The following is a 54,662-nucleotide window of genomic DNA, read 5'->3' as shown; positions in this document are numbered from 1 at the left end:
CGATCTCGAACGGCATGTCCCCGCCCCTCAGCGCTCGGCCGGCTGGATGTACACGGTGCCCTGGCCCTCGAAGCGCAGCGAGAACGGCTCCCCGCCGCCGTCGCCGACCATCGAGCGCCACGAGACGCCGGAGACGAGGCTCATCTGCGTCTGGCCGACGCCCGCGACGTACACGTCGGGGTCGACGACGAGCGGCTGCCCGGGGGTGACCGCGAGCGCGATGAGCGGGCCGTGCGACATGATCGCGCACTGCCCGGTCCCGGAGATCTTGGTCGTCGCGAGGCCCTGGCCGGTGGTCATGCCGCGCAGGCCGGAGAACTGGACGTCGAGCTGGAGGCCCTCGGTCACGGCGAGCACGTGCTCGGACTCGACGGTGAGCGTGTCGGCCTGGAGCTGCACGACGGTCACGTCCATCGCGTCCTGCGCGAGGTAGACGCGGCCGGAGCCGGTGCACGTCATGAGCGAGATCGACTCGCCCGCGACCTTCTGCTTGAGCGCGGCGCGGAACCCGCCGCCGCCGCCCATGCCGGCCGACTTGAACTCGACCCTGCCGGTGTACGCGACCATCGAGCCGGACGCGGCGCGAACCGAGTCCCCTTGGAGGTCGGCGTGGAGCACCCGCTTGTCGGCGGTGAGGACGGCCACCGGTTCTCCTGTCTGCTCGTGCCCGGGTGGGCGTGTGTGCGGTGCGTGCGCGCCCTGCTCGGGCGGGCGCCGCTCACCGGCTCGGGCCGGGGGCGGGCGTCGCTGCGCAGCCTAACGGCGCCCGCCCGCCTCCCGGGGGCGCTCCGGCGCACGTCACCCGGCGGCCTGCCCGCGGGCGCGGCGGTGGGGGAGGGTCCCGACGGTGCGCGGCTCGCGTCGCGCGTCCCCGCGAGCGCCGTGAGACGCTGGGCGGGTCGTGGCGGTGCGGTCCGGACGGGGCCGGTGCCGCCCCGTCCAGCGGTCGCCGGCCGCGGATCGGACTCCCATGCAGGACGTCGTCGCTCACCTCCACGAACGGGTCAGCCCCTACCTGCGCGAGCGGGTCGGCGCGGTGGCCCGGGACCTCGGCGGGTCCGCGGGCATCACGATCCAGCAGCAGGGCGCCCTGGTGCGCGCCGCGAGCAGCGACGAGCGCGCCGCCCGCTGCGGCCAGGTCGAGGCGCGGCTGGGCACCGGGCCGAGCATCGCGGCGATGGAGCAGCTCCACCCGGTCGTGGTGCCGCGCGTCCCCGAGGGGGACGGCTGGGCGGCGTGGCGCGCGTGCGCGACGGAGGTCGGGTTCGCCTCGTCGGCCGCCGTGCCCGCGCCGGTCGCCCGGGGGATCAGCGTCGCGCTTACCCTCTACTCCGCCGTGCCCGGCGCGTGGGACCCGCTGGCGCTCGCCGAGGCGCACCGGCACGCGCGGCTGCTCGCCGCCGAGATCGCCGCCCGGCTCGCGCGCCCCGGCGAGCCCCCGCGCGGTGCGCTCGAGGCGTGCCTGCGCCTCGACCGCGCGATCGGCGTGCTCATGCACTGCAACGGCTGCACGGCGCAGGACGCGCAGACGGCGCTGCTGCGGGCGAGCACCGCGGACCACGTCGACCTCGACCAGGCCGCGAGCACCGTGCTGCGCGCGCTGACGGAGGACGACAGCAGCTTCCGGCCGCGCGCGCTGGTCGCGCCCGGCCGGTGAGGGCGGTGGGAGCGCTCGTCGCACGGTGACCGCGGCGGGAGCGCGCGTGGCGCCCCGCCGGTGACGACGGTCGGAGGGTCAGGCGACCAGGTCCCACGCGAGGCGCACGACGAGCCCCGCGACGACGACGAGGAACACGACGCGCACGAACCCGCTGCCGCGCGCGACCGCCATGCGCGCACCCACGTAGCCGCCGACGACGTTCGCGGCGCCCATCATCAGGCCCAGGACCCAGAGCGGTGCGCCGGTGAGGGCGAAGACGACCAGCGCCCCGAGGTTGGTCACGGCGTTGATGATCTTCGCGTTCGCGGACGCCTCGAGGAACGCGAAGCCCAGCAGCCCGACGAGCCCGATGACGAGGAAGCTCCCCGTGCCGGGCCCGACGAGCCCGTCGTAGCCGCCGACCGCGAGCCCCAGCACGACAGCCGCGCCGGTGTGCCGCACGCCCGACCAGCGCAGCTGCGTCACGCGCCCGGCGGCGGGCCGCGCGAGCGTCCACACGGCGACGACGACGAGCGCGACGAGGACGATCGGCGTGATGACCTCGGGCGGCAGCGAGCTCGCGAGGGCTGCGCCGCCCGCACCGCCGAGCAGCGCGGCGACCGCCATCGGGGCCGCGGTGCTCAGCCCGGGCCGGACGCGCCGGTAGAACACCACGGCGCTCACCGTCGTGCCCATGATCCCGGCGAGCTTGTTCGTCGCGAGGGCCTGCACGGGCGAGACGCCGGGGACCAGCAGCAGCGCCGGGAGCTGGAGCAGGCCACCGCCGCCGACGACCGCGTCGACCCAGCCCGCGAGCAGCGCCGCGAGCAGGAGCAGCAGGACCGTCGAGGTGCCGAGGTCGGCGACGTGCGCGAGCGCGTCGGTCACGGGGCCGGGGTGGCGGTGCGGAGGCGGGCCGTCGGGTCGAGGGGTGCGGTGCGGCTCGGCGCACGCGTCGGTCGCGGCATGGGGTCAGTCTCGCGCACCCGGGCGCGCGGCACGGGACGACACCGGGCTGTCGCGGTCGGCCGCTCCACCCGGGGCGCCGAGGCGGGTGGGGTCGGTCGCGGGTCAGGGAGCGGCGACCACGTACGTCGCGAGGCCGCCGACGACGACACCGAGCGAGATCACGAGCGAGAGCAGCCAGACGACGGTCAGGTCGCCGAACGACCGCCGCCCCGGGCTCGCCCCGCAGTGCGCGCACGGCTCGTCGGGCTCGGCGGTGTCGACGGCGGAGGGCAGGCGCACGTCCCAGAGCCGGTCCTCGACCGGCGTCCAGCGGTGCCCGTCCCAGAAGAACCTCCCGTTCGGGGAGTACCGGGGCTGGTCTGCGTATCCCATGCCCGGTTGATCGGCCGTCCCCCCGCACCTCGTGAGCGGCCGCCAGGGTGGTTCCGCTCGAGTTCGCCCGGACGGCGGGGCACACCGGTCGTCCCCTTCGGCTGCCCGGGCGACCGGCGGCCGGCCGGTGCGCGCCGAGGACGATGGTCGGGACCGCACCCGGACGCCCGCCGGTGCCCGGCACCCGGCGGGTGGGCTCCGGGTCCGGCTCGGCTCCGGCCCACGCCGTGACCACGCCGGCGCCCGGCGCCGCAGGGTCCGGCTGTCCGCGGGAAGGGTCGGCCCGGGCGGGGGCGGCGGGTGCACTATGAGGGCGGCGAGGCGGATGGTCGGCTCCGAGGGGCGGCGGACGGTCGACGGCGAGCGGCGGCCCGACGCGGTGCAGCGGTCGACCCGCTGCGCGCCCGACCCCGACCTCGGCGCCTCCCGTCCGGGCCCGGTGCCCGGCAACGCCGTCCTGGCCGCCGCGACCGTCGCCGCGCTCGGCACCCGGGAGACCGCGACCGCCGCTGCGCTCGGCGCCCAGGGGACCGCGACGGCCGGCCGGGCCGTGCAGCGCGCGCCCGACCCCGCGAAGGTCGCCGCCGCCGCGACGCAGGCGACCCAGGCGACCGCCGACGCCCAGCTCCTCCGGACGATCCAGCTGCTCCCGCCGCTGCCGGGCCAGTTCGCCGTCGCCGGCGCGCTCCTGCGGGCTGCGGCGCAGGCCGGGGTCCCGATCGGCCTCGACGCCGCCGGCAACGCGGCGACCACCGCGCACCTGTTCGCGGGCAAGGTGCCGGACGTTGCGCTCGTCGTCGCAGGCGTGCACGGCTCCGAGCAGTCGGGGGTCGAGGTCGCGGAGCGGCTGCTCGTCCAGCTCCGGACGATGCAGCCGCACTTCACCGTCGTCGTCGTCCCACGCCTGTTCCCCGCGAACGTCGCGTCGCGCGGGGCGTGGGAGGAGAAGCTGGCGAAGACCCAGTCGGGCATCGCCGTCGCGAAGTACCAGCAGCTGCGCAACGCCGCGAACGACCCCGGCCGGGCGACGCCGGGCGAGATGGACCCCAACCGGCAGTTCCCGGACCTCGGCAAGGACCTCGACCTGGCGAAGCCGCTCGACGCGAAGGGCAGGGTCGTCGAGCCGTCGAACATCGCGCTGATGGCCCTGATCGAAGCCTTCAAGCCGTCGCGGATCGTCTCGGTGCACGCGATCAAGGACCTCGGGCAGGCGGGGATCTTCGCGGACCCGCACCCGTCCACGGCCGCGGCGGGTGACCCGCAGGCGCAGGCCGCCGACGCGCTCGCGCTGACGATGGCGAAGCGGGCCGACGCGCTGGGGGTCAACACGCGCGGTAACCGCCGCGGCACGGCGTGGACGAGCCTGTACCCGGGTCAGGACAAGGCGCTCTCGGCGAAGCAGATGGCGGTCGAGGCGGCGCGGGGCCGCTCGCTCGGGCAGTGGGCGCCGTCGCGTGGCATGACGGTCGTGACGGTCGAGGTCGCGGAGCAGCACCGCAGCGGCTCGGCGGTCGCGGACCCGGGCCGCGCGGCCGAGCTCGAGGCCGAGGCGACGGTGATCCGGGAGATCTTCCTCGGCCCGCCGCCGCCCGCACCGGCTCCCGTGCCGGCGGCCCCCGGTGCGGCGACGCCCGCGGTGCAGCCGAGCGCTGTCCAGCGCAGCGCCGTCCAGCCGGGTGCGGTGCAGCGGCTGCTCGTGCGGGGAGCCGGGGCTGCCGGGAACGACGCGGCCGCGTGGCTCGTGGAGCGACTGCGCCGCTGACCGCGGCCACCGTCGCAGGCGCCACGCCCCCCCGCAGCTGCGACGCCCCCGCAGTCGCCACCCCCCGCAGCCGCCACCCCTCCGGCAGCCGCCACCCCTCCCGCAGCCGCCGCGTCCTCGATCCGGGTGGCCGCCCGGCCCGGCGTCGCTCCGCCGAGGGCAGAACGACGAGCCTTGTCGCCCGTGCGGAGCTCGTGCCACGGTGGCGGGACGCCCCAGGGAGGCACCCGTGACCGAGCCCGCCGCACCGACCGTCGACCCCGCACCCGCGCCGCCCGACGGCGCCGAGAGCCTGTACGAGCACGTCGGCGGGACGGACGGGCTGCGCCGGCTCGTCGCCGCCTGGTACCCGACCGTGCTGACCGACCCGCTGCTGCAGCCGCTGTTCGGCGCGGGTCACCCGGCGCACGTCGAGCACCTCACGGCGTTCCTCGCGGAGGTGTTCGGCGGCCCGACGCGCTACACCGACGAGCTCGGCGGGTTCCCCGCGCTGCTCGCCCCGCACGCGGGCAAGGCGATCCGCGAGGACCAGCGGCGCCGGTTCGTCGACCTCTTCCTCGCCGCCGCCGACACCGCCGGGCTGCCCGACGACGCCCGGACGCGTGACGCCCTGCGCGCGTACCTCGAGTTCGGCACGGAGGTCGCGGTGCAGAACTCGCACGCGACCGACGCCGCCGGGCTGCACCCGTGCCAGGAGGTCCCGCGCTGGGAGGCGTGAGGGCCGCGGCCCCGGCCTCGGGCCTCACGCGGCCCGACGCGGTTTGGGTCAGCAGCTCTCCCAGGCGGTGCAGCCGGAGTTCTCGAGCGACGGCTCGACGGGCAGGGAGTGGACCAGGCGCTGCTCGACCACGACCGTGGTGGTCAGGCCCGAGCCCAGCTCGAGCAGCAGGCCGGTCGCCGGGTCGCGGACCAGGTGCGGGGCCCCGTTCTCCGCGCCCGGGCGGTCGAGGACCTCACCGGGGCGGCCCGTCGCGTCGGACCCGGACGTCACGGTGGTCCCGGGCAGCCCCGCGGCGACGGCCCAGGCGGCGTGGCGCAGTCCCTCGGGCAGACCGCTCTGGATCAGCAAGTCGTACGCCATGCCGTAGACCTTCTCGTCGTCCGTGCCGCTGCGGCGGTCCGGCTCGATGCTCGCGCGGAAGACCTGCTCGAGGGCGGCGGGGTCGGTGGGCAGCCGGCTCACGTCGCGCAGCATCTCGACCCGCTCGCCGTCGATCACGAAGGTCCCGATCACCTGCCTCGGCCCGAAGCTGTCGGCGTTCGCGTAGTCGCCGTTCGAGGCGCCCAGCCCCGGCTGGTGCGGGCTGATCCAGGTCTCGCTGGTGGAGACCTCGCCGTCCGGGCCCGTGCTGCGGTTCAGCGTGTACCACCAGGCCCCGGGCGGGATCGGCGAGCCGTCCGCCGGGTCGGCCGCGGCCGTCGGCGTGGGCTCAGCCGGGGCGGACGGTGCCTCGGCCGTCGGCTGCGCGGGCAGCAGCGTGACGGTGCGCGGCGACCACGGCTGCGCCTGCGCGACCCAGCCGGTGCCGGCGACCACGCCGGCGAGCACGAGCGTCCCGACCGTCCGGCGCAGGGCGCGGCGCCGACGGGCGCGGGGGATCACGCGCGAGGTCCGGACGCCGATCCGGGGCACGACCGCGTCGAGGCGGGCGAGCAGGTCCTGGGCGTCGTCGTCGGTGGTCATCGTCCGCTCCTCGTCGTCGAGCCGGTCGTGCGCGTCACGGGGTCCGCCCGGCCGCCCGGGGGGTGCGGTGCGCGGGGGGTCTCCTCGCTCAGCACCGCCCGGAGCCGCGCGAGGCTGCGCGACGCCGTCGACTTCACGGTGCCGACCGTGATGCCGAGGTCGTCGGCCACCTCGCGCTCGCTGAGACCCTCGAAGTGCCGCAGCACCACGACGCGGCGCTGCCGGCTGCTCAGCGTCGCGAGCGCGCGCACGAGCTGGTCGCGCTCGGCGTGCCGGTCCGCCGCGGAGGCGTCGCCGTGCTCCGGGACGTCGGCCGGGTCGACCAGCACCTCGCGGCGCCGCCGCCGCCACGTCTCGATCCGCAGGTTGGCGAGCGTCCGGCGCGCGTACGCGAGGGGGTCCCGCTGCCGGGCCCGCGGCCACGCGAGGTAGGTGCGCACGAGCGCCTGCTGCACGAGCTCGTCCGCCTGGTGCACGTCGCCGCACAGGAGCCAGGCGGTCCGTGCGAGGGCCGGCGCGGCCTCGGCCATGAACGCGGCGAACTCGGTGTCCCCGGCGCCCGCCGGCAGCACCAGCCCGACGGGCGCGCTCTCGTGCGCCGGCGGCGGCGTCGTCCCGGCGGCTCCCGCCACGGTCCCCATGCTCATGCTGTGTACATGCTCGGGGCGGGCGAAAGGTTGCGTGCCCGCGCGGACCGGCTCGGCGGACGCCCGCGGGAGGCCGGCCGCGGGGCGCTACCCGACGCGGTGCCCGACGGCGAAGACCCGCGAGAAGCCGAGCACGACCCCCCACTCCTCACGCGGGTAGGCGTGGTCGAGCGCCGCGGTGTAGTCGTCGAGGAACGCCGCGCGCTCGGCGTCGTCGGTCAGCACACCGAGCACCGGCCGCAGACCCGTGGCGCGCACCCACTCGAGCACCGGGGACGCCTGCGCGCCCGCGGGGTCGAGGACGTGCTCGTACGTCGTCGTCCACACGTCGGGCTCGAGCCCGAGGCGGGCCAGCGCCGCGAGGTACTCGCGCGGGGACGCGACGGCGGCCGCCCGCTCGAGGTGCGGGAGCAGGTCCGCCGCGCGCGGGTGCCGGGCGGCGACCTCGCGCATGAGCCGGTGCGAGGGCGCGTCGAAGTTCGCGGGCACCTGCAGCGCGAGCCAGCCGCCGGGAGCGAGCGCGTCGACCCAGCGGGGGAGCAGGTCGAGGTGGCCCGGGACCCACTGCAGCAGCGCGTTCGTCACGAGGACGTCGACGGGTCGCCCGAGGGTCGCCGGGTCCCAGTCCTCGGCGCGCGCCTCGACCCACGCGACGCGGCCCTCGACGTCGAGCGCCCGTGCCGCGTCGAGCATCGCGGGCGAGGAGTCGACGCCGACGACGCGCGCCCCGGGCCACCGCTCGGTCAGGCTCAGCGTGAGCGGGCCGTCACCGCACCCCAGGTCGACGACGAGCCGGGGGTCCGGCGCGTCGATGCGGGCGAGCAGGTCGGCGAACGGCCGGCCGCGGTGCGTGCCGAACAGCGCGTACTGGCGCGGGTCCCACATGGCGGCTCCTCGGCGCGGCGGCGAATATCTTGACGTCAAGATACCTGCCGGGTGGGCGCGCGTCGACGAGCGCGCACGACTCGCACCCGCCCGAGCGTGCAGCGCGGCCGGGCCGGGCGTCCTACCGTGGACGCGCCAGACCACTCGATCGCCCGCCCGGGCCTGCCGCCGACGGCCGGCCGCGCGGGCGCACGCGACGGGAGACCGCGATGGCCGAGGTCCTGCTGTTCCACCACGTGCTCGGGCAGACCGAGGGCTTCCACGCGTTCGCCGACGAGCTGCGCGCCGCCGGCCACGTCGTGCACACCCCCGACCTGTTCGACGGAGCGACGTTCCCCACCGTCGAGGCCGGCATCCGGTTCGCGGGGCAGACGGGCTTCGACGTGCTCGGCGAGCGTGGCGTCCGCGCGGCCGAGGGGCTGCCCGACGGCCTCGTGCACGCCGGCATCTCGTTCGGCGTGATGGCCGCGCAGCGGCTCGCGCAGACCCGACCCGGCGCTCGCGGTGCCGTCCTGCTCGAGTCGTGCCTGCCCGCGTCCGAGTTCGGCGCGTGGCCCAGCGGCGTCCCGGTGCAGGTGCACGGCATGAGCGAGGACCCGTTCTTCGCGGGCGAGGGCGACATCGACGCGGCACGGGCGCTCGTCGCCGAGGCCGAGGACGGCGAGCTGTTCGTGTACCCCGGCGACCAGCACCTCTTCACCGACCGCTCGCTGCCGTCCTGCGACGCGGCTGCGGCGGCGCTCGTCACCGAGCGTGTTCTGGCGTTCCTCGCCCGGCTCGAGTAGCGCGCCGGCGCTCCGGGCCCGCCCCCGCACGTCCAGGAGCGACGTTTACGGTCCGCCCGCGAGCGCCGCCCCGGACCCGTCTCAGTGCGGCGCGTCCGCCGCCGGGCGTCGCCGCACCACGGACGCGACCGCGCAGAGCAGCAGCCCGCACGCGACCCACGCCGCGAGGACAGTGGCCGGCGCCGCTGCTCCCGCGCCGTCGAAGTACGCGGTGCTCCGCAGCAGCGTCCCGGAGGCGCCCGGCGGCAGCAGCTGCCCGAGCGCGCCCCACGGCGGCGCGAGCAGCTCCGGCGCCGACGTCATGCCCGAGAGCGGGTTGCCGACGAGCATCACGAGCGCGGCGCCGACCGCGAAGCCGGGGGTGCCGGCGAGCGACTCGAGGCCGAGCAGGGTCAGTGCGATCGCGGCGATGCCGAGCGACAGCCCGAGCGCGACGGGCCAGAAGTCCCCCGACGTGCTGCCGTACCCGGCGTCGAGGACGGCGGCGAGCGTGGTCCCCGCGGTGAGGGCGTACGCGCCCGCGGCGGCGACCCGCAGCCAGGGTCGGCGCGGGAAGAGCCGGACGAGCGCGATCGCCGGGAGCATGCTGCCGAGCGTGATCGGGAGCGCGGCCGCCGCGAGCCCGGCCCCGCGGGGGTCGCCATCCGGCAGGGGGACGACGTCCTGCGTCGTGACGGGCGTGCCCGACTGCTCGGCGAGCGCGCCGCCGACCCCGGTGAGCAGCTGCGCCACGGCCGGGCCGGCGCCGCTCGCGACGACGACCGTCGCGCCGTCGGGGGCCAGCACGAACCCGCCGTACGCCTCGCGGTCCAGGACCGCCTCGCGGAGCGCGTCGGCGTCCGGGTAGGTCGTGGCGTCGAACGCTCCGGGCTGCGCGGCGGCGAGCGCCTGTCGCACGCCCTCGACGGCGGGCGCCGGTCCGGCGATGCCGATCGGGACGTCGTGCGGCTCGGACGTCACGGCGGGGAGGGAGAAGGCGACGAAGATCGTGGCGATCGCGGCGGTCAGCACCAGCACCAGGCCGGCCGCGGTGACCCACGGGTGGTGCGGGGAGGCCGGCACGGGGTCGGCGACGTCGCCGCGCCCGAGCGTGGCCGTGGCGGACGGCGCTGCGCCGGCGGTCCCGGCGGGAGCGGTGCCCGGCGCGGCGGTGCCGGACGGCTCGATGCCGGACGGGCCGGTGCCGGACGGGCCGGTGCCGGAGGGGGTCGTGCTCTGGGGTGCGTGCACGTCGGTCATGAGGGGCTCCTCGGTCGCCGCGTCCCCGGGTCGGGGAGCGATGCTCCGAGCGTAGAACTCATCGCGTGTTGAATTCAACACCTGATGAGTTTCGTTAGGCTGCGGACATGGGCGAGGCAGTACGACGCGGTGGACGGCGGGCCGGGCAGAGCGGGACGCGCGACGCGATCCTCGACGCGGCCCGCGCGCAGTTCGCCGAGCGCGGCTTCGACCGCGCGACGATCCGCAGCATCGCCACGGCGGCCGGCGTCGACCCCGCGCTCGTGCACCACTTCTTCGGCACCAAGGACGAGCTGTTCGCGAGCGCACTCGAGCTGCCGTTCGACGCGGCGGTCATGCCCGACCTGTTGGCCGGGGACGTCGGCACGGTGGGGGAGCGCGTGGTGCGCCACTACCTGCAGGTCTGGGCCGACCCCGTGACCGGCGCGCGTCTGCAGACGGTGTTCCGCTCGGTGGCCGCACGGCCCGAGGCGCTCCAGATGGTCCGCCGGTTCGTCACCGAACGGCTGCTCGAACCCGTCGCGGAGGCGCTCGGGCCGGACCGCGCCGCGCTGCGGGCGGAGCTCCTCGGCGCCCAGCTCGTGGGCATCGCCTTCGCGCGGTACGTCGTGCGGCTCCCGCACCTGCAGGAGCTCGAGGTCGAGGAGCTCGTCGCGCTCGTGGGCCCGTCCGCACAGCGGTACCTCACGGAGGACCTGCCCGGGGCGTGACCGCGGGCGCGTCGCCGGGGTCGCGCCCGGGACGAGGAGAGGGACGACGCGAGGCCGCCGGACCCGGACCCCGCAGGAGCGGAGCGCCGGGCCCGGTGGCGGGACGACGCGAGGCCGCCGGACCGGGACCCCGCGGGAGCGGAGCGCCGGGCCCGACGGCCTCGGTCGACCAGGTGGAGGTCGCCCTCCCGATCAGGTGAGGGTCAGCCTCCCGCGCAGGTGGCGGGCGGCGTGTTGCTGTTGCCGTTCTTCATCACCGTGACGCCGAACGAGTTCCCGTTCCCGTTGGGCGTGAACGCGGTCCCGTTGCGGGTGGCGTTCCAGCTGCTCTGGATCGACTGGCCCGAGCCGAGGCTCAGGTTGACGGTCCACGCCGAGCTGCCGCTCACGGTGTAGGTGACGTTGAACCGGTCCGACCAGTCCTCGGCGCGCGTCGCCGTGACCGTGCAGGTCCCTGTGCCCGGGTTCGGGTTCGTCGGGTTGGTCGGCGTCGTCGTGCCGCCCGACGGGGCGACGGCGCGACCGGTGCTCGTCGAGATGTGGCCGGTGCACAGGTTCCGGGCCGCGAGGTCGGACAGGATGCCCGGCAGCGCCTGGATCGTGGCCGTGGGCCAGTCGTGCATGAGGATGATCTGGCCGTTGGTCAGGCGGCTCGCCGCCTGGCGGATCTGGCTCGCGCTCACGTTGTTGTAGTCCTGCGAGTCGACGTCCCAGAGGACCTCACGCAGGCCGAGCGAGGACTCGACCGACCTCAGCGTCGCGTTGGTCTCGCCGTACGGCGGCCGGAAGATGTTCGGCGTGACGCCGGCGGTCTGCTGGATCGCCGTCTGCGAGCGCGAGAGCTGCGACTGGATCTCGCTCTGGCTCATGTTCACCAGGTGCGGGTGGTCCCAGCTGTGGTTGCCGATCTGGAAGCCCGCGTTCTTGTAGGCCTGCATGAGCGACGCGTTGTTCGTCGCGTTCGAGCCCGTCGGGAAGACGGTCGCGGTGGCGCCGGCGTTGCGGAGCGTGCTGATGAGCTGGTTCGTCGTCGCGGGGGTGGGCCCGTCGTCGAATGTCAGCCCCACGTAGCCGGCCGAGCAGCTCGACGTGGCCGGGGGAGTCGTCGTGGTCGGGCTCGGGTTGGGGTTCGGGTTGGTCGTCCCGCCGCCCGAGCAGGACGCCGACGGTGTCGTGTTGTTGCCGTTCTTCATCACGGTGACGCCGAACGAGTTGCCGTTGCCGTTGGGCGTGAACGTGGTGCCGTTGCGCGTGGCGTTCCAGGCGCTCTGGATCGACTGCCCGCTGCCGAGGCCGAGGTTGACGGTCCACGTCGAGCTGCCGCTCACGGTGTAGGTGACGTTGAACCGGTCGGACCAGTCCTCGGCGCGCGTCGCGGTGACCGAGCAGCCGCCCGTCCCGGGGTTGGGGCTCGTCGTCGTGGTCGGGTTCGGGTTGGGGTTCGGGTTGGACGTCCCGCCCTCGCTGACCGTGATGTTCGAGCTGCCGGAGCTCTGGTAGCCCTCGGTCGCCATGACCATGTAGTCGTGGGTGCCGAGGTTCATGCCCTTGCTGGCCCAGGCGTCGAAGTGGTTGCCCGTGGTGATCGTGCCGCCCGTGCGCTTCTGCTGGCGGACGCTCCAGTACTGGTAGAACGTCGAGCGGTCGCCCTCGATGGAGGGCTGGTTGACGCGCTGGGTGCGGTAGATGTCGTACGTGCCCCCGTCGCTCGTGACCGTGCCCATGTTGGTGCCGGTCGGGCGGTACGTGCCCCAGTTGTCGACGATGTAGTACTCGACGAGCGGGCCGCGGGTCCACCCGTAGAGCGTCAGGTAGGAGTTCCCGTTGGGGGTGAAGGTGCCGGAGTAGTTGACGACCTTCCGGCCGCCGGTCTGCCAGCCCTTGCCGCCGACCCAGTTGTTGATGCCGGACCACGAGGAGCGGTAGTTCCCGCCGTCGCCCATCGTGAACTGGACGTTCCCGCTGTCCTTCCAGAACGAGTAGAACCAGCCGTTGTGCGTCCCCGTGCCGTTGTTGGTGAGGGTCACGTCGGCGGCCTGGGCCGGTGCCGCGGCGACGAGGGCGCCGACGGCCAGCGTGCTGGCGGCGGCGAGGCCGGCCAGTGCGCGGACCAGCCGGCTGCGCCTCGGCGCACCGCGGGTGAGAGTCGTGCTTGCGGACATCCTGCACTCCTTCGTGCCGAATCGGCGTCGAAACTTTCGGATTCCGCGACGTGATCTTGTGGAAGCTCTGGCGGCGCGGAGACCCGGGCGAACCGCGTCGGCGTCGACGCGGTGGCCGTTCCCGGCGAGTGTGGAGCGGTTTTCCGGCGCAGGCAAGGAGCGGGGCTCCCTCGAGGGCCTCTATGAAACGTTTCTCACCACACGATAGTTTCGAGACATCCCGACACCTTTTGCGTGGTAGCCCTCCCGACACCGTTGTCCTGGGGTCGGTCGTGCACGTCACCCGGGCCCGGCATGACGACGGCGCGCACCGCGCGGGACGAGTGCCCCGTGCTGTGCGCGCCGTCGCGTGCGCCTCGGCCGTCCGCGGAGCGGGTCCGCGGGCGGCCGGCCGTCAGCCGACCGTGCCGGTGACCGCCGTCCCGTTCCGGACGACCGTGTACGTGACCGTCTCACCGCTCCAGAAGTGGAACGTCAGGACGACCGGGGCGCCGTCGGTCACCTCGGCGAAGAACGCCGGCCGCAGCACGATCGTGCCCGCCGCGGTGTCGGGGGCGAACGTCACGTCGTACTCCTTGAAGGACGTCCAGCTGTGCGGCCCCGCATTCGTGCCGTCGAGGTAGCGCGCCTCCATCGTCGCGAGGCGGTCGCCGCGGAACACGGTCGGCACCGCGAACGCGTCGGTGGTGCCGGTCGCGTCCTGCAGCACCGGGGTGTCGGCGCTGACGAGCTCGACCCGCCACGGGAGGCCCTTGGAGAAGCGGACCTCGAGCACCGCGCGCGTGCCGTGCTCGCCCGAGCCGACGAGCCGGGTCAGCAGCGCCGCCGGCAGCGTGAGCGCGTCGCCGGCGAGCGTGAAGTCCGTGCCCGCCTTGAGCTTCTTGCCGTCGAGGTACAGGCCCTTGAACGTCTGGCCGTTCGGGTTCAGCGTCACGGTCTGCGCCGCGACGGCGCCGGGGCGGACGAACACCTGGTCGGTCGACGCGGTGCCCGAGCGGCGCGTCCAGCTCGACCGGATGTGCGCGAACAGCGCCGGGTCGCTCCACGTGAACGCGGTGCGGCTCAGGTGCTGGCCGTTGTCCCAGAGCATCGTCGTGACGCCGGTCGTGCGCGCCTGGTGGCCGAGGGCCTCGAAGAACTTCAGCTTCTCGCCCTGCTCGATCGTCCCGGTGTGCCGGTCGAAGCCGAGCAGGCCGTACTCGCCGAGGATCACGGGGATCCCGCGCGCGACGAACGTGTCCCGCACCCGGGCGAACGTCCCGGTCAGGTCGGCCTGCGCCGCGGCGTCGAACCGGGTGCCGCCCGCGACGTTCACGCTGAACGGCCAGTACCCGTAGTAGTGGAACGTCGCCGCCAGGTTCGGGTCGTCGAGCTCCTCGAACGTCGCGACGAGCGCGTCGAGCCGGCCCTGGTCGGCGTTGGTGTGCAGCGTCGGCAGCACCAGCACGCGGTCGGCGTTGCCGCCGCCCGACGAGCGCACGACCTCGTGGAACGCCGCGTTGAGCTCGTGCAGCAGCGCGTAGCTCTGCTCGTCGCCCGACGTGCCCGCGAACTGCGGCTCGTTGATGCTCTCGAACAGCAGGGTGCGCGGGTGGTCACGGAACCGCTCGGCGAGCTGCTCCCACGTCGCGGTGAACTGCGCGAGGACCTCGTCGTGCCGGGTCGGCATCTGGTTGGTCCACATCCACGAGTCGTGGTGCAGGTCGAGCAGCACGCTCAGGTCGGCGTCGAGCGCCTGGTCGACGACCTCCTCGACCCGGTCGAGCACCGCCGGGTCGATCGTGTAGGTCGGCGCCGGACCGGAGTGCTGGCCGAGCGTCACGGGGATGCGGACGCTCTGGAACCCGGCGTCCTCGACCGCGCGGAGCAGGTCCTCGGTCACGCGCGGGTTGCCCCACGCGGTCTCGTCGGCCCCGACGGCGTCGAGCGTGTTGCCGAGGTTCCAGCCCGGCTGCATCTCGGCGACGACCTCGGACGCGGGGTCGACGGCGGCGGGACGCGGGCCCGCCTGCGGTGCGGTGCCGGCGCTCGCGGGAGCGACGACGGTGGTGGTCAGTGCGAGTGCGGCGGCCAGAGCGGTCAGGCTCGTCCAGGCGGGTCGTCTCACGGGTTGCCCTTCTACGCGGGGGGCCTCGTTGCCCCGGGGGCGCGGTGCGACACGGGCCGCGGCGGCTCGGTCGTGTCGAAGCGCTTCGATCGCAGCGTAGGGACTCCGTGCCGGAAATGCACCCCCTCTCTCGGGGCTGCGTGCGGCAGGCTCGAGCTGGACCCCTCCCCGGCCTACGCCTCGCCCCCGACGGCTGCCGGGTCCCCGTCGCGCGCCGGCTCCTGGCGCAGGAGGTCGCCCGGCTGGCAGTCGAGCGCCTCGCACAGGGCCTCGAGCGTCGTAAACCGGACCGCCTTGGCGCGGCCGTTCTTGAGCACCGCGAGGTTGGCCGGGGTGATGCCGACGCGCTCGGCGAGCTCGCCGACCGACATCTTGCGGCGCGCGAGCATGACGTCGATGTCCACGACGATCGGCATCAGATCACCTCGTCGAGCTCGGCGCGCAGCGTGCTCGCGGTCGTGTCGAGCGCGACGGCCTTGGCCAGCAGCGCCCGCATCACGAGCACGAGCAGCGCGATCCCGAGGCCGCCGACCGCGCCGACGCCGATGAGCAGGACGATGCCGGGCGCCACGGCCTCGCCGGGGGCGAGGAGCACGCCGAGCGCGAGGGCGAGCACCGAGCCGACCACCGCGGCGCCGATCACGACGTCGACGTACCGGAAGGCCGCGGTGCTGAACACCGTGTCGCGCCGCACCATCGTGAGCAGGCGCCAGAGGCAGACGAGCGCGACCTCGACCATCGCGACGGCCAGGAAGCAGATCACGACGATCGGCCAGCGCAGGTGGGTCAGCTCGCCGACCTCGCCGCCCGGGTCGACGGACAGCAGCGGCAGCATCGCCGCCTGGAGCACGAGCATCGCCGCGAACATCAGCACGATCACCACCCGCAGCGCGAGAACGGCCATGCGACCCATGTCGTGCACCTTCCGTCGACCTATCGAAGAACGATAGGAATCTATCGTTCTGGGCGTGGATCGGCAAGGGTGCCGGGCACGACTCACCCGCGCGGGTGCCCGACGACGCGGCGTCCGGCGGCACGGTGCCCGACGATGCGGTGGCCGCAGGCGCGGCGCCCGACGACGCGGTGGCGGCAGGCGCGGTGCCCGACGACGCGGTGGCCGCGGGCACGGCGCCCGCCGACGCGGCTCAGGCGAGCAGCAGGTCGGCGAGCGCGAACCCGGCGAGCCCGCACACCAGCGTGAGCAGGAGCGAGCGCCGCAGCGCGCCGAGCAGCGCACCGGCCGCCGCGGCGAGCACCGGAGGCTCGGGCAGATCCCCGCCACCCAGCAGCGCGACCGCCGCGAGCGCGGCGAAGAGCGGGGCCGGCAGCGCGTCGAGCACGTCCGCCGCGCGCCCGTGCGGCGTCGGCAGGAGCGTCATCGGCAGGACCCGCGACGCCACCGTCACGAGCGTCACGGCCAGCAGCAGGGCGGTGGTCACGGCCGCACCTCCGCTCCGGTGCCGGCGGGGGCGGCCGTCCTCGTCCCTGGGCGGTCGGCGGCGGCCGTCGTGCGGGTGCCGTCCGGGTCCTCCCGGCGGCGGCGCACCGTCGCGGAGCACGCGACCGCCACGACGACGGCCGCGAACGCCCCCGCCGCCGGCGCGGCGAGGGTCGCCGCCCCGGTCAGCACCGCGGCGCCCGCGGCGCGCCGCACGTCCGCGCGGGACCGGCACGTGAGCGCCGAGAGCCCGACGAAGAGGATCACGAACACGACGCCCGCGACCTCCGCCGCCCCGAGCAGGTCGGTGCCGAGCACCCCGGCCGCGGTCCCGGCGACCCACGCGGCGTACGCGCCGAGGCCGACGGCGACCATGGTCGGGGCGGCGGGGCGCGTGCGGGCGACGGCGAGCCCGACGGTCTCGTCGAGCAGGACGAGCGCGAGCAGGCCGCGCCGACCGCGCCCGGCCGGAAGCCGGGGGAGGACCACCGCGGCGAGCGGCACGTGGCGCAGCCCGAGCGCCGCGACGGCGACCAGGACGCCCTCCGGCGACGCGCCGGCCTGCGCGAGGCCGACCATCGTGAACTGCGCCGCCCCGGAGAACAGCAGGACCGACGACGCGACGGTCGCACCCTGCCCGAGGACAGGGGCGGCGCTCGCGCCGTAGATGACGCCGAAGACGCCGATCGCGGCGGCGACGGGGAGGGCGTCGAGCAGGAGTCCGGCACGCGGTGATCTGTCCATGGCTCGACGGTAGGGACACACTGGTCCCGTGCCCGGGTCCAATCCAGCGGTTCCGTCCGGTACCAATCCGTCCCCGCACCTCGAGCTCGCGCCGGTCGCCGGAGCCGCCGTCCCGTCCCTCGCGCTCGCCGAGGAGCTGCGTCGGGCGGTGCGCGACGGCCGGCTGCCCGGCGGGTCCCGGCTCCCGCCGTCGCGCGGCCTCGCGGAGCAGCTCGGCGTCTCGCGCGGCGTCGTCGTGCGGGCCTACGAGCAGCTCGTCGCCGAGGGGTACCTGCGCGGACGCACCGGCTCGGGCACCGTGGTGAGCGACGTGCGGGTGCCGCCGCCTGCACCGGTGCGCCCACCGCGCCCGTACGTGCCGGCGAACCCGGGCGTGCCCGCGCTCGGCTGGTTCCCGCGCACCGAGTGGCTGCGCGCGGCCGAGACGGCGATGCGCGGGCTCACCGACCGCGAGCTCGGGTACGGCGACCCCCGGGGCCACCCCCGGCTGCGCCGCGCGCTGGCCGCGTACCTCGGGCGCACGCGCGCCGTCGTCGCGCCCGAGGACCGCGTGGTCGTCACCGCGGGGTTCGCGCAGGGCGCGCGGCTCGTCGCGGAGGTCCTCGCCCGGCACGGGGTCGCGGAGGTCGGGGTCGAGGACCCGGGCTCGGCCGGCGTCGTCGCGACGCTCCGGGCGGGCGGCGTGCGGACCGTCGCGGTCCCGGTCGACGAGCAGGGGGTCAGCACGGACGCGCTCCTCGCGAGCGACCTGCGCGCCGTCCTGGTCACGCCCGCGCACCAGTTCCCGACCGGCGCGGTGCTCACCCCGGCGCGGCGCACCGCGCTGCTCGCGTGGGCGGCCGGGCGCGACGCGGTGGTCGTCGAGGACGACTACGACGCCGAGTACCGCTACGACCGCTCGCCCGTCGGCGCCGTCCAGGGCCTCGCGCCGGACCGGGTCGTCTACGGCGGGAGCGTCTCCAAGAGCCTCGCGCCCGGGCTGCGGCTCGGCTGGCTCGTCGCACCGGCCGGGCTCGTCGACACGCTCGTCGAGGTCAAGCACCACGCCGACATCGCGGCGCCGGTCCTCGAGCAGCTCACGCTCGCGGTGTTCCTCGAGAGCGGCGGGCTCGACCGGCACGTGCGGCGCACCGCCGCGCGGTACGCGGGCCGCCGGGCGCACCTGCTCGCGAGCACCGAGCGGCACCTGCCGGGGTGGCGCGCGACGGGCGTCGCGGCAGGCCTGCACGCCGTCGTCGTGCCCCCGCGCCCGGTCCCGGGGGACGTGCTCGACGCGATGGCCGCCGCTGCCGGGGGTGTGGGCGTCGTGCCGCTCGCCGCCTTCGCGCACGGCGGCGCCCCGGGGAGCGGGCTCGTCGTCGGCTACGGCGACGCCTCGCGCGACCAGCTCGACCGCGCGCTCGGCGCGATGGCGGTCGTGCTGCACGGGACGCGCCGCGGTTGAGCGGACCGCGCGCCCGCCCGGTCCGCACCCCCGCCCGGTCCGTGCCCCGGCCCGGTCCGCACCCACGCCCGGTCCGTGGCCCCGCCCGGCCCGCACCCCCGCGTGCCGTCACACGGCCGGGTGGAACCCGCGCGTCATCCGGGTGCACCGCGTCCGACGTGCTCAGATGCGCTCCGTCGAGGCCGATGGACGACGAGGAGGTGACCGTGCCCACGCTCGTCGAGATCATGTCCGTGGTCGCCGCCGTCGTGGCGACGGTCACGGGCGTGCGCGTGCTGCGCCGCCGCCGCACCTCCCCGCTCGCGCTCCCGCTCGCGGTCATGCTGTTCGCGGCGTCCGAGTGGGCCACGGCGCGCGCGCTGCTGCACGTCGCCGCCCCGTCGGTCCCGGCGACGGTCGCCCTGCACTACGCCGTCTTCCCGGGGGCGGCCGTCGTCGTCGGCGCCGCGTTCTGGTACTTCCTGGTCCTCTCGGGCCGCACGCTCTCGCGCCGCACCGCCGTGCTGCTGTGCGTGCACCCGGCGCTGCTCGTGCTCGTCCTGCTGACCAACCCGTGGCACGAGGCGTTCCTGCGCCTGGACGTCGTCGACGGGACGGTCGTCGACGGCGTCGGGCCGCTGTTCTGGGTGCACAGCGCGTACAGCTACGCGCTGCTGGTGCCCGGCATCGGCCTCGTGCTGCGCGCGATGACCCGCGCGGTCCCCGGGCACCGGCACGTCTACGCCGTCGCGGTGCTCGGCGCCACGGTCCCCTCGGTCGGCAACGTGCTCACGACCGTCATCGCGACCCGGTCCGAGAACCTGCACCTCACGCCGGTGTTCTTCCTCGTGAGCGCCGCGATCTGGGCGTGGGTCGAGCGGTACCGCCAGCACAGCCGCGTCGTCCCCGTCTCGACCCGCCAGGTGCTCGAGGCGCTCGCGGACGCCGTCGTCGTGCTCGACCCGGGCGGCCGGCTGCTCGACGTCAACGCCGCGGCCCGCGTGCTGCTGCGCCGCCCCGACGGCACGCCGCTCGACGACCGCGCGATCGGGGCGCCGTGGCGCGAGCACCTCGGTCCCGAGCTCGGCGAGGTGATCGCCGACGGCGGGAGCCGCGTGCTCACCACGCCCTCGGGCGACGTGCTCGACGTGCGCGTGACGCAGATGGCCGACCACGGCGACCGCGCGGTCGGCACGGTCGTGGTGCTGCGCGACGTGACCGAGCTCGAGCGGCTGCGCGCCGAGCTCGCCCATCAGGCGACGCGCGACGGGCTCACCGGGCTGCACAACCGGCGCGCGTTCGAGCAGCGCCTCGGCGAGGCCGTCGCGCACGCCCGCTCGACGGGTGCGCCGCTGAGCCTCGTGCTGCTCGACCTCGACCACTTCAAGGCCGTCAACGACACGCACGGCCACGCCGTCGGGGACCGCGTGCTCGTCGCGGTCGCGGACGCGCTCGCCGCCGCGGCGGCCGACGGCGAGACGGTCGCGCGGATCGGCGGCGAGGAGTTCGTCCTGCTGCTGCCCGGCCTGACCGCGTCCGAGGCCGCCCGGCGGGCCGACGAGGCGCGGGCCCGGTGCGCGGGTGCGGCGGTCGCGGTGCCGGGCGGGGACGTGCGCGTGACGATCAGCGCCGGCGCGGCCGAGCTGTCTCCCGACGGCACGTCGGACGGGGTCCTGCGGGCCGCCGACGTCGCGATGTACGAGGCGAAGGCCGCGGGACGCGACCGGGTCGTGACCGCACCCGAGCGCGGGGTGCGACGCCGCGCCGTCCGCCGCTAGGGAACGGTCAGGAGCCCGTCGAGCAGCGCTCGTCGGAGGCCCGGGTGCCGGTGGCGTGCCTCGGGGCCGCGGCGGGCGTGGCGGTGGTGCCGTGCGTGGTGCCGGTGTCCGACACCACCGCGTCGAGCACGTCGCCGTCCGACGTGAGCTCGCCCAGGACGACCGGGTCGCGCCGGCCCCGCGTCCGGGCGGCGACCTGCTCGGCGAGGGTCCGGTGCGCGCGCACGTACGCCGGGACGAGCAGCGCGAGCGCCGCGAGCCACGCCAGCGGGTTGCCCCACACGACGCCCTCGTAGCCCCACGACGCGCCGAGCACGACGGCCGCGCCGACCCGGCAGATCAGCTCCAGCACCCCGGTGATCGTCGGCACCCACGTGTGGCCGAGGCCCTGCAGCGCGCCGCGCAGCACGAACAGCGCGCCCAGCACCGCGTACAGGACGCCGTTGACGTGCAGGAAGTACGCGGCCATCGACACGACGGCCTCCTCGCCCGGGCCGACGAAGAGCCGCACGAGCGTCGCCCCGCTCAGCGCGATCCCCGCGCCGAGGACCGCGGAGCCGCCGACCGTGAGCCACAGCGCCTGCACGACGCCGGTGCGGATCCGGTCCGCCCGGCCGGCGCCGAGGTTCTGCGCGGCGAACATCGACACCGCGAGCCCCGCGGACCCGAGCAGCGCCATCGCGAAGTTGTCGACCCGCGACGCCGTCGTGTAGGCCGCGACGGCGTCGGCGCCCAGGTCGTTGAGCCGGACCTGCACCGCGAGGATGCCGATCGCGATGATCGACGCCTGGAACCCCATGGGCAGCCCGAGCCGGAGCTGGTGGCGCAGCTCGTCGCGCGTGACCCGCCAGTCCTCGCGGCGCACGTGCAGCGCGGGCACCCGCCGGCGCACGTGCGCGAGGCACAGCGCGACCGACACCGCCTGCGACACCACGGTCGCGAGCGCCGCGCCGCCGACGCCCAGCCCGAGCCCCGGCACGGCGCCGAGGACGAGCACGATGTTGAGCACGCAGCTCGCGACGAGGTAGAGCAGCGGGGTCCGCGAGTCGCCGATGGCCCGCAGGACCGCCGAGAGGTAGTTGAAGAACATGATCGCCGCGGCGCCGAGGAACGTGACGACGGCGAACGTCGTGGCCTGCGGCAGCAGCTCGGGCGGCGTGCGCAGCAGGCGCAGCGCGGGCTCGGCCAGGAACGGCGCGACGGCGGTGACGAGCAGGCTCGCGCCGGCGCTGAGGATCGTGCCGGCGGCGACCGACCGGCGGACGGCCCGCGCGTCGCCCGCGCCGAAGGCCTGCGCGGTGGGGATCGCGAAGCCCGTCGTCATGCCCCACGCGAAGCCGAGCAGCAGGAACAGGAAGCTGCCCGTCGCGCCGACCGCGGCGAGGGCGTCGACCCCGAGCACCCGCCCGACGACGATCGCGTCGGTCACCTGGTAGAGCTGCTGGACGACGTTGCCGAGGAACAGCGGCACGGTGAACAGCGAGATGACGCGCCAGGGGCTGCCGGACGTCAGGGATCGGGGCACGGCGGGTCCTCCGCGAGACTGGGACGGGTGTGTTCGCGGTGGTCGGTCGTGCCGGTCGCTCGCCTCTATCGGAACGTTTCGACCGGGGGTTCGTCAAGCCGGGTCGCGGGTGGTTCCTCGTGCGCGACGGCGGCGTGCGCGCCCGGTGCCGGGTGCGGGAGCGGGTCCGGGTGCGACAGCCTGCTCGGCCAGCGCCCGACGTGCGACCGCCTGCTCGGCCGGGGGCCGACGTACTGCCTCCTGCTCGGCCCGGGCCTGGCGAGCGGCGACGCGGGCGACCGCGGCCTCGACGGTTTCCGGAGGGCGGGGGTTGCGGGCGCTCCGCGCATCCGTCCGTCGCGCCAGGAAGTAGCTGCCCGGACCGAGGCCGAGGACGAGCGCCAGGCCGGGCCAGGGCGAGCTGCCCTGTGCCCGGTCGAGGGCGACGACGCCGACCGCGAGCAGCCCGAAGGTGATCGCCGCCCCGGTGTCCCAGCGGTCCCAGCCGCCCCTGCGCTCCGCCACGGTGTCCTCCGCGTCCCGTCCCCGCGGGCTCGTGCGACCCGGAGCGGCATCGTCCCACCGGCGCCGCCGGCCACGTCGCCGGCATCCTCGCCGGCGCCCGCCGGTCAGACGCGGGAGCCCTCCCGAGCCCGGACCAGCGCCCGGGCGCCGAGCGCGATCGCGACCACCCCGAGCACGACGCCGACCACCGCGCCGCCGAGGCCGTTGCCGGTGCCGAGCCCGCCGTCCGCGGTCGCGGCGTAGAACGCGCCGAGCCCCGCACCGACGAGCCCGAGGGCCACCGCCGCGACGGCCCACGCCCGGCCGGACCCGGGGCCGCCGGTCCGCCCGCCTGCGCCGCGGCGCAGCGCGAGCCCGCCGGCGACCACCCCGGCGAGCGCGACGACGGCGACGACCGTCGGTCCCAGGCGCCCCGGGGTCATGCCGGTGACGGGCGTCGAGGCGGTGACGGCCTGCGCGGCGGCCTGCGCGGCAGCCGGTGCGGCGGCCGCCCACCCCGCGAGGACCGCGGTCGACGCGGCGGCGGTCGTGGCGAGGACGCGTCGGGCCGGCGTCCCCGGTGTGCGTGTGCTCATGGCGTTCTCCTCGTGTGCGTCGGTCCGCGGCCGTGTGGTCCGCGGGCGGGCCGTGGTGCGTCGGGCCGTGGTGGCTCGGCCCCGGGGTCCGGGGTCGAGGCCAGCGTCCGCCCGCCGGGCACCGCCGGTCGTCGTGCAGGCGCAGGCACTCCGGGCTGCTGCCCGCGCCGCACCGGGCTGCTGCGCCCGCAGCAGGGCCCGCCCGCGCTGCCGCGCCCGCAGCAGCCGGCCATCCACCCCGGGAGGGTCCCGCCCGCACCGGGCGCGGGGCTACGGTGCCCGCATGAGCGCAGGACGGTTCGGCGTCCCGCCGCGTGTCCGGGACGGGGTCGTCGCGGTCGGCGTGGCCGCGGCGCTCGTCGTCACGGGCCTGTCCGGGGAGCACCCGCCGGGAGCCGCCGGGGTGCTCGGCGCCGTGCTGCTCGCCACGGCCGGGCTCGCGCTCGCGGGCGGCCGCCGCGCCCCGGTCGTCGTGCTCGTCGTCACCGGGGCGTGCGCCGTCGGCTACCAGGCCGCGGGCTACGACGTGCCCGCGGTCGCGTTCCTGTTCGCGGTCTACGCCGCCGTGCGCGCCGGGCATCGCGCCGTCACCGTCGCGGCGAGCGTCGCGATGCTGGCCGCGCTCCCGCTCGTCGGGCTCCTGTCCGGGCGCGACCTGGGCGCGGCGCTCGCGCAGGGACGCGACGCGCTCGAGCTCGCCTGGCTCGTCGCGGCCGCCGCCGCGGGGGAGGCGCTGCGGCAGGCCGAGCACCGCGCGGACGAGGCCGAGCGGACCCGCGAGGAGGTCGCGGCCCGCCGGGCCGACGAGGAGCGGGTGCGCATCGCCCGCGAGCTGCACGACTCCCTCACGCACCAGATCGCGATCGTCACGGTGCAGGCCGACGTCGCGGTGCACATCGCCCGCCGGCGCGGCGAGGAGGTCCCAGACGCGCTCCTCGCGATCCAGCAGGCCGGCCGCGAGGCGTCCCGCGAGCTGCGCGCGACGCTGTCCGCGCTGCGCGACGACGACACCGCCCCGCCGCGCGGGCTCGACCACGTCCGTGAGCTCGTCGACCGGGCCCGCGGCTTCGGGCTCGACGCGACCCTCACGATCGACGGCGACCGCCGCGACGTCCCCGCGGCGGTCGGCCGGACCGCCTACCGGGTCGTGCAGGAGTCGCTCACGAACGTCGCGCGGCACTCCGGCTCCGCGACGGCGACTGTCCGGATCGAGTGCCGCCCCGACCGGCTCGCGATCACGGTGGACGACGACGGCCGCGCCCGCCCCGGTGCGGCGCCGGTGCTCGGCGTCGGGCTGCTCGGGATGCAGGAGCGGGTCGGCGCGCTCGGCGGCCGGCTGCGCGCCCTGCCCCGCAGCGAGGGCGGCTTCCGGGTGCGGGCCGAGCTGCCCGTGGACACCCCGCCGTGATCCGGGTCCTGCTCGTCGACGACCAGCCGCTCCTGCGCAGCGCCTTCCGTGCGCTGCTCGACCTGGAGGACGACCTCGAGGTCGTCGCCGAGGCGGGCGACGGGGCGCAGGCGGTCGCGCTCGCCCGCGAGCACCTGCCGGACGTCGCGCTCGTCGACATCCAGATGCCCGGGGTCGACGGGATCGAGGCGACCCGCCGCATCGCGGCCGACCCCGCGCTCGCGGGCGTCCACGTCGTGATCCTCACGAGCTACGGCTTCGACGAGTACGTGCTGGACGCGCTCCGGGCGGGCGCCGCCGGGTTCCTGGTCAAGGACGTCGTGCCCGAGGACCTGCTGCACGCGGTGCGCGTCGCGGCGCGCGGTGACGCCCTGCTCGCGCCGGCGATCACCCGCCGGCTCATCGACCGGTACGTGCGCGGGCCCGCGCCGGACCGGGCCTCCGCCGGGGCGGCGGCGCTGACCTCGCTCACCGACCGGGAGCGCGAGGCGGTCGCGCTCGTCGCCCACGGGCTGTCCAACGACGAGGTCGCGGCGCACATGGTGATCAGCCCGCTGACCGCGAAGACCCACGTGAACCGCGCCATGACCAAGCTGCACGCCCGCGACCGGGGGCAGCTCGTGGTGCTGGCGTACGAGTCGGGGCTCGTGGTCCCGGGCGGCGCGTGAGGGTCGTCCGAGCCACCCGCGCCTCGGTGCGCTGACCCGGGTCGGCGCGGGCCCGGCGGTGCGGGGTCTCCCGCTCAGCCCCGTCGCGCCGGCAGCGTGAAGATCCACCCGGCGGCCAGGAGGCGCGGGACGAGTCGGCTCACGGCCTCGACGGTCGCGCTGCGGTCGCCACCGCCGTCGTGCAGCAGCACGACGCCACCGGGCGTCACGCCCTCCTCGAGCCGGCGCAGGAGCTCGTCCGCCGGAGGTGGCGGGTCCCAGTCGCCGACCTCGAGGCTCCAGCCGAGCGGCTGCATGCCGAGCCCCACGGCGACCTCCGGCGTGGCGCCCCACGCGCCGAACGGTGCCCGGAAGTACGGGACCTCGGCACCCGGGGCCGCAGCCTCGATCGCCTCGGCGGTCTCCCGCAGGTCGTCCCGCACCCGCTCCGGGTCCCGCCCGCTCAGGTCGTCGTGGTGCATCGAGTGGTTGCCGAGCACGTGGCCCTCGGCGACGACCCGCCGGACCAGCTCGGGGCGGGCGCGCACGTGGTCGCCCCAGAGGCAGAACACCGCGCGGACGTCGTGCCGGGCGAGGACGTCCAGCAGTGCTGGGGTGCTCACGGGATGCGGGCCGTCGTCGAAGGTGAGGGCGACGGTCCGGCCGGGGGTGCCGGTGCCCTCGACGAGGCGTGTCGTCGGGCCGTCCGGGGTGCTCGGGTCAGGGCGCATGGGTCGATCGCACCACGCGCCCGGCCGCGACGTGGCCGCTGCCGCGCCCCCCGGTGGGTCGGCCGACCAGCTGTGCGCGCAGCCGCTCACGGTGCGCGTCGTCCAGGCCGACGTCGTCGAGCACGCGCGCGACGTCCCCGACGACGTCCGCCACGACCGGGACGGACCCGGCGAGGAACGTCTCGACCTGCTCCGCGTCCCACGTGGACTGCCGGTCCTCGGGGCGGTGGCCCCCACCGGCCATCGCCCGCACCGACGCGGCCCAGTCGGCGGCGACGTCCTCGGGCAGGACGCCGGCGTGCGCGAGCACGAGCGCGACGACCATCCCGGTGCGGTCCCGGCCGGCGCTGCAGTGCACGAGGACGCCCGGCTCGGCGTCGGCGACGGCCGCCAGGGCGCGGTGCACGTGCCCCGGGAGGAGGCGCACGTTGTGGCGCCAGTACTCCGGGGAGTCGAGGATCGGGCCGCAGACGGCGTCGAACTCCTCGTGCTCGGGGTCCTCGGTCGGCGCGTGGACGACCGTCACGCCGTCCCACGCGAGCGCCGCCACCTCGGGGTCGCCGGGCCGCGGGCCGTGCTCGTCGGCGTTGCGCAGGTCGACGACCGTCCGCACGCCCCAGCGCAGGGCGTCGGCTCGCCCGGTCGCCGTGAGCCACTCGCGGCGAGGGCCGCGCGCGACCCGTCCGTGGAGCGTCGTCCCCGTCGGCGACAGGGGCGACGGCAGGCCGCCCAGGTCGCGGACGTTGCGGTACCCGTCCCAGCTCAGCGCGCGCACGAGGACGCAGGCTAGCGCGGCAGGTCCTTGTCGATGTCGGTGGTCGGCGGTAGACCGGAGGTCACCGAGCGAGGAGGCACCGTGGACGGCACGACGCAGTCCGGGGACCTGAGCGGCACGAGCTTCGTCGGAGCGAGCCTGCGCGGCGCCCGCTTCGTCGAGTCCGACCTGACCGACGTCGTCATGCGCGGCGTCGAGGTGCGCGGGCTCGACATCGACGCCCCGTGGCTCGCGAACGGGGACGCCGGGCTGCTCGTCAACGGGGTCGACGTGACGCCGTTCGTCGAGGCGGAGCTCGACCGTCGCTTCCCGGGACGCAGCCAGCGGTACGCGCGGGACCCCGACGAGCTCCGGGCGGCCTGGGCGGCGCTCGAGCGCACCTGGGCGGCGACGCTCGAGCGCGTGGCCGCGATGCCGGACGGCACCACGGACGTGCAGGTCGACGGCGAGTGGTCGTTCGCGCAGACGCTGCGGCACCTGGTCCTCGCGACGGACGTGTGGCTGCGCCGGGCCGTCCTGGGCGTCGAGCAGCCGTTCCACCCGCTGGGCCAGGCGGACGCGGGCGCCGGGTCCACGGACCTCGACCTGTCCGTCTTCACGACGCGGACCCCGTCGTACGCCGAGGTGCTCGAGGCGCGCGCCGACCGTGTCGCGATGGTGCGCGACCACCTCGCGGGCGTCACCGCCGACGACCTCGCGGTGCCGCGCGCCAACCCGTGGTCGCCCGAGCACCCCGAGACGACGCTCTCGTGCCTGCACACGATCCTCGAGGAGGAGTGGGAGCACCACCGCTTCGCCGTGCGGGACCTCGACCGGATCGAGGCCGCGTCCGGTGCGTGAGCGGTGTCCTTCTCGCCGTGGCCCGTTCGTTCCTGAGGTGAGGGCCACCGTGGTCCTCACCGAGCGGAGGAGAGACCGATGCCGCAGTACCTCGCACTGACCTACACCCCGGACGTCGACTGGTGGGCGCCCGAGCACGCCGCCGAGCTCGGCGAGTACCGGCAGTTCGCCGCCCGGCACGCGGACGCGATCCGGGCGAGCGCCGTCCTGCACCCGACGGGCACCGCGACCGTCGTGCGCGTCGAGGGCGCGCGAGGCGGGCACGTCGTCACGACCGACGGCCCGTACGCCGAGACCAAGGAGGCGCTGACCGGGTACTACCTGATCGAGGCGGCCGACCTCGACGAGGCCGTGGCCATCGCCGCGGAGATCCCCGCGGCACGCAACGGCGCCGTGGAGGTCCGCCCGGTGATCGTCGCCCGGTGACACCCGTGCCCACCGAGCACGACGCGCTCGCGCGGACGGTCCGGGTCGAGGGGGCGCGGATCCTCGCGACCCTCGTCCGGACCGTCGGCGACGTGCGCCTCGCCGAGGACGCGGTCCAGGAGGCCGTCGTCGCGGCGCTCGGGGCGTGGCCGGTGACCGGTGTCCCGCCCGAGCCGCGCGCGTGGCTCACCGTGACCGCCCGCCGCAAGGCCGTCGACATCCTGCGGCGCGAGCGCGTCCGGCCGCACAAGGAGCGCGACGCCGCGCTGCTCGCGGAGCTCGAGGCGCCCGACGTCCCGACGGACGACGTCGTGCGCGACGACCTCCTGCGCCTCGTGTTCACGTGCTGCCACCCGACGCTCGCCCCCGACGCACGCGTGGCCCTCGCGCTGCGCACGCTGTGCGGCCTGTCGCCCGCGCAGGTCGCCGCCGTGACGCTCAGCAGCGAGGCGGCGACGAGCAAGCGGCTCACGCGCGCCCGCCAGAAGATCGCCACCGCGGGCATCCCGTACCGCGTCCCGGAGCCTCACGAGCTCCCCGACCGGCTGCCCGCGGTCTGCGCGGTCGTGCACGCGCTGTACACCGCGGGCCACGCGCCGGTCGACGGCCCCGCGGCGTTCGACGTCGACGTGTGCGCGGAGGCCCTGCGGCTCGCCGAGCTGCTGCACGAGCTCCTGCCCGACGAGCCGATGCCCGCCGGCGTGCTCGCGCTGCTGCTGCTCACCGAGGCGCGCCGGCCGGCCCGCCTCGACGACCGCGGCGATGCCGTCCCGCTCCAGGCGCAGGACCGCGGCCGCTGGGACGCGGCGATGATCGCGCGCGGCACCGCGCTGCTCGACGCGTCGCTGTGCCGCACGCACGGGCAGGCCGACGTCTACCAGCTCCAGGCCGCCGTCGCCGCGGTGCACGCGCGCGCCCCGCGGTGGGCCGCGACCGACTGGCCGGAGGTCGTCCGCCTCTACGACCTGCTGCTGTCCGTCGACCCCAGCGACGCGGCGGCGCTCGCGCGTGCGGTCGCGACGGCCGAGGCCGACGGCGCCGCGGCGGGGCTCGCGCTGCTCGACGACGTGCCCGCCGGGCCGCGCCGGGACGCCGTGCGCGCCGAGCTGCTCGCGCGCCAGGGCCGGCCCGCCGACGCGGTCCGGGCGCTCGACGACGCGCTCGCGGGACCGGCGACGGACGTCGAGCGCCGGCACCGCGAGCGCCGCCGCGCCGAGCTCGCGCGGGACGCCGCCGGGGTCGTCGACGCGGGTCGGGTCGCGAGCGGCTGAGCCGCCGTCCGCCGTCCGCGGTTCGCCCCGTCCCACCGGCCGCCGGCCTGCCGTCTCGCCCGCCGCCGGCCCGCCGTCCGCGGTCCTGCCCGCCCGCCGGCCGTCAGCACCCGTCCCCGGACCGCCGTCGTCAGCCCGCAGCCGCGCCCGCCGTCGCGCCGACCGACGCCGCTGCCGTCCCACCGTCCGCCTCCCGGTCGAGCGTCGACCGCGGCGCGACCACGATCTCCACCGCCGCGTCCGGCCCGAGCAGCTCGCGCGAGCCCGCGGGCACCGGCACGCGCACGCGCCAGCTCCCCGGCCGCTCGTCGAGGTCGGTGAGCGGGTCCGACGCGGTGGGGTCCCAGTCGCGCAGCGCGCCGGGGATCTGCGAGCTCCACGTCGCCCACGTCCCGTACCGCCCGCCGGCGTCCGGGCCGATGTCGACGACGAGCGTGTCCGACCAGTCGGCCGTCTGCTCCAGGTGGTCGAGGAACGACAGCAGCCCGTCGCGCTCGCGCAGCGACACGAGCCGCAGCCGCAGGACGTGCCGCATCGCCGTCACCGCGGTGCCGGTGCGCTCGTCGGTGGGCCGGGTCGCGGTGCTCGACAGGAACGTCGTGACGAGCGGGACCGGGGTGTCGACGCCGTCGCGCGCGGTGCGCCGCTCGATCTGGACCGGGCACAGGTGCGCGGCGCTCTGCTGGTGCAGCACCACGGGCAGCCCGCGGATCGACAGGGCCGTCTCGAGCTGCCACGACGTGTCGTCGGTGTCGTTGCCGGGCAGCCGGAGCCCGACGAGGCGCGCGGTCACGGCGAGGTCGCCGAACAGGAACCGCCGGAGGTTCTGGTAGCCCTCCTCGGAGTTCACGATCCCGTACCGGCCGGAGTGGCTGCGGTGCACGAGCGAGCGCGGCGCGCCCTCGACGTACGCGTTCTCGACCTGCACGAGCCCGTCGCTGCGCGGCCCCACGGCACGCGTCGAGAGCCCGAGCGCCGTCGTGTAGTCGGCCGAGTTCGTCCCGACGAGGCAGAAGAACCGGTCGACGGGGAACCCGCCCTCGGGGACCGCGGCCGGCCGGAACGCCCCGCGCTCGGCGGCACCCGGGACCCGGTCCGGCGTGAGGTACTCGAACATCCGGTCGGGCCCGAAGATGTCGGCGCCCAGCACGCCCGTGAGGTCGCGCACCTTCTCGAGCAGCCCGAAGCCGACGAACTCGATGCCGCCGTGCGGGCTCGCGTACGTGAACACCCGGTCGACGAGCGCCGTCGCTGCGTCGAGCGAGCCGCCGAACCGCTCGTCGTCGGGCACGACGCGCTGCAGCAGCGAGCGCACGATCAGCCCGCCCATCGAGTGCGCGACGAGGAACACCCGCGGCGCACCCGTCGTGCGGCGCACGAGCAGCACGAGGTCGAGCAGGCTCTGCGCGGCCCGCTCGAGCGAGAACCCCGCGGGGTCCCGGGTCAGGACCGAGGCGAACTCGTCGTAGAAGCGGTGCACCCACACCGTCGCCGACGGCACCGACCCCGGCGCCTGCTGCCGCAGGTACGCCTCCTGGTTGCCGTGCACGAGCAGCCGGTACCCGTGGTCGGTCATGAGCCGCAGCAGCGGGCTCTCGAACTGGTGGAACGCGGGACGGTCGGCGCCGTCGACGCGGACCTGCACCGACCCCTCGTTGAAGCCGTAGAACGGGTCGTCGACCGCGGTGTCGATCCCCGCGCCACCTCCCGCGAAGCCTCGGACGTAGATGATCGGCAGGCGGCCGTCGCCCTCGTACGGCATGGGGTCTCCTCCTCGGTCCGGACACCGGCGGCGGGCGTCGTCGCCGGTCGTCGGTTCTCGTCCGCACGGAGGACGACACCGGGCGCGGCCAGATACGTCCGCCGCGCACCTCGCCGGGGTGGGAGGGTGGGCCCGTGCTGATCGCCATGGCAGGGCTCCCGGGCGCGGGCAAGAGCGCCGTCGCCGACGCCGTCGGGCGGGCGCTCGACGCCACCGTGCTGTCCGTCGACCCGGTCGAGGCCGCGATGTGGCGCGCCGGGGTCGGCCGGGACCAGCCGACCGGCATCGCCGCCTACGTCGTCGTCGAGGCGGTCGCTCGCCACCAGCTCGCCCTGGGCCGCACCGTCGTGGTGGACGCGGTCAACGCCGTCGACGAGGCGCGCGGGCAGTGGCGGGACCTGGCCCGGATCACGGGCGTCCCGCTGCACTTCGTCGAGGTCGTCTGCTCGGACGCGGCGCTGCACCGGGAGCGCCTCGAGGGACGCCGCCGCGACATCGAGGGGTTCGCCGAGCCGACGTGGGAGTCGGTGGAGCAGGTCCGCCGCGAGTACGCCCCGTGGGTCGACGCGCCGCTGCGGGTCGACTCGGTGCTGCTGCTCGACGAGGTCGTGGCGACGGTCCTTGGGCACGTGCGGCCAGGGGGGCGGACGCCGGTCGTGCGGTGAGACACGCGGCTGCCCGCGCCGAGCCACACCTTCCGGCCGATCGCGACGGGCGCGGGGACCATCTCGGCGCGGCGGTCCGGGTCGGCCGCGTGGTTCAGGGTCACGACGGTGCTGCCGTGCCCGACGAGCGTGCCGTCCCCGATCGTGAGGCCGCCGGCGTCCTGGAACCGGCAGCCCATGTTGAGGAAGACGCCCTTGCCCAGCACCAGGTTCTTGCCGAACTCGCAGAAGAACGGCGGGAAGACCGTGACCGACCCGTCGACCGGCCTCCCGGTGAGCCGCGCGAGCAGCCCGCGGACCTCCTCGGGCGTGCGGTACCCGGTGTTGAGCTCGGCGGTGGCCCGCAGCGCGTCCTGCGCCGCGCCGTGCATGAACTGGTGCGCCTCGGACCCGCCCTCGAGGGTCTCCCCGCGCCGGACGTGGTCCAGGAACTCCGACAGATCCATGCGTCGATCGTGCCACCGGCCGCCCGGCACGGCTCGGGGCGCCGGCTCACCCCGGCGTGCCCAGGGCCGCCGGCTCAGGCCCTCCCGGCGGCGGCCCGCGCGGCCGCCTCGACCTGCGCCCGGTACCGCGCCCGGGCCTCCCGGGTCCCGTCGTCGACCGGGGAGCCTGCTCCCGCACCCGTGCCGACGGCGCCGTCGAGACCCTCCCGCAGGATGTCGGCGTGGCCGGTGTGGCGGGCGGTCTCGACGAGTACGTGTACGAGCACGTGGACGAGCCGCACCTCCGGCGACGGCCACCACGGGACGTGGCCCGGGGCGTCGACCGGCAGCGCGTCGATCGTCGCGTCGGCGTGCGCGCAGGCCTGCGCGTAGCGGGCGAGGACCTCGTCGCGCGTCTCGTGCTCCGCGGCCCACAGGTGCGCGCGGTTCGCCGCGGAGTCGTCCCACCGGGGGAGCGGCTCGGCGAACGGCCGGCCGAGGACCTCGCCGAGGTACCGGGCCTCCGTGAGCGCGAGGTGCTTGACCAGCCCGAGCAGGTTGGTGCCCGTCTCCGTGAGGGGGCGGCGCGCGTCGTACTCCGTGAGCCCGTCGAGCGTGCCGAGCAGCGACGCGCGGGTCCAGCGCAGCTCGTCGTGCAGGGCCGCCTTGACGAGGTCGCCGGTCACGGGCGGCTCCCGTCGAGCGGTCGGGGTGCGGGCTGCGGTGCGCGGGGGTCGTCGTGGCGGGCGGGCACGTGCGGGGCGTCGGTCATCCGGACATCGTGGCGGAGCGCAACCGGCTGCGGGGCCGGTCGAGAGGATCACGACGGTCCCGTTCTGCGGACCGCGCGACGCGACGCTGCCGCGCCCGGCGCCCCGCGTGCGGTGCGTCCATCCGGGTGGTCGCCGTGGCGGGCGTCAGGTGCCCGACCCACACTGGTCCGGCGTGCGCGACGAGGCGCTCGCGGGCTCCCGGGGGGGATCATGCACGTTCGTGCACATCGATGGCGCTCGACGAGGTCCGGCGTGCTGCTGGCCGCGACGGTCCTGGCGCTCGTGGGGATGGGCGGCCCGCCGGCCACGGCCGCACCGCCCGACGGCGTGCTGTGCAGCAGCCTGCCGCGGCAGGGGGAGGGCGTCCAGGACCTCCGCATCGAGGGAGACCTGATCGCCGACAGCGCGAACGGGACGGGGTGCTTCCTCGAGCGGGTCATCGTCGACGGGGACGTCCACGCCGTCAGCTACCTCGGCCTGACCGGCAGCACCGTGCACGGGGACGTGATCGTGACGGCCGACGGCCACGTCGCCGCGGTCGACGGCTCCGCGGTGCTCGGCGACGTCGTCCTCGACACCGGCGCGTACTCCTGGCGCGGGCTCGGGATGCGCGACGCCACGATCTACGGGAGCGTCCGCGGCACCGCGGGGACCGTCCAGCTGTACGGGCTCTCGGGGCGCTCGGTGGTCCACGGCGACTACGACGTCACGACGACGAGCCGCCTGCAGATGGTCCGCAGCACCGTCTGGGGACACGTCGAGACGCGGGACGGCCGCCTGCTGCTGCACAACTCGTTCCTGCGCGACGGCCTGACGTCGACCGGGCAGGGCGTGCTCGTGTGCCGGAGCAGCGTGGACGGGGACCTGACCGTGACGCACGCGCACGCGTACGGGCGGCTCGGGCTCGAGGGCAGCGAGCCCTGCGGTGCGTACGTGACCGGGTCGGTCCACCTGCTCGACAACCCGCACAGCATCGACATCGGCGTGCTGACCGTCGGGGGCGACCTCGTCTGCTCGGGCAACACCGGCCCGCGCGTCGTCACCTGGACGGCGGCCACCGCGGTCACCGGGACGCGGACGGGGCAGTGCGCATGAGCGCCGCGCGGTGGTCCGCGGTGCTCGCGCTCGTGCTGGCCGGCGCCGCGCTCACGCCGTCGGCCGCGGGTGCGGCCGAGGTCGAGGCGCCCCCGGCCCTGTGCAGCACCCTGCCGAGGAACGGCGACGCCGTGGTCGACCTCACGGTCCCGGGCGACCTCGTGGCCGACACCTTCCACGGCGGACCGTGCGTGCTGGTGAACGTGGTCGTCGAGGGCGACGTCGTCGTGCCGCACGACAGCTCGTTCCAGGTGGTCCTCTCCACCGTCCGCGGCAGCGTGGACGCGCAGGGCGGCGTCGCGATCACCGAGCGCTCGACGGTGGGCGGCGACGTCGTGGTCGACGACGAGCACGTGTGGCGCGGTCTGGAGGTGCGCGACTCGACGGTGACCGGCGACGTGCGGGGGCGGACGGCCGGCGTGCGCATCGTGCGGTCGACCGTCTCGGGCGCGTACGACGTGGCCACGACGACGCGGGCACAGCTCGCGCGGACGTCGGTCGCGGGGCCCGTCGACACGCGCGGCGGGCGGCTGCTCGTGCACGACGCGACGCTGGGCGCCTCGCTGACGTCGACCGGCTCGGGCGAGGTCCTCGTGTGCCGGACGTCGGTCGTCGGGGACCTGACCGTCACCGACGTGCGCGGGTACGTGCGGCTCGGCGTCGAGGCCGACGAGCGGTGCCGGACGACGGTCGGCGGCTCGGTCGTGCTCGTCGACAACCCGCACAGCCTCGACCTCGGCGACCTGGCCGTCGCGGGCGACCTGGTGTGCACCGGCAACACCGGGACGCGCGGCATCACCACCTCGCCGCTGACCACCGTGACGGGCACCCGCAGCGGTCAGTGCGCGTGAGCGGGCGGGCGGCCCGGACCCACCGGGCCGCCTGCCGGCTGCCGCCTCCCGGTGCGCGGCGCACCGACGCCGCCGCGCCGGGCGCTCATCCGTCGAGGCCCGCGAGCGTGCTGCCGTGCGGGTCGGCGTAGGCGCGGGGCACCCCGTCGACCGCGACGACGAACCCGCGACCGTCCGTCCCGGAGGCGAGCCCCGCGGTCCACGGGAGGACCTGCGGGCCCTCGTTGCTGATCCAGTGCCCGGGCAGCGCCCCGACCGCGGCGACGAACGCCGACCGTGCCGGCGCGTCGAGGTAGGCCAGGACCGCGCTGTGCAGCACGACGAGCGTCGCGTCCGCCGGCGCCTCGGCGGCCAGGGCCGGGAGCGCGTCGAGCAGGTCCCCGGGGACCACGCGCGGCGGGTCGCGGCGGGCCACGTCGAGCGCGGCGCGCAGCCGGCTGCGGCGCTCGGTGTGCTCGGGCCAGACGAGCGTCTCGAGCCAGGCGCACGCGTCGTCGTCGTGCACGTCCACCGGAGCCAGGTCGATGCCGGCGCGCCACACGACCTCGGGCAGGCGGCCCGGCGCGCGGGCCCCGGGGCCGAGGGCGCAGGGCAGGACGACGTCCGACGGGCCGTCGTCGGGGTCGAGCCGCGTCCCGTCGTCGTAGCGGTAGGAGTAGCGGTCCGGCAGCAGGCACAAGCCCGCGGACGCCCCGACCTCGAGCAGCGCGAGCGGCTGGGGCAGCTCCGCGAGGAACGGCAGCAGCACCGCGCAGCGGCCGGCCTCGTTGGTCTGGGTCGCGCGCGCGAGGACCGTCGAGCGGACCTCCGGCCACCGGTCGAGGAGGGTCGCCCGGAGGTCGTCGTACGTGCCGTGCGCGCCGTGCCACCGGGCGGCGGCGAAGACGAGGTTGGGCTGCCGCTTGCCGGGCGGCAGGCCCGCGAGCAGGTCCGCGACGGCGGCGTCCTCGCTCACGCCGGCGGCCCACCCCGCGTAGACGGCGGAGACACCGCGGGCCTCCCGCTCGCCGAACGCCCGGTAGCTCTCGGTGACGCCGGCGGTGCCCAGGTGGATGCTCGGGTCCATCGGGACAGGATGCCCGGTCCGTGCGGGCCGGGGCCTGCCACGCGCGCCGCCGCACCCCCGCAGCGGCCGGCCGGCCGCACCGCCCGCCGGGTGGATGTGGCCCAGGATGCTTGCGGGGGACGGTCCCGGACCACCACCATCGTGGGCGCAGCCGGCTCGATGCCGGCAGCCCGACCTCCGGAGCGCCCCATGTCGCAGCACCCCCTGCCCGCACGACCCACCGCCGCGTTCGTCGGTGCGTCGTGGGTCGCGCTCACCATCGCCCTCACCGCGTTCGGCGTCGGTCTGTGGAACGCGACGATGGAGCTCTCCGAGAAGGGCTTCTACGGGACCCTGCTGCTGCTCGGCCTGTTCTCCGCGATCGCGCTGCAGAAGTCGGTGCGCGACCGTGCCGAGGGCGTGCCCGTGACGTCGATCTTCCTCGGGCTGTCGTGGAGCATGGTCGTCGTCTCGCTCGTGCTCATGGCGACGGGCCTGAGCAACGCGGCGCTGACCCTGTCGGAGAAGGGCTTCTACGGCCTGGCCTACACGATGGCGATGTTCTCCGTGGTGGCCGTGCAGAAGAACGTCCGTGACCTGGCTGCGGCCGGGCCCGCCGCGCCGCAGCTGCCCGCCGAGCCGGACGCGCAGTCGACCGTCTGGCAGTGACGGGGCGCCGACAGGCAACGCCCCCCGCCCGGCACTCCCGCCCAGCACGCCCCGCGGCCTAGGTTGGCCGGCATGGCCCTCTCCGACGTCGAGCCGCGCCTCGACTCCGCCGACCCCGCGCGGCAGCTCGTCGCGTACCTCGACTACTACCGGGCGACGGTCGCACGCAAGACCGCCGGCCTGACCGACGACGAGCTGCGGACGTCGCGGCTCCCGTCCGGGTGGACTCCGCTGGGGCTGCTGAGCCACCTCGTGCACATGGAGCAGCGCTGGTTCGTGTGGGGCTTCCTCGCGGAGCGGGTCGACGAGCCGTGGGGCGACCACGCCGGGGGCACGGACGACGGCCGCTGGGTGGAGCCCGACGGCGTCACCGCGGCGGACCTCGTGGCGCGGCTGCACGCGGGCGGCGAGCGGACGACCGCGATCCTGACGTCGGTGCCGCTCGAGACCCGGGGTGCGGTCGGGGGCCGGTTCGACGCCGACGCCGGCCCGCCCCCGACCCTCGCGTGGATCGGCTTCCACGTCCTGCAGGAGTACGCGCGGCACGCCGGCCACCTCGACATCGCCCGGGAGCTCGCCGACGGGTCGACGGGTGAGTAGCCCCGGCGGGTCGCGCGACCGTCCGCGGCGGCCTGCCGAGGTGACCCGCACCCGGCGTGCCGCCCTCGTCGTCGTGCCCGCGGTGCTCGTGCTCGGTGCGTGCGCGGGACGTGCCGGGGCGGGGGAGCCGGCCGTGCCCGCCGTGCCGGCCGCTCCCGCCGAGATCGCCGCCTGGTCGGAGCCCGCGGGGATCGCCCCCGAGCTGGTGCACGTCACGGACGTCGAGGGGTTCACGCTCGCGACCCAGTCGGTGGGGGTCGTGGGCGACGACGGCATGTCAGCGGCCTGGGTGCGGGGCGACGGCACCGGCACCGTGCTGCTCACGACGTCCCGGGACGCTCCCGCGTCGGTGGTCCCGTGCGCCGGGCTGACCGACGCCGCCGACGCGGTGCTGCGGTGCGGGGTCGAGCGCGGCGACGTGCACGTCGTGCTCGACGGCGACGGTGTCGACGCAGCGACCCTGCGCGCGGCCGGCGAGGCGGTCCGGGTGCCGGGCGCCGACGAGCTCGGTGCGCTGTTCGCGGACGTCCAGGTGCCCGGGCCGCCCGTCGAGCGCGGCGACCTGCCGCCGCACGGCGACGGTGCCCCGGTGGACCCGCCGGCCGTCGGCGGCTGAGCGGCGGTCCCGCGCGGCGCACCGGTCCCGCGCGGCGCTGCTCCACGGCCTCCTGCGGCCCGGCGGTGCCCCTCTCCACGAAGTCCTCGGTCGAGACGACCCGCCGGACCTCGAGGTGGGATCGACACCTCCACCGGAGCGGCTTCAGGCGTGCGCCGTGACAAGGCGCAGCGCGCCGTGGAGCTCGGGCTGCGTCCGCAGGTGCCCGTACGCGCGGTCCCAGGCGCCGCTGGCCAGGTCGGCCTCGAGTCGGTCGAGGCCGGACCGCATCGCGCTCGGGTCGGCCAGCAGCAGGGCGGACGTCGCGGCGCGCACCTCGGGCCGCAGGAACGCCTCCGGGCGGCCGTAGAACGCCTCACCGAACCCGTCGACGCAGTCGAGCGGCACCGGCACGACGTCGACGCGGACGTCCGTGCTGCCCTCGGCGAGGACGCGGGTCAGCCGGTCGATCGTCGGGAACCGCTCCTCCTCCGCGGCGACGGCCTCGGGGAGGTAGTCGGCGAGCCAGAGCCGCTGCAGCACCGGGGCGTCGAAGGTGAGGACGACGACCGGGCCGCGGCTGACCCGCCGCAGCTCGCGCAGCCCCCGGTCGACGTCGCCCCACTGGTGCACCGTGACCGTCGCCATGGCCGCGTCGAACGTGTCGTCGTCGAACGGCAGGTGCTCGGCCGTCGCGTCGAGGGCCGGTGCGGCTCCGCGGGGGCGCTGGGCGCGCATCGTCGCCGACGGCTCGACCGCGAGCACCCAGCGGTCGTCGGGCTCGTACGAGCCGGCCCCGGCCCCGACGTTGAGCACCGTGCGGCTCGCGCCGAGCGCTGCGTGCACCCGGGCCGCGATGCGCGGGTCGGGCCGCCGGACCGCCGCGTAGCCCACACCGTGCCGCTCGTAGTCGACGTCGCCGGCCGGGCGCTCGCGGGCCGTCACGGAGCGCTCCGGTCGGCGTCGACGGCCGGTCCTGCGGTGCTCCGGGTCTCGCGTCGGACGGTGCGGCACGCCATGTCGGGACCTTCTCTCGTTGCGGGGCCGCCGGGCGGGTCGCGCGCGAGCGCCACCGGGTCGGCCCGTGAGTCCTACCGGAGCGACAGGTGCGCGGTCGAGGGCTTTCGCCGGGACCGGCGCGGGCGGGGCGCGGGACCGGGGCGCCTCAGGCTGCGCGACGGCGCAGCAGCGACCACACGAGCGCGCCTGCGCCGAGCGTGAGGGCGCCGGTCCGGACCGCGTTCGCCTGGGCGAGGGCGGCGAGCGCCTCCGCGGACTGGCCGACGGAATCGAGCCGGTCGTGCATCGGGATCGCCCACAGCACCGTCGTGGCGAGCGAGACGAGGCCGCTCGCGCTGACCACGGCGGTGAGCGCGCGCGGCACGTCGGCGGGGCGCGTCCACGGCAGCGCCGCGCAGGCGAGGAAGCACACGAAGCCCGGCGCGATCACGACCCCGGGGATCGCGGCGTTGTACGCGAGGTGGTACGCCGGGAACTCCTCCGCGCTGACCTGGCTGAACAGCGGGTAGGACACCGCGTAGGCCTGCCAGGCGATGCCGGCGCTGTAGACGGTCACCGCCGTGGTGGCGCCGAGGACCCAGTCCCGCCAGCCGAGAGCGCGCGCGGACCGACCGGTCGGGGCGAGGGTGCTGTGCGTCATGGCGTCGTCTCCCTGGTCCATAATGGGTGGAATCAGACTACATTCACTATACCTACTGTCAAGTGAAAGGCGACCATGGCGGAGAAGCGCCGGTACACCAGCCCGCGACGCGAGGAGCAGGCGCGCGCCACGCGTGCCGCCGTGCTGACCGCGGCCGCCGAGCTCTTCACCGAGCACGGGTACGCGGCGACGAGCATGGCCGCCGTCGCCGCACGGGCCGGGGTGTCCGCGCAGACCGTCTACAACACCGTCAGCGGCAAGCCGCAGCTGCTCAAGGCGGCCTACGACAGGGCGCTCGCCGGCGACGACGAGCCGATCCCCCTGGCGGACCGGCCCGAGGTCCGGCGCATGTACGCGCTCACCGACCCGGGGGACCTCCTGCATGCCTACGCGGAGTTCGGCCGGCAGCTGCTCGGGCGCGTGGGCCCCCTCATGCTGCAGCTCGCCAACGGCGCCGCCGCGGGTCAGCCGGACCTCCTCGAGCACGTGCGGGTCACCGACGCCGAGCGCGCGACCGGCACCCTCATGGTCGCGCGGCGCGTCGAGGAGCTCGGCGGCCTCGCGGAAGGCCTGACCGCCGAGCGCGCGCGGGACCGGATCTGGGTGCTGAACAGCGTCCAGGTGTGGCACCTGCTCGTCGCCGGCCGCGGCTGGTCCGACGACGAGTACGCCGCGTGGGTCGGCGACGCGATGTGCGCGGCCGTGCTGCGCTGAGCCGGGGGTCAAGTCCGGGCGCTCACCCGCCGAAGGAAGGACGTGGATGCGCAGCGCTCGTGGTCGCCCGGTGGGCTGCTCCTGCGGGCTCGCGCCCACCTGGACGCGGTCCGCGACGAGGCCCGGCGGGAGCTCGACGAGAAGGTCCGCACGGACACGCACCCGCGGCTGACCACGGTGACGGCCGTCGCCCGCCGGGTGCTCGCCGCGCCGGCGGCGGACGTCTGGGCCCTGCTGCCGGACGTCCCGCTGGACGCCGCCGTGCCGTCGTTCGTCGTCCCCGGGACCCCGGTCGGTGAGGTGGGCGAGGTCCGCTGCGTGCTCCGGTGGCGTCGCGACGGCGCGCTCGTGGGCACCCTGCACGAGCTGCTCGCGGTCGTGCCCGGTCACACCCGCGTGCAGCTCGAGCGGCGGGAGCCCCAGGTCCTCGTGACCACGACGACGGTCGACCCGCTCCCGGATGGCTCGTGCCGCGTCGCCGTCTGGTTCGCCTTCCAGGCCGCGCGCCGGGGGGCCGACGCGGCTCGGACCCGGGCGGAGGTCGTCCCGCGGCGCCAGCTCGCGCTGCTCGCCGACCGTCTCGCCGGCGCTCCCGCGGTCCCGCCCGTCCTGGAGCCGCACGACGAGTCCGACCTGGACGGCCACGAGCTGATGGTGTCGACGACCGTCCCCGCGACCCCGGAGGCGGTGTGGGCCGCCGTCCGGCCCGCCGAGCAGGCCCGGCTCGACGTCGCCGACCCGGACGCCGTGACGTTCACCGTGCCCGGGACGCCCGCGGGGGAGATCGGCGAGCAGATCTGCGTCGTCGCCACCTGGCGCCCCTCGGTGCGCGAGGTGGCGGTCCTCGAGGTGATCGCCCAGGACCCCGGGAGGTCGTTCGCGGTCCGCAGCCTGTCCGCGCCGCACCTGCTCGCCCAGGCCGTCGTCCTCGAGGCCGTGCCCGGCGGGACGGAGGTCACCGTGGTCGTGAGCCTGCAGGAGCACGCCCCCGTCCTCGCGCGGGAGGCGGCCCGGAGCTGGCACGCGGCGGAGGCGTACCTGGCCCGGATCCGGGACGCGGTGAGGTCGAGCGCCGCGGGCGGCGCGAGCGGCGCCTGAGCCCGGGCCGGTCGGCGGACCGGCGTGGTCAGAGCGGCAGGCTGGCGTGGTCCGCGGCTCGGTCGGCGGCTCGCCCGGTGAGGGTCGTCGCAGCCGCCCGGCTCACCGCTCTCTGCGGTCGGCGTCGACGGTGCCCGCCCGGGTGAGCGTCGCGTCGTCGGGTGCGGCGAGGCCCGCCGGGCCGTCGGCATCCTGCGGCCCCCCGGCGTCGGCGTCGGCATCGGCCCCCGACGGCGCCGCCGCGAGGTACGTGCGCGAGATCGCCCGGTACACCGGCGTGCGGAACGCGACGAGCGCCGCCGCGACGATGATCAGGCCGCTGACCAGGAAGATCAGCGCGATCCCGCGCGCGTCGCCCGTGCCGAGCAGCGGGCGCAGCGCCTCGGCGCCCTCGTCGGACCGTGCCCACGGGATGATCCAGAACTGCGCGAGGGGCGAGACGACGAACGCCGTCACGGGCGCGGCGGCGCTCTCGAACGCCATCGCGAAGCCGAACACGCGGCCCTGCCGCTCGAGCGGGACGACGCGCTGGATGACGGTCTGCTCGGCGGCCTCGACCGCGGGGATGAGGCACAGGTACAGGAAGATCCCGCCGATGTAGAGCCACGCCCACTCGCGGAGCGTGAACCCCGCCCCCAGGAGGCCCATGACGACGACGAGGATCAGCATCGTGCGCATCGGGTTGCGGCCGAGGCCGAACTTCGCCACCGCGAGCCCGCCGACGATGAATCCCGTCGACCCGATCCCGAACAAGAGCCCCCACATCTGCACCGAGAACAGCTCGAGGCCGTAGGGGTCCATGAGCGACATGTAGACGCCGCCGATGAGGTTGTTGAACGTCGAGAAGATGATGAGCGCGAACAGGCCCTGGGCCGCGCGGACCACGGCGATCGACCCGCGCAGGTCGATCGCGGCGCCGGCGCTCTCCGCCGGGGCGGCGGCGACCCGGTCCTCCGGGAAGCTGATCGTCATGAGGTGCGCGAGCGTCACGGCGGTCAGCCCGAGCGCGACGACGATCGTCCACCCCATGCCGAGGAAGCCGACCGACAGGCCGGAGACGACGCTGGTGATGATGAACGCGACGCCCTGGACCGTCCCGACGAGGCCGTTGGCGTTCGCCCGGCGCTCGTCGGGCACGAGGATCGTCACGACCGTGGACAGGGCGATGCTGCGCATGTGCTCGACGACGGCGCCGGCGAGGATGATCACCGCGAAGACCCAGAACCACGGCGCACCGAGGTCCGCGACGGTCTGCTCACCGAGCACGAAGAACAGCGCCCCCGCCACGGCGAAGGCGACCAGGGTGGCCGTCGTCGACATGCGCATCACCGTGAGCTTGCGGCGGTGGTCGACGACGGCGCCGAAGAAGATGCTGCTGAACGAGATGAACAGCATGTAAGCGCCGCCGATGAGGCCGGTCGCGAGCACCGAGCGGGTCGCGAGGTACGACCAGAACGTCAGCGCCCACCACAGGTAGCTCGTGGTGATGTTGGCGACCGCGGTGTTGACCAGCACGTGGCCGAACGTGCGCATCGCGGTCGACGGGTCGGAGGTGGTCGGTGCAGCGGGCTGGGCGGAGTCCACGGGCGTTCCTTCCGGCGCGTACGGGCGTCTCAGCAGTAGACCGCTCCGCCGCCGGGAAGTCATCGCCTTTCCGCACGGCACCGCCGCGAGCTCGTCCCCGCGGCCGGGCAGCTCCCCACGTGACGGCGCCCGGGCGGGATGAACGACGACCGGGCCGGGGTTGTGCCCGACGTGACCTGCCGCCGCACCGAGGAGCCGTCATGACCACCGACCCGTCGCTGACCCCCGCCGACCTCGCGCTCCTGCGCCGACCGCTGCACGGGTTCCTCACCGTGGCCGCGGGTCCCGTCCCGCCGCAGCCGCGGCCGGTCTGGTACGAGGTGGCCGACGACGGCACCGTGCAGCTGTTCACCGGCCCGGACACCCTCAAGGTGCGCCGGCTGCGCCGCGACCCGCGCGCGTCGATCGTCGTCGCCGCCCCGGTCGGGGAGCGCGAGCACTGGGTGTCGGTGTCCGGCCGGGTCACGGTCGAGGCCGACGGCGCGCACGACCTCGCGTCCCGCCTCGCCGCCCGGTACTGGGACCTGACGGACCCGGTCCGCGCGCAGGACCTCGCCGGGATCCTCGCCGAGGACCAGGTGCGTCTCGTGCTGCACCCGGACGACGTCAGCCGCTACGCGTACTGAGCGCCGCCCCGGGCCGAGGGGTGTCCCGGACCGCCGTCCGCCCGGGCCGACCCCCGGACCCGGCCGCCCCGGGCGTCACCAGGGCAGGTAGTAGGTGAGCAGGTCCGCCGTCAGCGGCGGGAACAGCGCCTCGAACAGCGCCCGCTCGGAGCCCGCGTAGACGTCGGGCCGCCGGCTGGACAGCCCCGCCATCCCGAGGGGGCCGAGGAGCAGCGCGCCGAGCTGGTCGGGTGCGACGCCCGCGCCGCCGAGCACGCCGGGGGACTGCAGCGTCCCGCCCACCTCGACCGGCCCGAGCGCACCGTCGACGACGGGCAGGCGGTAGTGCGCGCCGAACGTCGACAGCACGACGGCGTCGCGCCCGGTCCGCACGCCGGCGAGCCGCGCGGACAGGACCGGCCGCAGCGCGTCGAGCACGAGCTCGGGGCGGGCGATGCGGACGTAGTACTGCTCGGCGCCGTCCGACGGCTCGTCGAGCCGCGCCTCCCACCGGTCCCCGGTCACCGTCCCGGCGCGGTGCACGACCACGAGGGTCGCGTCGGGCAGCTCGGCGACGAGCGCGGCGAGCAGGCGGTCGGCGGCGTCCCCGTCGGCCGCGGCGGCCTCCGCGACGAGGACCTCGTCGTCGGGCTCGCCGGTGCGCGCGGTCGCGACGACCCGGCCGCCCCGCTCGAGCACCCACGTGGTGCTCGTGTCGTGCTGGAGGAGCCAGCGGCGACGCGCCGCGGTGTGCGGCACCGCCACGTCGAAGCCGCGCTGCACCTCGTCCTGGAGCTCGGCGAGCGCCGGCAGGTCGGCGGGCGTCGCGCGCCGCAGCCCCGCGCCGGCGAGCGGTCCCGGCGGCGACGTGAGCGCGCGGGCCCGCGGGATGTCGATCGCGTACTCGTAGCCGAAGAGCCGGTAGAAGTACGGGATCCCGATCATGACCTGCAGGACGTGCCCGCGCCCCGCCGAGAGGTCGTGCGCCCACCCCATGAGGGCCCGGACGAGCCCGCGACCCTCGTAGTCCTGGTCCGTCGCGACGAGCTCGACCTGACCGGCGGGCAGCACGACGTCGCCGACGCGCACCGACTCGTCGAGCAGCGTCGCCGTCGAGACGACGCGGTCGCCGTCCACGACGACCGCGCACGTCTCCCACCCCGCGTCGGGGTCCTCGACGACGAGCCGGTGGTCGAGCGCGTCACCGGGCTCGCCCCGCGCCTCGAGCAGCGCCCCGATCCGGTCGAGGTCCGCGGGGCGGGCGGTCCGGAGCACGAGCCCGCCGGGAAGCGTCGTCATGCCTCGCACCCTGCCGCTCCGGCGGGCTCGGGTCCATGCCTTTCCGGACGGCGTCGCCGGCCCGCACCGACGGGCACCCACCCGGACCCGCCGGCGGCCGATCGGTCCACCGAGAGGCGCCCGCCCGGGGACGGCCGGGGCCCTCGCCCCGTGCTCGACCGGGACCCACGCGACCCCCCGCGCGGCGCCCTCCCCGGCGCCGCGCGAGCGGCCCTCACCCGGTCAGGAGCTCGTGCAGGTGAGCGCCGGGCTCGGCGGCGTGCCGCTGCCCAGCAGGCCGAACGTCGTGCTGCCGCCGGCCGGCAGCCCGCCGTTCCAGCTCGTGCTCCGGACGACGACCTGGTCGCCCTGGGTCGTCAGCGCGCCGTTCCAGACCTGGTCCACCCGCTCGCCCGCGGTGCGCCAGCCGACGCTCCAGGACGTGGCCGCGGAGCCGGCCCGCACGGTCACCTCGCCCTGGAAGCCGCCGGGCCACGTGTTCGTCGTGCGGTACGTCGCCGCGCACGCTCCGGCGGGCGTCGTCGGCCCGGGGGTCGGGGACGTCGTCGGTGTTGGGGTGGGCGTGGGCGTCGGCGTGACCGTCGGGGTGGGGGTCGGCGTGGGCGTCGTCGTCGTCGACGGCAGGGACGTGAAGAACCGCCAGATCTCGCCGGGGACCCACGACTGCTGCTGCCCGCGATCGCGCGCGTCCCACTGGTGGCCGCTGTCCGAGGCGAGCCACACGACGGGGTAGCCGTCGCGGCACGTGTACGCGGTCCGCGTGTGGGTGCCGCTGCCGGCGGCGGGCTCGGGGGCCTGCTGCGCCTGGCAGCCGTTGGTCCGCAGGGCGCGGTCCCGCAGCGCGCGGCCCTGCGAGATGTTCAGGACGTCGTCGACGACGCCGTGGGAGCCGAGGTAGGCGATGGGCTGCGTGCCGCCGGCGCACCCGGACAGCTGCGCGCCGTTGAGCACCGCGACGGCGCGGAACACGTCGGCGCGCGCGCACGCCAGGGCGTTGCTCATGCCGCCGCCGTAGCTGAAGCCGGTCGCGAACCGCTGGGTCGTGTCGATGCACAGCGCACCCTCGACGCGGCGCAGGACCTCGTCGACGAACGCGACGTCCTGGCCGCCCGTGTTGGGCCAGGCGTTGTCGATGCCCTGCGGTGCGACGAACACCGTGCTGGTGCCCGCCAGCGGCTTGAGCCCGTAGAAGCCCTGGTTCACGACGTCGGCAGCGGTGCCGTGCCACCAGTGCAGCCCGACGACGAGGCGGTACGGGCGGTCCGGGTCGTAGCCGGCCGGCACGTCGAGCCGGAACGTGCGCGACTGGCCGCCGCTCGTCACGGTGTGGGTGCCGGTGCTCAGGGCGGCGGGCCGGCCGCAGCCGCCCGTGACGGCCGCCGGGAGGGCGCCCCCGCCCAGCCCCGACGCGGGTGCGGTGAGCCCGCCGACGGCGAGCGCGGCGGCGGCGGCCGCGAGGAGGACCCGCAGGCCCCGGGACGAGGTGGTGTGTCGCACAGGTCGCTCCCTCTGGCAGGGGTCCGGGCCACGTCGCCTCGGACGGCGTCCACGGGGCGAGGCCCGCGGGGTCCGGCGAATCTACACCGGTGGAGAAGCCGCTGAGCAGGGGGTTGAAACGGTTCGCACCGAAGCCGGCGGTGCTCCGGCACGCCGCGGTGCGGCCGCGCGGTCCGGTGCCCCCGGGAGCCGGGGTGCCCGCGGCGCGCACTACGGTGCGGACATGAGCAACCTGAGTGCGGTCGGCGACAAGGACGCGTGGCGCTGCTGGCTGTGCGACGAGCCGGTGGACCCCGACGCCTCGGTCAACTCCGACCTCGGCCCGAGCGTCGACCTCGGCCTCGCCCGGTCCAAGAAGGCCGCGGCCGGCACCGAGCGGCTCGCGCACCGCGCGTGCAACACCCGCAAGGGCGCGGTCACCCCGGTCGTGCCGTGGTCGCCGGACCTGTTCGTCGTCGACCCCGCACCGATCGTGGCGACCGTGGAGCGCCTCGGCCGCAAGGGAGGACGGGAGGTCGTCGCGCGCTGCCCGACCCGGGCGGACGCCGACCAGGCCGCCGACTGGCTCGTGGACCGGCTCTCGCGGTTCGCCCCCGACCTGGCCGTGCGGACGCAGGTCGAGCCCGGCGGCGGGCAGTTCCTGCTGGTGCTGCGCACCGCCTGACGGCGGCCCCTCAGCTCCCCTGTCCCATGCTCCACATCGCCCAGTGCTGCGTCCGCATCTCGCGCGGCTGCTGCAGCGTGGTGGCGACAGCGTGGGCGACCATCTCCGGGCGCAGGTAGTCCCCGAGCGCTGGGTCGCCCTCGGTGCGGCCCCGGCCGATCGCGAACTCGGTCTCGACCCCGGCCGGGTTGATCGTCGTGACCCGGATTCCCTTCTCGCGGAGCTCGCGGTCGATGGATCCCGCGAAGCCCTGCTGGGCGAACTTGGTGCCGGCGTACACGGCCTCGTCGGGTCCACCGCGGAAGGCCGCCACGGACGCGACGATGACGATGTCGCCCGCGCCCGCCTCGAGCATCGGCGGCAGGGCGGCGCGGACCGTGAAGACCGTGCCGGTGAAGTTGGTGTCCACCATCGTGCGGATGTCCTCGTCACTGCCGTCCAGGACCGACCCGTAGGAGCCGATCCCCGTGTTCGCGACCACCGAGTCCAGCCGCCCCCACGTGTCCAGGGCGGCCTGCACGAGGCGGGCGTTGTCGGCGGGCTCGCGCACGTCCATCTGCACCGGCACGACCCGGTCGCTGCCCAGCTGGTCGGCGAGCTCCGTGAGGCGCTCGAGCCGGCGCGCCCCCGCGACGACGTTGGCGCCTGCGGCGACCAGCGCCTCCGCGACGGCACGACCGATGCCGGCGGAGGCACCGGTGATGGCGACGACGGAGCCGGTCAGGTCACGGGGCTGCATCAGGGACATGCCCTCGACGCTAGTGACCCGGGCCGAGCCACGCGCGTCGGCGGTGCGGACCGGGTCGTGCCCGACGCGGTGGGCCGCCACCATTCCGGTGACCGGGCGCGCGCCGCGTCGCTAGGGTGCCCGGATGCCCGCCGGACGCACGCTCCTGCCACGGTCGACGCCCACCGCCGCCGGAGTCTCCGCGCGTTCGCTGACCGCCCTGCTGGACCGGCTCGAGGCGAGCGCCGCCGAGTGCCACTCCCTCATGGTCGTCCGCCACGGCCACGTGGTCGCCGAGGGCTGGTGGGCGCCCTACTCGGCCGGGCGCCCGCACCTGCTCTACTCGCTGACGAAGACGGTCACCGCGGTCGCGGTCGGGCTCGCGGTGGCCGACGGCGTGCTCTCGCTCGACGACCGCGTGGTGGACGTGCTGCCCGACCACGTGCCCGCCGACGTCTCCGACCAGGCCCGTCGCCTCACCGTGCACCACCTGCTGACCATGACGACCGGGCACCGGGAGGACAGCATCGACGAGGCGTGGGAGCGGGAGCCGGGCGACCTCGTGCGGGGCTTCCTGGGCGTCCCGTTCCCCGATCCCGAGGGGACGCGGCACACCTACGACAACCCGACCACGTTCGTCCTGGCCCGGATGGTCGAGCGGGTCACCGGCCGCGGCCTCCCGGAGCTGCTCGACGAGCGCGTCCTCGTGCCCATGGGCATCCAGCACGCGGAGTGGGACCGCGTGGGCAGCGGGGCCGCCTACGGGTTCCACGGGCTGCATCTCACGACCGAGGCCGTCGCCGCGTTCGGTGAGCTGCTGCTCCGTGGCGGCCGCTGGGGCGACCGGCAGCTCGTGCCGCGCGACTGGGTCGAGCTCATGACCCGCCATCACGCCGACACCGAGCCGTACAAGGACGACGAGTCGCACGACACCGACTTCAGCCGCGGCTACGGCTACCAGACCTGGATGTCGCAGCACGGGTACCACGCGCACGGCGCGTACGGGCAGCAGTGCGTGGTCGTCCCGTCGCACGACCTCGTCGTCGCGGTGACGGCCGAGGGCGAGGCCCAGGAGGTGTTCGACGCGCTCTGGCAGTGCCTGCTGCCGGGCCTGGACGACGCGGCGGAGGCGGGGGGCAAGGTGGGCGGCACTCGTGACGACGAGGCGGGTCGCGCCCGCGACGACGACGCGGCAGGCGCGCGCGACGACGACGACGAGGCGAGCGTGCGTGACGACGAGGTGCTTGCCGAGCGGCTGCGGGGGCTCTCGCTCGCGCCGGTCCCGGTCCCGGATTCGGGCGACGCGAGGCGCTCGGCCGAGGCGCGGCTCGACGGCTCCGTCGTGGACTCCGCGCTGCCCGACGGGACCGTGGTCGTCGTCGACCCCGTGGACGTGGGCTGGCGCCTGGAGCTGGGGCCGTCCCTGCCCGTGGACGTGGGCCGCGGCGGGTGGCGCGAGAGCTCGCCGCTCGGCCGCCCGGTCGTCGCGTCCGGCGCCTGGCAGGACGACACGTTCGTCGCCGAGCTGCGCATCGTCACCACCCCGCACCGGGTGCGCGTGGCGGTCGACGCCGCCGCGGGGAGCGCCACCGCGACGTGGAGCACCGTGCCCCTCGCCAGCCCGCACCTGGAGCGGCACCTGCGGTCGCCGCTCGTGACGCGGCCCGACCATGCGTAGGCCCGCGGTCCGTCCCCCGGGGCACGCGCCCGGTGCTCCGCGGGTGTCGTCGCGCGAGGTGCAGCGGGCCTACGGGCTCCTCGCCGAGCGGTACATCGAGGCGCTGGGCTCCCTCGAGCACGTGCACCCCGACGACCTCGCGTTCATCGAGCGGCACCTGCGCCCGGTGTCCGGGCCGGTGCTCGACCTCGGCTGCGGCCCCGGCCACCTCACCGGCTTCCTGCGCACCCTGCACCCGGACGTCACGGGGGTCGACCTCGTGCCCGAGTTCCTCGCGCACGCACGCCGCGCCCACCCCGCTGCGCGGTTCGAGCTCGGCTCGATGCTCGAGCTCGACCGTGCTGCGGGTTCGGTCGCCGGCGTCCTGGCCTGGTACTCGCTCATCCACTTCCGACCCGAGCAGGTGGACACGGCCCTCAGCGCCGTCCGGCGGGTCCTGGCGCCGGGCGCGACGCTCGTCGTCGGGTTCTTCGACGGCCCGGGGCCGGAGCCGTTCGCGCACAAGGTCGTCACCGCCTACCGGTGGCCGCCCGACGAGCTGGCGCGCCGGCTCGCGCTCGCGGGGTTCGTCGAGCGTGAGCGCATGCACCGGGATCCGGAGGGGCAGGCCCGGTCGCACGGGGCCATCGCCGCCCGGGCCGTCTGAGGGTGGACGTGCCCGCGGGGGCGGGAGCGGCGTGCGCTCCCGCCCCCGCGGGGACTCGGGTCCGGCGACCGGGCGTCACGACCTCGGGCGCGGCGGCTCCCTCAGCTCGAGCGCGGCGACGGCGTCGGCGAGCGCCGCGGTCACCGCGTTCACCTTGGCCTGGGAGCCACCCCGGGCGAGGACGGCCTCCGCACGATGCAGGGCCTTCTTCACCGCGGCGACGCTCCGGCCGGTGTAGGTGCGGCCGCGCAGGTCGAGCGCCTCGACCTCGGCGATCGTCTCCTCGAGCGTCGAGGTGTCGGTGATCGGCGTGCGGACGCCGAGCCAGCGCTCCGGGTCGGCGACCGCGGCGGCCCCGAGCTTCTCGGAGAAGTCGCTGTTGAAGATCAGCGGGTTGTGCGTCGACCGCCAGCTGAGCTCGTCGGTCAGGCCCCAGAACGTGACCCGGTTGATGTCCTGCGAGTACGTCTTGTAGACGGCGAAGTACTCGGCGAACCGCTGCGCCTGGATGGCCTCGAGCTCGGCGCGGTTGCTGATCTTCCCGACCCAGTACGTGAACTCGTCGCGGGAGATCCGGTCCGCGACGGTCGGGTCGGTCAGGTCGCGGTACGCGGCGCGGTCGTCGCCCTCGGGCTGGCCGTTCCACGCCTCCCAGACCTGCAGGTCCAGCTCGCTGATGTCGGCCGTCATGCCGGCCTCGATGATGAGCTGCAGGGACCGCTCGACCGAGGCGGTGTCCGAGCACGCGCCCGGCCGCCACTCCTCGGCCGCGTCGTCCGACAGCCCCGGCAGGCGCGTGTGGTCGGAGCAGGCGAACGCCGGCGTCTGGTTGATGTAGTTGTGCGACTGGAGGCCGATCGTCTCGACGAGCAGCCGGGGGTCCTCGGGGTGGTCGACGGCGTAGCGCGCGTTGAGGTCCTTCGCCATGGCGACGATGGCCTCGCCCTTGCCCTCGGACTGGAAGACGTTGAAGTCGTTGTAGACGAGCCGGACCTCGGGCGCGTACGTGCGGGCGAAGACGAACGCGTCGTACAGGAAGTCGGCCGGGTGCTCGCCGGCGGAGGCGTTGAGGCCGTTGGCGTAGGCGGTGTACCAGTTCGACGACCCGCCGTTCGGGCCGCCGCGCAGGAAGTCGCGCCAGTCCTGCGTCGCGGGGTCGAACTCCTCGAGCCCGTCGACGAACGCCTCGTTGACGACGTCCCAGGAGACGGTGCGGCCCTGGAAGTGGGTCAGCACCTGCTCGATGTAGCGCTCCATGTTGGCGCGGGCCAGCTCGCGGGTGCCGCCGGTCGTGCCGCTGTTGATGCGCGGCGGGGACTGGCCGTGCCAGACGAGCACGTGGCCGTGGACCGTCATGCCGCGCGCGAGCGTCTCGTCGACGAACGCGTCGGCCGCGGTGAAGTCGAACGTGAAGTCCCCGGTCTCCGGGTCGATGTTGTCGTTGGGCAGGAGCTGGTCCGGCTTCATGGCGTTCTCGGCCGTCATGACGTCGAAGTGCCGCTCGACGAGCGCCGAGTCGGGCGACCCGGGCGCGTAGGTCCGCTCGCCCGACCAGATGTTGCCCACGTCGAAGTGGTCGCGGTAGACGTCCTTGAGGGGAGCCATCTGCCGCCGGAACGTGGTGTCGAGGACGACGTCGCCCTCGGGCATCGTGAACGACTCGACCCGGGCGCCGATCCAGCCGAGCTCGGCCGACGTCCACCCGCCCCACACGTGCGACCGCGCCGGGGTCGCCGTCAGCTCGACGGTCTCCCCGGCCTCGTAGCTGCCCTCGCCGGTGACGGTCCCGCGACCCTGCACCCGGACGTCGACCTCGAACGTCTCGTCCGGGACCGCGCCCTGGGCCGGCCCGGCGAGCCCGACGGCCGCGAGGACGACCGCCGTGGCCGCTCCCGTCCACCGTGCGACCCACCGTCGGCCGTCCCGCAGGACCGGCTCGCGTGCACCCTCACCTCGTCGTGCGGAAAGCACTCTCATCCCTGGTTCCTCTCGGTGTCCTGCGCGGGGTCGGCGCTGCGGCGGCACGTTCCGTGCCGGGCCGACATCGGGCCACGTCCCTGCGTCCGAGGCCCGGGGTCGTCGCCGTCGCCGGCTGTGCCGACGGCTGTCCCGGGCCCGGACGCGACGCCTCTACACCGGTGTAGAAGGCTCCCGCGGCGATCGACGTTCTGTAGGCCGTGTGGGTGACACGGTAGGTACGGCTCCCGGACGCGTCAAGGCGACCGGGTCCCACGGGCGGCCCTGTCGGCCGCCCGCGCGTCAGGTCCAGCCGGTGCCCGCCGCCGAGCGCAGGACCCCGTCGAGCACGCCCGCGTCGTCCGGGCCCAGGTCCGGGGCGTACCGCCACTGCGTGCCCGTCCAGCCGTCGGCGAGGTGGTCGTCCGGCTCGAGCGGGAGCCGCATCGACTCGCGGAACAGCGTGGTGACGAGCGGGCTGCCGTCCAGGACCGGGCTGTGCTCGCCGGTCAGGAGCACCTGGACGCCGGCCGACGGTCCCTCGTCGACGAGGTGGCGCAGGCGGCCCACGGCCGCGTCGTCGAGCGCGGTGGGGAAGTCGTGCAGCACGAGGAGCCGGTCGGCGACGTCGTCCCCGAGCGCGTCCATCGCACCGGCCGAGCGGGCCATCTGCACGAGGTCGACGCGGCGCACCAGCGCGTCGAGCACCGCGCCGGCCGCCGCGACGGACGTGGCCGCGGGCGTCGTCATGACCCGGCTGCCCGGCTGGGCGAGGGCCGCGAGGGAGGGCGCGAGCCCGCCGGTGAGGTCGACGACGAGCACCTCGAGCCCGCCCGCCGGGTAGGCCGCGAGCAGCCGTGTCACGAGCGCGCGCACCTTGCGCACGGCCGCCCCGCCCGGGTCGGTCCGGGTGTCGACCCACAGGGGTCGCGCGAGCGGCAGCGCGAGCAGCATCGGGAACGCCAGCCACGGCGCCTCCTCGACGTGGAGCTCGCCGACGCGCACGGCCGGTGCCGGCAGCGCCGGTGGCTGCCAGCCGCGCCACGCGGCGGACGTCCACGGCGCCATCGCGGCCGGGAGCCGGGTCTCGTACTCGGCGAGCTCGGCGGCGAGCTGGCGGAGGTCGCCGTCGTGCCGCTCGCGCGCGCGGCCGACGAGGTCGGCGTGCTCGCGCTCCGCCGCGGCGGAGGCCTGCTGGTGCGCCGGCCCGCCGCGCAGCCGGGGGTCGGCGACGATCTCGGCGAGGGCGGCGTCGCGCCGGCCGTCCGCGTACCCGACGCTGGACCGCAGCGCCGACGTCGAGCGCGCGGCGTCCTCGAAGATCGCGGCGGCCTGCCGCAGGAGGCGCTCGCCGTCGCTGGTGCCGGGCGGCAGGGGCGCCGCCGGGCCGGGCGGAGGCGGCGGCGGGGGAGCGCCCCACGCCGGAGCCGCCGCGGACGCCGGCGCGGCCGGTGCCTCCGGGGCGTCGTCCACCTCGACCCCGTGCTCCGTGACGGCCTGCGCCAGCCCGCCGTCGTACCCCTGGCCGACGGCCCGCACCTTCCACGCCGGGCCGCGGCGGTAGACCTCGACGGTGACGACCGCGCGCTCGCTGGTCAGCCCCCCGAGCGGGAACCGCGCGCGCTCGGTGCCGTCCGCGCCGCGCAGCACCGCGGTCACCGGCGGCAGGGCGCCGAGCGCCGGTCGGTGCGCGTCGACGCTGACCAGGCAGAGGACGGCGTGGACGCGTGCGGGGACCGCGGCCAGGTCCAGCCGCACCCGGGCGGGCGACCCCGGCTCGAGCGTCGCTCCCGGCGCGGCTGGCTGGTTGTAGAAGACGAAGTCGTCGGAGGAGGCGACCCGCTGCCGCTCGTCGACGAGCAGCACCGAGACGTCGCAGTCGGCGACCGCGGCCCCCACGACCTCGACCAGCACGCCGGCGTCGGGCCAGGGCGCGTTCTGCCCCTTGGCGAGCTCGAGCGGTGAGCTCACCCGAGGTGCCGGAGGAGCGACGGGATGCTGTCCGTGGGCGTCCGGGCCTGCATGCCCTCGCCCGCCGCCTGGAGCTTCCACGTCGAGCCCTGCCGGTACACGCGCGCCATGAGCATGCCCGTGAACGCCATCCCGCCGGCCAGGGTGTAGCGCGCGAGCTCGATCCCCGTGGTGTGGTCCACGAGCCGGCAGAACGCGTTCTGCACCTGCTCGAACGTCTGGCCCTGGTACGACGTCACCACGAGCATCACGCTCGTCACGTGCACCGGCACGCGCGTGAGGTCGATGAGGATCGTCTCGTCGTCGCCCTCGCCCTCGCCGGTCCGGTTGTCGCCCATGTGCTGCACCGAGCCGTCGCGCGTGCGGAGCTGGTTGTAGAAGGCCACGTCCACCGGGTCCGAGCCCGCGAAGAGGATCGCCGACGCGTCGAGGTCGATCTCGACCTCGCGGCTGCCGAACATCCCGCGCTTCTTGACCGGGTCCCAGCCCAGGCCCATGCGGATCATCGTGAGCGCGACGCCGCCGTCCTTGGTCAGCGTGACCTTCTGGCCCTTGGTGAGGCTCACCGGGCGCGCCTTGGTCAGCTGGACCTCGCCGCCGCTGCCGGTCCCCGTGCCGGTCTCGGGCCGGGCGTACGTCGGCGCCGGCGGTGCGGGGGGCGCGTCGACCGGCGGGGTCGTCTGCGCGGGCGGCGGGCCCCACGAGCGCGCGGGGCGCTCGGACGGCGCGGGCGGCGCGGGCGGCGCCGGCGGCGGGACGGCGGCCGCGGGGGCCGGGGGTGCGACGGCCGGCGTCGGGGCGGGCGCGTCGTCGACGGACACGCCGTGGTCGGTGATGAGGTCCGCGAGCCCGCCCGCGTACCCCTGGCCGACGGCGCGCACCTTCCACGCGCCGGCCCGCCGGTACAGCTCGACCGCGACGACGATGCTCTCCGTCGACAGGTCGGTCATCGCGAACGCGACGAGCGGGGTCCCGGCGTCGTCGGCCACGCGCGCGACCGGCTGGCCCACGCGGCCGAACGTGGCGCCCGCGTCGTC

General features: G+C 76.1%; 55 protein-coding genes (2 of these 55 running past the window's edge). 24 read left to right on the top strand and 31 right to left on the bottom strand.

Features of this window, described 5'->3' with window-relative positions; all coding sequences use genetic code 11:
- Together CCE01nite_RS03830 and CCE01nite_RS03825 are read right to left on the bottom strand one after the other, a co-directional pair.
- Positions 1 to 16: the 5' end (the start) of an AIM24 family protein gene (locus CCE01nite_RS03830; RefSeq protein WP_034635148.1), read on the bottom strand. 626 nt of this gene lie to the left of the window's left edge; the window shows 16 of its 642 coding nt (coding positions 1-16); it begins with the start codon at positions 14 to 16; the stop codon falls past the left edge of the window.
- A gap of 11 nt (positions 17 to 27) precedes the next feature.
- On the bottom strand, positions 28 to 645 hold the full coding sequence (locus CCE01nite_RS03825) for an AIM24 family protein (protein ID WP_034635147.1): 618 nt from the start codon (positions 643 to 645) through the stop codon (positions 28 to 30).
- A 325-nt stretch (positions 646 to 970) separates the two neighbouring features.
- Between CCE01nite_RS03825 and CCE01nite_RS03820 the strand changes: the two genes are divergently transcribed.
- A complete protein-coding gene (locus tag CCE01nite_RS03820; protein ID WP_034635146.1) occupies positions 971 to 1,657 on the top strand; it encodes an ANTAR domain-containing protein in 687 nt (228 codons plus the stop codon).
- 78 nt (positions 1,658 to 1,735) lie between these two features.
- Here the strand turns inward: CCE01nite_RS03820 and CCE01nite_RS03815 are convergent, their stop codons facing one another.
- Positions 1,736 to 2,527, bottom strand: coding sequence for a TSUP family transporter (locus tag CCE01nite_RS03815; protein WP_034635143.1), 792 nt, complete (start codon positions 2,525 to 2,527; stop codon positions 1,736 to 1,738).
- A 183-nt stretch (positions 2,528 to 2,710) separates the two neighbouring features.
- On the bottom strand, positions 2,711 to 2,980 hold the full coding sequence (locus CCE01nite_RS03810) for a hypothetical protein (protein WP_034635140.1): 270 nt from the start codon (positions 2,978 to 2,980) through the stop codon (positions 2,711 to 2,713).
- A gap of 307 nt (positions 2,981 to 3,287) precedes the next feature.
- Between CCE01nite_RS03810 and CCE01nite_RS03805 the strand changes: the two genes are divergently transcribed.
- Complete coding sequence (locus CCE01nite_RS03805; protein WP_141371995.1) at positions 3,288 to 4,742, top strand: M14 family metallopeptidase; 1,455 nt, start codon at positions 3,288 to 3,290, stop codon at positions 4,740 to 4,742.
- Between the two features lie 229 nt (positions 4,743 to 4,971).
- Positions 4,972 to 5,460 (top strand): group II truncated hemoglobin, encoded by a 489-nt coding sequence (locus CCE01nite_RS03800; RefSeq protein WP_052104397.1) that lies wholly within the window; start codon positions 4,972 to 4,974, stop codon positions 5,458 to 5,460.
- Between the two features lie 48 nt (positions 5,461 to 5,508).
- Here the strand turns inward: CCE01nite_RS03800 and CCE01nite_RS03795 are convergent, their stop codons facing one another.
- The 3 genes from CCE01nite_RS03795 to CCE01nite_RS03785 form a co-directional block, all read right to left on the bottom strand.
- Positions 5,509 to 6,426: a hypothetical protein gene (locus tag CCE01nite_RS03795; RefSeq protein WP_034634011.1), complete on the bottom strand. Its 918-nt coding sequence runs from the start codon at positions 6,424 to 6,426 to the stop codon at positions 5,509 to 5,511.
- Positions 6,423 to 7,067 carry a SigE family RNA polymerase sigma factor gene (locus tag CCE01nite_RS03790; RefSeq protein ID WP_084142901.1) on the bottom strand — a complete coding sequence of 215 codons (645 nt, stop codon included), beginning with the start codon at positions 7,065 to 7,067 and terminating at the stop codon, positions 6,423 to 6,425. The genes CCE01nite_RS03795 and CCE01nite_RS03790 overlap by 4 nt, the downstream gene beginning before the upstream one ends.
- 93 nt (positions 7,068 to 7,160) lie before the next feature.
- Positions 7,161 to 7,958: a methyltransferase domain-containing protein gene (locus tag CCE01nite_RS03785; RefSeq protein ID WP_034634010.1), complete on the bottom strand. Its 798-nt coding sequence runs from the start codon at positions 7,956 to 7,958 to the stop codon at positions 7,161 to 7,163.
- 209 nt (positions 7,959 to 8,167) lie between these two features.
- Between CCE01nite_RS03785 and CCE01nite_RS03780 the strand changes: the two genes are divergently transcribed.
- Positions 8,168 to 8,743, top strand: a complete 576-nt coding sequence (locus CCE01nite_RS03780) for a dienelactone hydrolase family protein (RefSeq protein WP_034634009.1) — start codon at positions 8,168 to 8,170, stop codon at positions 8,741 to 8,743.
- An 81-nt stretch (positions 8,744 to 8,824) separates the two neighbouring features.
- On the opposite strand, the gene CCE01nite_RS03775 is transcribed toward CCE01nite_RS03780, so the two are convergent.
- Complete coding sequence (locus CCE01nite_RS03775; protein WP_084142900.1) at positions 8,825 to 9,982, bottom strand: hypothetical protein; 1,158 nt, start codon at positions 9,980 to 9,982, stop codon at positions 8,825 to 8,827.
- 107 nt (positions 9,983 to 10,089) lie between these two features.
- Between CCE01nite_RS03775 and CCE01nite_RS03770 the strand changes: the two genes are divergently transcribed.
- Complete coding sequence (locus tag CCE01nite_RS03770) at positions 10,090 to 10,692, top strand: TetR/AcrR family transcriptional regulator (protein ID WP_034634008.1); 603 nt, start codon at positions 10,090 to 10,092, stop codon at positions 10,690 to 10,692.
- A 203-nt stretch (positions 10,693 to 10,895) separates the two neighbouring features.
- Here CCE01nite_RS03770 and CCE01nite_RS22335 read toward each other — a convergent pair whose 3' ends face one another.
- From CCE01nite_RS22335 to CCE01nite_RS03740, 6 genes are all read right to left on the bottom strand, one after another.
- Positions 10,896 to 12,854 (bottom strand): glycoside hydrolase family 11 protein, encoded by a 1,959-nt coding sequence (locus CCE01nite_RS22335; protein ID WP_052104396.1) that lies wholly within the window; start codon positions 12,852 to 12,854, stop codon positions 10,896 to 10,898.
- Between the two features lie 394 nt (positions 12,855 to 13,248).
- The gene (locus CCE01nite_RS03760; protein ID WP_034634006.1) at positions 13,249 to 14,961 is read right to left on the bottom strand and encodes a cellulase family glycosylhydrolase; all 1,713 of its coding nucleotides are present in this window, start codon (positions 14,959 to 14,961) and stop codon (positions 13,249 to 13,251) included.
- 173 nt (positions 14,962 to 15,134) lie between these two features.
- Positions 15,135 to 15,377 carry a helix-turn-helix domain-containing protein gene (locus tag CCE01nite_RS03755; RefSeq protein ID WP_034634002.1) on the bottom strand — a complete coding sequence of 81 codons (243 nt, stop codon included), beginning with the start codon at positions 15,375 to 15,377 and terminating at the stop codon, positions 15,135 to 15,137.
- The gene (locus CCE01nite_RS03750) at positions 15,377 to 15,874 is read right to left on the bottom strand and encodes a DUF2975 domain-containing protein (protein WP_034634000.1); all 498 of its coding nucleotides are present in this window, start codon (positions 15,872 to 15,874) and stop codon (positions 15,377 to 15,379) included. The genes CCE01nite_RS03755 and CCE01nite_RS03750 overlap by 1 nt, the downstream gene beginning before the upstream one ends.
- A 232-nt stretch (positions 15,875 to 16,106) precedes the next feature.
- Positions 16,107 to 16,400, bottom strand: coding sequence for an AzlD domain-containing protein (locus tag CCE01nite_RS21170; protein ID WP_034633997.1), 294 nt, complete (start codon positions 16,398 to 16,400; stop codon positions 16,107 to 16,109).
- On the bottom strand, positions 16,397 to 17,143 hold the full coding sequence (locus CCE01nite_RS03740) for an AzlC family ABC transporter permease (protein ID WP_141371994.1): 747 nt from the start codon (positions 17,141 to 17,143) through the stop codon (positions 16,397 to 16,399). The genes CCE01nite_RS21170 and CCE01nite_RS03740 overlap by 4 nt, the downstream gene beginning before the upstream one ends.
- 28 nt (positions 17,144 to 17,171) lie before the next feature.
- Here CCE01nite_RS03740 and pdxR point away from each other — a divergent pair, with 28 nt between their 5' ends.
- Together pdxR and CCE01nite_RS03730 are read left to right on the top strand one after the other, a co-directional pair.
- Entirely contained in the window at positions 17,172 to 18,587 is a 1,416-nt protein-coding gene (gene pdxR / locus CCE01nite_RS03735; RefSeq protein WP_141371993.1) for a MocR-like pyridoxine biosynthesis transcription factor PdxR, read from the top strand.
- 185 nt (positions 18,588 to 18,772) lie between these two features.
- A complete protein-coding gene (locus CCE01nite_RS03730) occupies positions 18,773 to 20,344 on the top strand; it encodes a histidine kinase N-terminal 7TM domain-containing diguanylate cyclase (RefSeq protein WP_141371992.1) in 1,572 nt (523 codons plus the stop codon).
- A 7-nt stretch (positions 20,345 to 20,351) separates the two neighbouring features.
- Here CCE01nite_RS03730 and CCE01nite_RS03725 read toward each other — a convergent pair whose 3' ends face one another.
- The 3 genes from CCE01nite_RS03725 to CCE01nite_RS03715 form a co-directional block, all read right to left on the bottom strand.
- The gene (locus CCE01nite_RS03725; protein ID WP_141371991.1) at positions 20,352 to 21,869 is read right to left on the bottom strand and encodes an MATE family efflux transporter; all 1,518 of its coding nucleotides are present in this window, start codon (positions 21,867 to 21,869) and stop codon (positions 20,352 to 20,354) included.
- A 93-nt stretch (positions 21,870 to 21,962) separates the two neighbouring features.
- Complete coding sequence (locus CCE01nite_RS03720; RefSeq protein WP_141371990.1) at positions 21,963 to 22,373, bottom strand: hypothetical protein; 411 nt, start codon at positions 22,371 to 22,373, stop codon at positions 21,963 to 21,965.
- A gap of 104 nt (positions 22,374 to 22,477) precedes the next feature.
- A complete protein-coding gene (locus CCE01nite_RS03715; RefSeq protein WP_141371989.1) occupies positions 22,478 to 22,948 on the bottom strand; it encodes a DUF6223 family protein in 471 nt (156 codons plus the stop codon).
- A 283-nt stretch (positions 22,949 to 23,231) separates the two neighbouring features.
- Between CCE01nite_RS03715 and CCE01nite_RS03710 the strand changes: the two genes are divergently transcribed.
- Positions 23,232 to 24,356, top strand: coding sequence for a sensor histidine kinase (locus tag CCE01nite_RS03710; protein WP_141371988.1), 1,125 nt, complete (start codon positions 23,232 to 23,234; stop codon positions 24,354 to 24,356).
- Positions 24,353 to 25,024, top strand: a complete 672-nt coding sequence (locus CCE01nite_RS03705) for a response regulator (RefSeq protein ID WP_141371987.1) — start codon at positions 24,353 to 24,355, stop codon at positions 25,022 to 25,024. The genes CCE01nite_RS03710 and CCE01nite_RS03705 overlap by 4 nt, the downstream gene beginning before the upstream one ends.
- 74 nt (positions 25,025 to 25,098) lie before the next feature.
- Here the strand turns inward: CCE01nite_RS03705 and CCE01nite_RS03700 are convergent, their stop codons facing one another.
- Both CCE01nite_RS03700 and CCE01nite_RS03695 read right to left on the bottom strand, forming a co-directional pair.
- Positions 25,099 to 25,734 (bottom strand): polysaccharide deacetylase family protein, encoded by a 636-nt coding sequence (locus CCE01nite_RS03700; RefSeq protein ID WP_141371986.1) that lies wholly within the window; start codon positions 25,732 to 25,734, stop codon positions 25,099 to 25,101.
- Positions 25,724 to 26,509, bottom strand: coding sequence for a tyrosine-protein phosphatase (locus CCE01nite_RS03695; protein WP_141371985.1), 786 nt, complete (start codon positions 26,507 to 26,509; stop codon positions 25,724 to 25,726). The genes CCE01nite_RS03700 and CCE01nite_RS03695 overlap by 11 nt, the downstream gene beginning before the upstream one ends.
- An 81-nt stretch (positions 26,510 to 26,590) precedes the next feature.
- Between CCE01nite_RS03695 and CCE01nite_RS03690 the strand changes: the two genes are divergently transcribed.
- From CCE01nite_RS03690 to CCE01nite_RS03680, 3 genes are all read left to right on the top strand, one after another.
- Positions 26,591 to 27,349, top strand: coding sequence for a DinB family protein (locus CCE01nite_RS03690; RefSeq protein ID WP_246056306.1), 759 nt, complete (start codon positions 26,591 to 26,593; stop codon positions 27,347 to 27,349).
- Positions 27,350 to 27,427: 78 nt separating this feature from the next.
- On the top strand, positions 27,428 to 27,775 hold the full coding sequence (locus CCE01nite_RS03685) for a YciI family protein (protein WP_141371983.1): 348 nt from the start codon (positions 27,428 to 27,430) through the stop codon (positions 27,773 to 27,775).
- Positions 27,772 to 29,046 (top strand): RNA polymerase sigma factor, encoded by a 1,275-nt coding sequence (locus CCE01nite_RS03680; protein WP_218026443.1) that lies wholly within the window; start codon positions 27,772 to 27,774, stop codon positions 29,044 to 29,046. Before CCE01nite_RS03685 ends, CCE01nite_RS03680 begins: the two co-directional genes overlap by 4 nt.
- Before the next feature lie 130 nt (positions 29,047 to 29,176).
- Here CCE01nite_RS03680 and CCE01nite_RS03675 read toward each other — a convergent pair whose 3' ends face one another.
- Complete coding sequence (locus CCE01nite_RS03675; protein WP_052104158.1) at positions 29,177 to 30,808, bottom strand: esterase/lipase family protein; 1,632 nt, start codon at positions 30,806 to 30,808, stop codon at positions 29,177 to 29,179.
- Positions 30,809 to 30,942: 134 nt separating this feature from the next.
- Here CCE01nite_RS03675 and CCE01nite_RS03670 point away from each other — a divergent pair, with 134 nt between their 5' ends.
- Positions 30,943 to 31,473 carry a P-loop nucleotide/nucleoside kinase family protein gene (locus CCE01nite_RS03670; protein ID WP_034630158.1) on the top strand — a complete coding sequence of 177 codons (531 nt, stop codon included), beginning with the start codon at positions 30,943 to 30,945 and terminating at the stop codon, positions 31,471 to 31,473.
- Positions 31,474 to 31,993: 520 nt separating this feature from the next.
- On the opposite strand, the gene CCE01nite_RS03660 is transcribed toward CCE01nite_RS03670, so the two are convergent.
- Positions 31,994 to 32,584: a DinB family protein gene (locus CCE01nite_RS03660; RefSeq protein WP_141371982.1), complete on the bottom strand. Its 591-nt coding sequence runs from the start codon at positions 32,582 to 32,584 to the stop codon at positions 31,994 to 31,996.
- 339 nt (positions 32,585 to 32,923) lie between these two features.
- Here CCE01nite_RS03660 and CCE01nite_RS03655 point away from each other — a divergent pair, with 339 nt between their 5' ends.
- Both CCE01nite_RS03655 and CCE01nite_RS03650 read left to right on the top strand, forming a co-directional pair.
- Entirely contained in the window at positions 32,924 to 33,766 is an 843-nt protein-coding gene (locus tag CCE01nite_RS03655; protein ID WP_034630109.1) for a hypothetical protein, read from the top strand.
- Positions 33,763 to 34,617 (top strand): hypothetical protein, encoded by an 855-nt coding sequence (locus CCE01nite_RS03650; protein ID WP_141371981.1) that lies wholly within the window; start codon positions 33,763 to 33,765, stop codon positions 34,615 to 34,617. The genes CCE01nite_RS03655 and CCE01nite_RS03650 overlap by 4 nt, the downstream gene beginning before the upstream one ends.
- An 85-nt stretch (positions 34,618 to 34,702) precedes the next feature.
- Here CCE01nite_RS03650 and CCE01nite_RS03645 read toward each other — a convergent pair whose 3' ends face one another.
- Positions 34,703 to 35,683 (bottom strand): DUF2332 domain-containing protein, encoded by a 981-nt coding sequence (locus tag CCE01nite_RS03645; RefSeq protein ID WP_052104157.1) that lies wholly within the window; start codon positions 35,681 to 35,683, stop codon positions 34,703 to 34,705.
- A 189-nt stretch (positions 35,684 to 35,872) separates the two neighbouring features.
- Here CCE01nite_RS03645 and yiaA point away from each other — a divergent pair, with 189 nt between their 5' ends.
- The 3 genes from yiaA to CCE01nite_RS03630 all read left to right on the top strand — a co-directional run bounded on the left by yiaA (position 35,873) and on the right by CCE01nite_RS03630 (position 37,547).
- The gene (gene yiaA, locus CCE01nite_RS03640) at positions 35,873 to 36,331 is read left to right on the top strand and encodes an inner membrane protein YiaA (protein WP_034630099.1); all 459 of its coding nucleotides are present in this window, start codon (positions 35,873 to 35,875) and stop codon (positions 36,329 to 36,331) included.
- 72 nt (positions 36,332 to 36,403) lie between these two features.
- Complete coding sequence (locus CCE01nite_RS03635; RefSeq protein WP_034630096.1) at positions 36,404 to 36,931, top strand: DinB family protein; 528 nt, start codon at positions 36,404 to 36,406, stop codon at positions 36,929 to 36,931.
- A 40-nt stretch (positions 36,932 to 36,971) separates the two neighbouring features.
- Entirely contained in the window at positions 36,972 to 37,547 is a 576-nt protein-coding gene (locus tag CCE01nite_RS03630; RefSeq protein WP_034630093.1) for a hypothetical protein, read from the top strand.
- 144 nt (positions 37,548 to 37,691) lie between these two features.
- Here the strand turns inward: CCE01nite_RS03630 and CCE01nite_RS03625 are convergent, their stop codons facing one another.
- The gene (locus CCE01nite_RS03625) at positions 37,692 to 38,471 is read right to left on the bottom strand and encodes a class I SAM-dependent methyltransferase (protein WP_034630088.1); all 780 of its coding nucleotides are present in this window, start codon (positions 38,469 to 38,471) and stop codon (positions 37,692 to 37,694) included.
- Positions 38,472 to 38,691: 220 nt separating this feature from the next.
- Entirely contained in the window at positions 38,692 to 39,186 is a 495-nt protein-coding gene (locus CCE01nite_RS03620; protein ID WP_052104156.1) for a hypothetical protein, read from the bottom strand.
- A 75-nt stretch (positions 39,187 to 39,261) separates the two neighbouring features.
- On the opposite strand from CCE01nite_RS03620, the gene CCE01nite_RS03615 reads away from it, so the two are divergent.
- Entirely contained in the window at positions 39,262 to 39,900 is a 639-nt protein-coding gene (locus tag CCE01nite_RS03615; RefSeq protein WP_034630082.1) for a TetR/AcrR family transcriptional regulator, read from the top strand.
- 42 nt (positions 39,901 to 39,942) lie between these two features.
- On the top strand, positions 39,943 to 40,998 hold the full coding sequence (locus CCE01nite_RS03610; protein ID WP_034630076.1) for an SRPBCC family protein: 1,056 nt from the start codon (positions 39,943 to 39,945) through the stop codon (positions 40,996 to 40,998).
- A 102-nt stretch (positions 40,999 to 41,100) separates the two neighbouring features.
- Here the strand turns inward: CCE01nite_RS03610 and CCE01nite_RS03605 are convergent, their stop codons facing one another.
- Positions 41,101 to 42,582: an MFS transporter gene (locus CCE01nite_RS03605; protein ID WP_371861008.1), complete on the bottom strand. Its 1,482-nt coding sequence runs from the start codon at positions 42,580 to 42,582 to the stop codon at positions 41,101 to 41,103.
- 200 nt (positions 42,583 to 42,782) lie between these two features.
- Here CCE01nite_RS03605 and CCE01nite_RS03600 point away from each other — a divergent pair, with 200 nt between their 5' ends.
- Positions 42,783 to 43,208 (top strand): pyridoxamine 5'-phosphate oxidase family protein, encoded by a 426-nt coding sequence (locus CCE01nite_RS03600; RefSeq protein ID WP_034630073.1) that lies wholly within the window; start codon positions 42,783 to 42,785, stop codon positions 43,206 to 43,208.
- A 75-nt stretch (positions 43,209 to 43,283) separates the two neighbouring features.
- Here the strand turns inward: CCE01nite_RS03600 and CCE01nite_RS03595 are convergent, their stop codons facing one another.
- A complete protein-coding gene (locus CCE01nite_RS03595) occupies positions 43,284 to 44,486 on the bottom strand; it encodes a GNAT family N-acetyltransferase (protein WP_034630070.1) in 1,203 nt (400 codons plus the stop codon).
- A gap of 222 nt (positions 44,487 to 44,708) precedes the next feature.
- A complete protein-coding gene (locus CCE01nite_RS22330; RefSeq protein ID WP_034630066.1) occupies positions 44,709 to 45,983 on the bottom strand; it encodes a CE1 family esterase in 1,275 nt (424 codons plus the stop codon).
- A 223-nt stretch (positions 45,984 to 46,206) separates the two neighbouring features.
- On the opposite strand from CCE01nite_RS22330, the gene CCE01nite_RS03585 reads away from it, so the two are divergent.
- Entirely contained in the window at positions 46,207 to 46,647 is a 441-nt protein-coding gene (locus CCE01nite_RS03585) for a hypothetical protein (RefSeq protein WP_034630063.1), read from the top strand.
- Positions 46,648 to 46,657: 10 nt separating this feature from the next.
- Here the strand turns inward: CCE01nite_RS03585 and CCE01nite_RS03580 are convergent, their stop codons facing one another.
- Positions 46,658 to 47,395: an SDR family oxidoreductase gene (locus CCE01nite_RS03580; RefSeq protein ID WP_246056305.1), complete on the bottom strand. Its 738-nt coding sequence runs from the start codon at positions 47,393 to 47,395 to the stop codon at positions 46,658 to 46,660.
- Between the two features lie 124 nt (positions 47,396 to 47,519).
- On the opposite strand from CCE01nite_RS03580, the gene CCE01nite_RS03575 reads away from it, so the two are divergent.
- Together CCE01nite_RS03575 and CCE01nite_RS03570 are read left to right on the top strand one after the other, a co-directional pair.
- Positions 47,520 to 49,052, top strand: coding sequence for a serine hydrolase domain-containing protein (locus CCE01nite_RS03575; protein WP_052104154.1), 1,533 nt, complete (start codon positions 47,520 to 47,522; stop codon positions 49,050 to 49,052).
- A 43-nt stretch (positions 49,053 to 49,095) separates the two neighbouring features.
- A complete protein-coding gene (locus CCE01nite_RS03570) occupies positions 49,096 to 49,698 on the top strand; it encodes a class I SAM-dependent DNA methyltransferase (protein WP_034630059.1) in 603 nt (200 codons plus the stop codon).
- Positions 49,699 to 49,773: 75 nt separating this feature from the next.
- On the opposite strand, the gene CCE01nite_RS03565 is transcribed toward CCE01nite_RS03570, so the two are convergent.
- From CCE01nite_RS03565 to CCE01nite_RS03555, 3 genes are all read right to left on the bottom strand, one after another.
- A complete protein-coding gene (locus CCE01nite_RS03565; RefSeq protein WP_084142695.1) occupies positions 49,774 to 51,675 on the bottom strand; it encodes an endo-1,4-beta-xylanase in 1,902 nt (633 codons plus the stop codon).
- 282 nt (positions 51,676 to 51,957) lie between these two features.
- Positions 51,958 to 53,625 (bottom strand): TerD family protein, encoded by a 1,668-nt coding sequence (locus tag CCE01nite_RS03560; RefSeq protein ID WP_141371980.1) that lies wholly within the window; start codon positions 53,623 to 53,625, stop codon positions 51,958 to 51,960.
- Positions 53,622 to 54,662 carry the 3' portion of a TerD family protein gene (locus CCE01nite_RS03555; protein ID WP_141371979.1) on the bottom strand. The gene runs 270 nt beyond the window's last position, so 1,041 of the gene's 1,311 nt are visible here — the last part of the coding sequence; its start codon lies beyond the right edge, outside the window; the stop codon is at positions 53,622 to 53,624. Before CCE01nite_RS03555 ends, CCE01nite_RS03560 begins: the two co-directional genes overlap by 4 nt.

The sequence above is a fragment of the Cellulomonas cellasea genome, from assembly GCF_006538745.1.
Taxonomy (GTDB): domain Bacteria; phylum Actinomycetota; class Actinomycetes; order Actinomycetales; family Cellulomonadaceae; genus Cellulomonas_A; species Cellulomonas_A cellasea.
Note: the sequence above shows the minus strand (reverse complement) of the source record. Positions and strands in the feature narration are given on the sequence as shown.

What these genes read in the sequence shown, in the direction of transcription:
- CCE01nite_RS03820 (WP_034635146.1), top strand. Translation starts at nt 971, where the DNA reads ATGCAGGACGTCGTCGCTCACCTCCACGAACGGGTCAGCCCCTACCTG.
- CCE01nite_RS03810 (WP_034635140.1), bottom strand. Translation starts at nt 2,980, where the DNA reads ATGGGATACGCAGACCAGCCCCGGTACTCCCCGAACGGGAGGTTCTTC.
- CCE01nite_RS03805 (WP_141371995.1), top strand. Translation starts at nt 3,288, where the DNA reads ATGAGGGCGGCGAGGCGGATGGTCGGCTCCGAGGGGCGGCGGACGGTC.
- CCE01nite_RS03795 (WP_034634011.1), bottom strand. Translation starts at nt 6,426, where the DNA reads ATGACCACCGACGACGACGCCCAGGACCTGCTCGCCCGCCTCGACGCG.
- CCE01nite_RS03790 (WP_084142901.1), bottom strand. Translation starts at nt 7,067, where the DNA reads ATGGGGACCGTGGCGGGAGCCGCCGGGACGACGCCGCCGCCGGCGCAC.
- CCE01nite_RS03785 (WP_034634010.1), bottom strand. Translation starts at nt 7,958, where the DNA reads ATGTGGGACCCGCGCCAGTACGCGCTGTTCGGCACGCACCGCGGCCGG.
- CCE01nite_RS03780 (WP_034634009.1), top strand. Translation starts at nt 8,168, where the DNA reads ATGGCCGAGGTCCTGCTGTTCCACCACGTGCTCGGGCAGACCGAGGGC.
- CCE01nite_RS03775 (WP_084142900.1), bottom strand. Translation starts at nt 9,982, where the DNA reads ATGACCGACGTGCACGCACCCCAGAGCACGACCCCCTCCGGCACCGGC.
- CCE01nite_RS03770 (WP_034634008.1), top strand. Translation starts at nt 10,090, where the DNA reads ATGGGCGAGGCAGTACGACGCGGTGGACGGCGGGCCGGGCAGAGCGGG.
- CCE01nite_RS22335 (WP_052104396.1), bottom strand. Translation starts at nt 12,854, where the DNA reads ATGTCCGCAAGCACGACTCTCACCCGCGGTGCGCCGAGGCGCAGCCGG.
- CCE01nite_RS03755 (WP_034634002.1), bottom strand. Translation starts at nt 15,377, where the DNA reads ATGCCGATCGTCGTGGACATCGACGTCATGCTCGCGCGCCGCAAGATG.
- CCE01nite_RS03750 (WP_034634000.1), bottom strand. Translation starts at nt 15,874, where the DNA reads ATGGGTCGCATGGCCGTTCTCGCGCTGCGGGTGGTGATCGTGCTGATG.
- CCE01nite_RS03740 (WP_141371994.1), bottom strand. Translation starts at nt 17,143, where the DNA reads ATGGACAGATCACCGCGTGCCGGACTCCTGCTCGACGCCCTCCCCGTC.
- CCE01nite_RS03730 (WP_141371992.1), top strand. Translation starts at nt 18,773, where the DNA reads ATGGACGACGAGGAGGTGACCGTGCCCACGCTCGTCGAGATCATGTCC.
- CCE01nite_RS03715 (WP_141371989.1), bottom strand. Translation starts at nt 22,948, where the DNA reads ATGAGCACACGCACACCGGGGACGCCGGCCCGACGCGTCCTCGCCACG.
- CCE01nite_RS03710 (WP_141371988.1), top strand. Translation starts at nt 23,232, where the DNA reads ATGAGCGCAGGACGGTTCGGCGTCCCGCCGCGTGTCCGGGACGGGGTC.
- CCE01nite_RS03700 (WP_141371986.1), bottom strand. Translation starts at nt 25,734, where the DNA reads ATGCGCCCTGACCCGAGCACCCCGGACGGCCCGACGACACGCCTCGTC.
- CCE01nite_RS03685 (WP_141371983.1), top strand. Translation starts at nt 27,428, where the DNA reads ATGCCGCAGTACCTCGCACTGACCTACACCCCGGACGTCGACTGGTGG.
- CCE01nite_RS03675 (WP_052104158.1), bottom strand. Translation starts at nt 30,808, where the DNA reads ATGCCGTACGAGGGCGACGGCCGCCTGCCGATCATCTACGTCCGAGGC.
- CCE01nite_RS03650 (WP_141371981.1), top strand. Translation starts at nt 33,763, where the DNA reads ATGAGCGCCGCGCGGTGGTCCGCGGTGCTCGCGCTCGTGCTGGCCGGC.
- CCE01nite_RS03645 (WP_052104157.1), bottom strand. Translation starts at nt 35,683, where the DNA reads ATGGACCCGAGCATCCACCTGGGCACCGCCGGCGTCACCGAGAGCTAC.
- yiaA (WP_034630099.1), top strand. Translation starts at nt 35,873, where the DNA reads ATGTCGCAGCACCCCCTGCCCGCACGACCCACCGCCGCGTTCGTCGGT.
- CCE01nite_RS03635 (WP_034630096.1), top strand. Translation starts at nt 36,404, where the DNA reads ATGGCCCTCTCCGACGTCGAGCCGCGCCTCGACTCCGCCGACCCCGCG.
- CCE01nite_RS03620 (WP_052104156.1), bottom strand. Translation starts at nt 39,186, where the DNA reads ATGACGCACAGCACCCTCGCCCCGACCGGTCGGTCCGCGCGCGCTCTC.
- CCE01nite_RS03615 (WP_034630082.1), top strand. Translation starts at nt 39,262, where the DNA reads ATGGCGGAGAAGCGCCGGTACACCAGCCCGCGACGCGAGGAGCAGGCG.
- CCE01nite_RS03600 (WP_034630073.1), top strand. Translation starts at nt 42,783, where the DNA reads ATGACCACCGACCCGTCGCTGACCCCCGCCGACCTCGCGCTCCTGCGC.
- CCE01nite_RS03595 (WP_034630070.1), bottom strand. Translation starts at nt 44,486, where the DNA reads ATGACGACGCTTCCCGGCGGGCTCGTGCTCCGGACCGCCCGCCCCGCG.
- CCE01nite_RS03585 (WP_034630063.1), top strand. Translation starts at nt 46,207, where the DNA reads ATGAGCAACCTGAGTGCGGTCGGCGACAAGGACGCGTGGCGCTGCTGG.
- CCE01nite_RS03580 (WP_246056305.1), bottom strand. Translation starts at nt 47,395, where the DNA reads ATGTCCCTGATGCAGCCCCGTGACCTGACCGGCTCCGTCGTCGCCATC.
- CCE01nite_RS03575 (WP_052104154.1), top strand. Translation starts at nt 47,520, where the DNA reads ATGCCCGCCGGACGCACGCTCCTGCCACGGTCGACGCCCACCGCCGCC.
- CCE01nite_RS03565 (WP_084142695.1), bottom strand. Translation starts at nt 51,675, where the DNA reads ATGAGAGTGCTTTCCGCACGACGAGGTGAGGGTGCACGCGAGCCGGTC.